Annotated in this window: 52 protein-coding genes and 2 tRNA genes (1 of these 54 running past the window's edge); 19 read left to right on the forward strand and 35 right to left on the reverse strand. The window is 38.7% G+C overall.

The window, feature by feature from the left end:
- Nucleotides 1-483 (reverse strand): 4'-phosphopantetheinyl transferase family protein (locus ACIQ6T_RS01160; protein ID WP_395783373.1); only part of this gene is annotated, 483 nt, incomplete at its 3' end.
- Nucleotides 484-538: 55 nt separating this feature from the next.
- On the opposite strand from ACIQ6T_RS01160, the gene ACIQ6T_RS01165 reads away from it, so the two are divergent.
- From ACIQ6T_RS01165 to ACIQ6T_RS01190, 6 genes are all read left to right on the forward strand, one after another.
- On the forward strand, nucleotides 539-1,429 hold the full coding sequence (locus ACIQ6T_RS01165; protein WP_395783375.1) for a WD40 repeat domain-containing protein: 891 nt from the start codon (nucleotides 539-541) through the stop codon (nucleotides 1,427-1,429).
- Nucleotides 1,430-1,461: 32 nt separating this feature from the next.
- On the forward strand, nucleotides 1,462-2,220 hold the full coding sequence (locus tag ACIQ6T_RS01170) for a DivIVA domain-containing protein (RefSeq protein WP_395783377.1): 759 nt from the start codon (nucleotides 1,462-1,464) through the stop codon (nucleotides 2,218-2,220).
- A 5-nt stretch (nucleotides 2,221-2,225) separates the two neighbouring features.
- Nucleotides 2,226-2,594 carry a dihydroneopterin aldolase gene (locus tag ACIQ6T_RS01175; RefSeq protein ID WP_395783379.1) on the forward strand — a complete coding sequence of 123 codons (369 nt, stop codon included), beginning with the start codon at nucleotides 2,226-2,228 and terminating at the stop codon, nucleotides 2,592-2,594.
- A gap of 43 nt (nucleotides 2,595-2,637) precedes the next feature.
- Nucleotides 2,638-3,660 (forward strand): LacI family DNA-binding transcriptional regulator, encoded by a 1,023-nt coding sequence (locus ACIQ6T_RS01180; RefSeq protein ID WP_395783381.1) that lies wholly within the window; start codon nucleotides 2,638-2,640, stop codon nucleotides 3,658-3,660.
- Nucleotides 3,661-3,820: 160 nt separating this feature from the next.
- Nucleotides 3,821-6,406 carry a DNA gyrase subunit A gene (gene gyrA, locus ACIQ6T_RS01185; RefSeq protein ID WP_395783383.1) on the forward strand — a complete coding sequence of 862 codons (2,586 nt, stop codon included), beginning with the start codon at nucleotides 3,821-3,823 and terminating at the stop codon, nucleotides 6,404-6,406.
- Nucleotides 6,407-6,457: 51 nt separating this feature from the next.
- Nucleotides 6,458-7,891 carry a hypothetical protein gene (locus ACIQ6T_RS01190; RefSeq protein ID WP_395783385.1) on the forward strand — a complete coding sequence of 478 codons (1,434 nt, stop codon included), beginning with the start codon at nucleotides 6,458-6,460 and terminating at the stop codon, nucleotides 7,889-7,891.
- Nucleotides 7,892-8,112: 221 nt separating this feature from the next.
- On the opposite strand, the gene ACIQ6T_RS01195 is transcribed toward ACIQ6T_RS01190, so the two are convergent.
- From ACIQ6T_RS01195 to ACIQ6T_RS01220, 6 genes are all read right to left on the reverse strand, one after another.
- Nucleotides 8,113-9,471 (reverse strand): ATP-binding protein, encoded by a 1,359-nt coding sequence (locus ACIQ6T_RS01195; protein ID WP_395783387.1) that lies wholly within the window; start codon nucleotides 9,469-9,471, stop codon nucleotides 8,113-8,115.
- Complete coding sequence (locus ACIQ6T_RS01200) at nucleotides 9,471-10,151, reverse strand: response regulator transcription factor (protein ID WP_395783389.1); 681 nt, start codon at nucleotides 10,149-10,151, stop codon at nucleotides 9,471-9,473. Before ACIQ6T_RS01200 ends, ACIQ6T_RS01195 begins: the two co-directional genes overlap by 1 nt.
- Complete coding sequence (locus tag ACIQ6T_RS01205; RefSeq protein WP_395783391.1) at nucleotides 10,152-10,619, reverse strand: hypothetical protein; 468 nt, start codon at nucleotides 10,617-10,619, stop codon at nucleotides 10,152-10,154.
- A gap of 188 nt (nucleotides 10,620-10,807) precedes the next feature.
- Nucleotides 10,808-11,299, reverse strand: coding sequence for a helix-turn-helix transcriptional regulator (locus tag ACIQ6T_RS01210; protein WP_395783393.1), 492 nt, complete (start codon nucleotides 11,297-11,299; stop codon nucleotides 10,808-10,810).
- Nucleotides 11,300-11,382: 83 nt separating this feature from the next.
- Nucleotides 11,383-12,222 carry a S1 RNA-binding domain-containing protein gene (locus ACIQ6T_RS01215; protein WP_395783395.1) on the reverse strand — a complete coding sequence of 280 codons (840 nt, stop codon included), beginning with the start codon at nucleotides 12,220-12,222 and terminating at the stop codon, nucleotides 11,383-11,385.
- 52 nt (nucleotides 12,223-12,274) lie between these two features.
- A complete protein-coding gene (locus tag ACIQ6T_RS01220) occupies nucleotides 12,275-13,093 on the reverse strand; it encodes a 2,3,4,5-tetrahydropyridine-2,6-dicarboxylate N-succinyltransferase (protein ID WP_395783397.1) in 819 nt (272 codons plus the stop codon).
- Nucleotides 13,094-13,595: 502 nt separating this feature from the next.
- On the opposite strand from ACIQ6T_RS01220, the gene gap reads away from it, so the two are divergent.
- Nucleotides 13,596-14,588, forward strand: coding sequence for a type I glyceraldehyde-3-phosphate dehydrogenase (gap, locus tag ACIQ6T_RS01225; RefSeq protein WP_395783399.1), 993 nt, complete (start codon nucleotides 13,596-13,598; stop codon nucleotides 14,586-14,588).
- 30 nt (nucleotides 14,589-14,618) lie between these two features.
- On the opposite strand, the gene trmB is transcribed toward gap, so the two are convergent.
- The 6 genes from trmB to ACIQ6T_RS01255 are packed head-to-tail and all read right to left on the reverse strand — an operon-like array spanning nucleotide 14,619 to nucleotide 23,088.
- The gene (gene trmB, locus ACIQ6T_RS01230) at nucleotides 14,619-15,284 is read right to left on the reverse strand and encodes a tRNA (guanosine(46)-N7)-methyltransferase TrmB (RefSeq protein ID WP_395783401.1); all 666 of its coding nucleotides are present in this window, start codon (nucleotides 15,282-15,284) and stop codon (nucleotides 14,619-14,621) included.
- A 3-nt stretch (nucleotides 15,285-15,287) separates the two neighbouring features.
- Entirely contained in the window at nucleotides 15,288-16,571 is a 1,284-nt protein-coding gene (locus ACIQ6T_RS01235) for a bifunctional folylpolyglutamate synthase/dihydrofolate synthase (protein WP_395783403.1), read from the reverse strand.
- A 21-nt stretch (nucleotides 16,572-16,592) separates the two neighbouring features.
- Complete coding sequence (locus ACIQ6T_RS01240) at nucleotides 16,593-17,372, reverse strand: hypothetical protein (protein ID WP_395783405.1); 780 nt, start codon at nucleotides 17,370-17,372, stop codon at nucleotides 16,593-16,595.
- Nucleotides 17,373-17,377: 5 nt separating this feature from the next.
- Nucleotides 17,378-18,349, reverse strand: a complete 972-nt coding sequence (locus ACIQ6T_RS01245; RefSeq protein ID WP_395783407.1) for a hypothetical protein — start codon at nucleotides 18,347-18,349, stop codon at nucleotides 17,378-17,380.
- 5 nt (nucleotides 18,350-18,354) lie between these two features.
- Complete coding sequence (locus ACIQ6T_RS01250; RefSeq protein WP_395783409.1) at nucleotides 18,355-20,058, reverse strand: hypothetical protein; 1,704 nt, start codon at nucleotides 20,056-20,058, stop codon at nucleotides 18,355-18,357.
- Nucleotides 20,059-20,064: 6 nt separating this feature from the next.
- Complete coding sequence (locus ACIQ6T_RS01255; RefSeq protein WP_395783411.1) at nucleotides 20,065-23,088, reverse strand: tetratricopeptide repeat protein; 3,024 nt, start codon at nucleotides 23,086-23,088, stop codon at nucleotides 20,065-20,067.
- 177 nt (nucleotides 23,089-23,265) lie between these two features.
- On the opposite strand from ACIQ6T_RS01255, the gene ACIQ6T_RS01260 reads away from it, so the two are divergent.
- On the forward strand, nucleotides 23,266-25,035 hold the full coding sequence (locus ACIQ6T_RS01260) for a M61 family metallopeptidase (protein WP_395783413.1): 1,770 nt from the start codon (nucleotides 23,266-23,268) through the stop codon (nucleotides 25,033-25,035).
- Here the strand turns inward: ACIQ6T_RS01260 and ACIQ6T_RS01265 are convergent.
- A complete protein-coding gene (locus ACIQ6T_RS01265; RefSeq protein ID WP_395783415.1) occupies nucleotides 25,032-25,235 on the reverse strand; it encodes a hypothetical protein in 204 nt (67 codons plus the stop codon). The two genes, ACIQ6T_RS01260 and ACIQ6T_RS01265, sit on opposite strands and share 4 nt — an antisense overlap.
- A gap of 32 nt (nucleotides 25,236-25,267) precedes the next feature.
- Nucleotides 25,268-25,705, reverse strand: coding sequence for a peptidylprolyl isomerase (locus ACIQ6T_RS01270; RefSeq protein WP_395783417.1), 438 nt, complete (start codon nucleotides 25,703-25,705; stop codon nucleotides 25,268-25,270).
- A 46-nt stretch (nucleotides 25,706-25,751) separates the two neighbouring features.
- Here ACIQ6T_RS01270 and ACIQ6T_RS01275 point away from each other — a divergent pair, with 46 nt between their 5' ends.
- Entirely contained in the window at nucleotides 25,752-26,489 is a 738-nt protein-coding gene (locus tag ACIQ6T_RS01275) for a tetratricopeptide repeat protein (RefSeq protein WP_395783419.1), read from the forward strand.
- On the opposite strand, the gene menD is transcribed toward ACIQ6T_RS01275, so the two are convergent.
- The 6 genes from menD to ACIQ6T_RS01305 form a co-directional block, all read right to left on the reverse strand.
- A complete protein-coding gene (gene menD / locus ACIQ6T_RS01280) occupies nucleotides 26,475-28,109 on the reverse strand; it encodes a 2-succinyl-5-enolpyruvyl-6-hydroxy-3-cyclohexene-1-carboxylic-acid synthase (protein WP_395783421.1) in 1,635 nt (544 codons plus the stop codon). The genes ACIQ6T_RS01275 and menD overlap by 15 nt on opposite strands.
- Before the next feature lie 14 nt (nucleotides 28,110-28,123).
- On the reverse strand, nucleotides 28,124-28,987 hold the full coding sequence (locus ACIQ6T_RS01285; protein WP_377982372.1) for an RNA polymerase sigma factor RpoD/SigA: 864 nt from the start codon (nucleotides 28,985-28,987) through the stop codon (nucleotides 28,124-28,126).
- A gap of 54 nt (nucleotides 28,988-29,041) precedes the next feature.
- Nucleotides 29,042-31,177 carry a polyribonucleotide nucleotidyltransferase gene (gene pnp, locus ACIQ6T_RS01290; RefSeq protein WP_395783423.1) on the reverse strand — a complete coding sequence of 712 codons (2,136 nt, stop codon included), beginning with the start codon at nucleotides 31,175-31,177 and terminating at the stop codon, nucleotides 29,042-29,044.
- Between the two features lie 117 nt (nucleotides 31,178-31,294).
- Entirely contained in the window at nucleotides 31,295-31,570 is a 276-nt protein-coding gene (gene rpsO / locus ACIQ6T_RS01295; RefSeq protein ID WP_395783425.1) for a 30S ribosomal protein S15, read from the reverse strand.
- A gap of 68 nt (nucleotides 31,571-31,638) precedes the next feature.
- A complete protein-coding gene (locus tag ACIQ6T_RS01300; protein ID WP_395783427.1) occupies nucleotides 31,639-33,069 on the reverse strand; it encodes an LptF/LptG family permease in 1,431 nt (476 codons plus the stop codon).
- Between the two features lies 1 nt (nucleotide 33,070).
- Nucleotides 33,071-33,463 (reverse strand): START-like domain-containing protein, encoded by a 393-nt coding sequence (locus tag ACIQ6T_RS01305; protein ID WP_395783429.1) that lies wholly within the window; start codon nucleotides 33,461-33,463, stop codon nucleotides 33,071-33,073.
- Between the two features lie 130 nt (nucleotides 33,464-33,593).
- Between ACIQ6T_RS01305 and ACIQ6T_RS01310 the strand changes: the two genes are divergently transcribed.
- A tRNA-Met gene (locus tag ACIQ6T_RS01310) sits at nucleotides 33,594-33,667 on the forward strand.
- Between the two features lie 105 nt (nucleotides 33,668-33,772).
- Here the strand turns inward: ACIQ6T_RS01310 and ACIQ6T_RS01315 are convergent.
- The gene (locus ACIQ6T_RS01315) at nucleotides 33,773-34,234 is read right to left on the reverse strand and encodes a deoxycytidylate deaminase (protein WP_395783431.1); all 462 of its coding nucleotides are present in this window, start codon (nucleotides 34,232-34,234) and stop codon (nucleotides 33,773-33,775) included.
- Nucleotides 34,235-34,304: 70 nt separating this feature from the next.
- Nucleotides 34,305-34,817 carry a peptidylprolyl isomerase gene (locus tag ACIQ6T_RS01320; protein WP_395783433.1) on the reverse strand — a complete coding sequence of 171 codons (513 nt, stop codon included), beginning with the start codon at nucleotides 34,815-34,817 and terminating at the stop codon, nucleotides 34,305-34,307.
- Nucleotides 34,818-35,034: 217 nt separating this feature from the next.
- On the opposite strand from ACIQ6T_RS01320, the gene holA reads away from it, so the two are divergent.
- Nucleotides 35,035-36,075 carry a DNA polymerase III subunit delta gene (gene holA, locus ACIQ6T_RS01325; protein ID WP_395783435.1) on the forward strand — a complete coding sequence of 347 codons (1,041 nt, stop codon included), beginning with the start codon at nucleotides 35,035-35,037 and terminating at the stop codon, nucleotides 36,073-36,075.
- Here holA and ACIQ6T_RS01330 read toward each other — a convergent pair.
- Nucleotides 36,072-36,722 (reverse strand): hypothetical protein, encoded by a 651-nt coding sequence (locus tag ACIQ6T_RS01330; protein ID WP_395783437.1) that lies wholly within the window; start codon nucleotides 36,720-36,722, stop codon nucleotides 36,072-36,074. The genes holA and ACIQ6T_RS01330 overlap by 4 nt on opposite strands.
- A 222-nt stretch (nucleotides 36,723-36,944) precedes the next feature.
- On the opposite strand from ACIQ6T_RS01330, the gene ACIQ6T_RS01335 reads away from it, so the two are divergent.
- A tRNA-Lys gene (locus tag ACIQ6T_RS01335) sits at nucleotides 36,945-37,017 on the forward strand.
- A 95-nt stretch (nucleotides 37,018-37,112) separates the two neighbouring features.
- Here the strand turns inward: ACIQ6T_RS01335 and ACIQ6T_RS01340 are convergent.
- From ACIQ6T_RS01340 to ACIQ6T_RS01350, 3 genes are read right to left on the reverse strand one after another with little or no spacing between them, the layout of a single operon-like run.
- Nucleotides 37,113-38,402 (reverse strand): nucleoside hydrolase-like domain-containing protein, encoded by a 1,290-nt coding sequence (locus ACIQ6T_RS01340; RefSeq protein ID WP_395783439.1) that lies wholly within the window; start codon nucleotides 38,400-38,402, stop codon nucleotides 37,113-37,115.
- Between the two features lie 42 nt (nucleotides 38,403-38,444).
- Nucleotides 38,445-39,626 (reverse strand): alpha/beta hydrolase family protein, encoded by a 1,182-nt coding sequence (locus ACIQ6T_RS01345; protein WP_395783441.1) that lies wholly within the window; start codon nucleotides 39,624-39,626, stop codon nucleotides 38,445-38,447.
- Between the two features lie 22 nt (nucleotides 39,627-39,648).
- Nucleotides 39,649-40,605, reverse strand: coding sequence for a zinc-dependent alcohol dehydrogenase family protein (locus ACIQ6T_RS01350; RefSeq protein ID WP_395783443.1), 957 nt, complete (start codon nucleotides 40,603-40,605; stop codon nucleotides 39,649-39,651).
- Between the two features lie 475 nt (nucleotides 40,606-41,080).
- On the opposite strand from ACIQ6T_RS01350, the gene ACIQ6T_RS01355 reads away from it, so the two are divergent.
- Together ACIQ6T_RS01355 and ACIQ6T_RS01360 are read left to right on the forward strand one after the other, a co-directional pair.
- Nucleotides 41,081-42,595 carry a VCBS repeat-containing protein gene (locus ACIQ6T_RS01355; RefSeq protein WP_395783445.1) on the forward strand — a complete coding sequence of 505 codons (1,515 nt, stop codon included), beginning with the start codon at nucleotides 41,081-41,083 and terminating at the stop codon, nucleotides 42,593-42,595.
- Between the two features lie 389 nt (nucleotides 42,596-42,984).
- Nucleotides 42,985-43,899: a phytanoyl-CoA dioxygenase family protein gene (locus ACIQ6T_RS01360; protein ID WP_395783447.1), complete on the forward strand. Its 915-nt coding sequence runs from the start codon at nucleotides 42,985-42,987 to the stop codon at nucleotides 43,897-43,899.
- Nucleotides 43,900-44,085: 186 nt separating this feature from the next.
- Here ACIQ6T_RS01360 and ACIQ6T_RS01365 read toward each other — a convergent pair whose 3' ends face one another.
- The 5 genes from ACIQ6T_RS01365 to ACIQ6T_RS01385 form a co-directional block, all read right to left on the reverse strand.
- The gene (locus tag ACIQ6T_RS01365; RefSeq protein ID WP_395783449.1) at nucleotides 44,086-44,391 is read right to left on the reverse strand and encodes a DUF3817 domain-containing protein; all 306 of its coding nucleotides are present in this window, start codon (nucleotides 44,389-44,391) and stop codon (nucleotides 44,086-44,088) included.
- A gap of 531 nt (nucleotides 44,392-44,922) precedes the next feature.
- Nucleotides 44,923-46,218, reverse strand: a complete 1,296-nt coding sequence (locus tag ACIQ6T_RS01370) for a spinster family MFS transporter (RefSeq protein WP_395783451.1) — start codon at nucleotides 46,216-46,218, stop codon at nucleotides 44,923-44,925.
- A 40-nt stretch (nucleotides 46,219-46,258) separates the two neighbouring features.
- Complete coding sequence (locus ACIQ6T_RS01375) at nucleotides 46,259-47,302, reverse strand: hypothetical protein (RefSeq protein WP_395783453.1); 1,044 nt, start codon at nucleotides 47,300-47,302, stop codon at nucleotides 46,259-46,261.
- A gap of 39 nt (nucleotides 47,303-47,341) precedes the next feature.
- Nucleotides 47,342-48,301 (reverse strand): hypothetical protein, encoded by a 960-nt coding sequence (locus ACIQ6T_RS01380; RefSeq protein ID WP_395783455.1) that lies wholly within the window; start codon nucleotides 48,299-48,301, stop codon nucleotides 47,342-47,344.
- 5 nt (nucleotides 48,302-48,306) lie between these two features.
- Nucleotides 48,307-49,242, reverse strand: a complete 936-nt coding sequence (locus ACIQ6T_RS01385) for a dihydrodipicolinate synthase family protein (RefSeq protein ID WP_395783457.1) — start codon at nucleotides 49,240-49,242, stop codon at nucleotides 48,307-48,309.
- A gap of 649 nt (nucleotides 49,243-49,891) precedes the next feature.
- Here ACIQ6T_RS01385 and ACIQ6T_RS01390 point away from each other — a divergent pair.
- Nucleotides 49,892-51,025: a glycosyltransferase family 4 protein gene (locus tag ACIQ6T_RS01390; protein ID WP_395783459.1), complete on the forward strand. Its 1,134-nt coding sequence runs from the start codon at nucleotides 49,892-49,894 to the stop codon at nucleotides 51,023-51,025.
- A gap of 57 nt (nucleotides 51,026-51,082) precedes the next feature.
- Here the strand turns inward: ACIQ6T_RS01390 and ACIQ6T_RS01395 are convergent, their stop codons facing one another.
- Both ACIQ6T_RS01395 and ACIQ6T_RS01400 read right to left on the reverse strand, forming a co-directional pair.
- Nucleotides 51,083-53,155 carry a penicillin acylase family protein gene (locus tag ACIQ6T_RS01395; RefSeq protein WP_395783461.1) on the reverse strand — a complete coding sequence of 691 codons (2,073 nt, stop codon included), beginning with the start codon at nucleotides 53,153-53,155 and terminating at the stop codon, nucleotides 51,083-51,085.
- On the reverse strand, nucleotides 53,152-53,868 hold the full coding sequence (locus ACIQ6T_RS01400; protein WP_395783463.1) for a DUF4197 domain-containing protein: 717 nt from the start codon (nucleotides 53,866-53,868) through the stop codon (nucleotides 53,152-53,154). The genes ACIQ6T_RS01395 and ACIQ6T_RS01400 overlap by 4 nt, the downstream gene beginning before the upstream one ends.
- A gap of 67 nt (nucleotides 53,869-53,935) precedes the next feature.
- On the opposite strand from ACIQ6T_RS01400, the gene ACIQ6T_RS01405 reads away from it, so the two are divergent.
- The 4 genes from ACIQ6T_RS01405 to ACIQ6T_RS01420 all read left to right on the forward strand — a co-directional run bounded on the left by ACIQ6T_RS01405 (nucleotide 53,936) and on the right by ACIQ6T_RS01420 (nucleotide 56,919).
- Nucleotides 53,936-55,309 carry a M20/M25/M40 family metallo-hydrolase gene (locus tag ACIQ6T_RS01405; protein WP_395783465.1) on the forward strand — a complete coding sequence of 458 codons (1,374 nt, stop codon included), beginning with the start codon at nucleotides 53,936-53,938 and terminating at the stop codon, nucleotides 55,307-55,309.
- 4 nt (nucleotides 55,310-55,313) lie between these two features.
- Nucleotides 55,314-56,132: a ThuA domain-containing protein gene (locus ACIQ6T_RS01410; protein WP_395783467.1), complete on the forward strand. Its 819-nt coding sequence runs from the start codon at nucleotides 55,314-55,316 to the stop codon at nucleotides 56,130-56,132.
- Nucleotides 56,133-56,246: 114 nt separating this feature from the next.
- Nucleotides 56,247-56,567, forward strand: a complete 321-nt coding sequence (locus tag ACIQ6T_RS01415; protein WP_395783469.1) for a type II toxin-antitoxin system HigB family toxin — start codon at nucleotides 56,247-56,249, stop codon at nucleotides 56,565-56,567.
- Nucleotides 56,568-56,571: 4 nt separating this feature from the next.
- A complete protein-coding gene (locus ACIQ6T_RS01420; protein WP_395783471.1) occupies nucleotides 56,572-56,919 on the forward strand; it encodes a type II toxin-antitoxin system HigA family antitoxin in 348 nt (115 codons plus the stop codon).
- On the opposite strand, the gene ACIQ6T_RS01425 is transcribed toward ACIQ6T_RS01420, so the two are convergent.
- Nucleotides 56,920-57,671, reverse strand: partial view of a helix-turn-helix transcriptional regulator gene (locus ACIQ6T_RS01425; protein ID WP_395783473.1) — the 3' portion only. 316 nt of this gene lie beyond the right edge of the window; the window shows 752 of its 1,068 coding nt (coding positions 317-1,068); its start codon lies beyond the right edge, outside the window — the gene reads right to left on this strand; its stop codon occupies nucleotides 56,920-56,922.

Here is a 57,671-nt window from a genome sequence, read left to right on the forward strand (position 1 = left end):
AGATAATCCAGGAATATTCGCTGCTTTGTAAATGGATTCTTTAATGGACCAGGCGACGGTGAGCGCTGCATGATTATCTAGACGGTTTATTAGTTCCATTTGATTCAAAAAGCGAGGCGCTATTTTCTCAATTTTACGGCCTTTTTTTTCGATATCTACACCTACCTCATTTGTTCGGCAGCAAGCCGCAGCGACGTATGGAAATGAATGCGTTAAGGATATTTTCCAATCCGAATCTAGAAAGTAGGGGCGTTGGCGTTCGTCTTGTTGGAACACTACATCTGTCATTCCGATGCGTTTACATAAATCATATAGACAATAGCGTGCTGCCATTGATTCCAAACGCTTTATTGGATTTTCTGAATTTATCGGTGGCCAGCTGCTCGGTACTTGTGTAAAGAATTCTTCTGGCTCGTCGATTTTCCATACACACACATGTGTTTCAGGAAGTAGTAAAGAGAGGGAGGATGAAAATTCCGGCATACCGATAGATTTGACTGTAAAATTATCATTTTTGTAGTTCAATTGGCTTAGAATTTTGAAAATAGAACGAATAGATACGTTTGCGGGTCATCGGGGTGCGGTATACGCTTTGGAAAAGGCTGTAGACAATGCTTTATTTTATTCTGCTGGAGCGGATGGATGGGTTGTTCAATGGAATCTTCAAAAACCAGATTTGGGTAAAGTGATTGCGCAAATTCAAGGATCTATTTATGCCATGCGTCTGGATCATTTGTCTGGAATTCTTTGGGTGGCTCAAAATAATGAGGGAATTCATGGCATACATGTAGGTACTTTAGATCGTGTTTTTTCAATTCCGATGTTGAATCAATCAATTTATGATATTCAATTTTGGGGAGATCAAGTTTGGGTGGCAAGTTCACGCGGGATGATTACGGTGGTGGATCGTTTATCGCATCAGATTTTGAAACATGTAAAAGTAGGGGAGGCTCATGTGCGGTGTTTGATGGTGGTAGGCCAACAAATTTTTGCTGGTTATAGTGATGGCAATATGCGCGTATTTAGTTCGCAATTTGAATTAATATATGCCAAAATAGTGCATGAAAAGCGTGTTTTTGCTTTGATTGAAGTGGGGGAGACCCTCATATCGGTTGGCGGAGATGCACATATTCGCGCATGGTATTGGGAATCAAATGAATTAATTGAGGCATTGCCTGCCGTTCCTGCACACATTCAGGCAATTAATGCGGTTGTTTTAAGTCCATGTGGGCGCTATTTGGCAACGGGAAGTATGGACAAGACAATTAAAATTTGGCATACGACTGATTTGACGCTTTTAAAAGTACTTGATTTTCCACGCTATGGTGGGCATAAGCATTCAATAAATGCATTGATTTGGTCGGATTATACAGATTTGTTGGTTTCCGGATCTGATGATAAACAGATTTCTGTTTGGAAAATCGATTAAAGGTTTTTTATTTTACTAAACAAGTTTTTTCTATGCCTATATCAGCAGTGTCTTTTTCCAAAGGTTTTCGTGGCTACGATGTTTCGGAGGTCCAGGCCTATGTGAACTCGGTAGATCAATTTGCGGAAGAATCAGCTCGAAATGAGCGATCTATGCAAGAGAAAATTCAGCAACTTGAACAAGAAGTAAATCGATTACGTGAGGTAGAATCTTCGCTATTTCGGGCAATGAAGTTGGCCGAAGAAGCACAACTACATTGGCAAGAAAAAGTAGAGAAGGAAGCTGAAATTATGCTTTCAGATGCCAAGAAAAAGGCTGCTAGTATTATTGCGGAGTCTGAGCAGATGGCAAAAAAGTCTACTTTATTGGTTGAAAATGAGCGCAAGCAAATGATATCCCAAGCGGATCAAGAACTGAAGGAGAAGCAGCGGGAGATGGGACGTTTGGAAGCGGTCCAACAAACACTTGCCGAGCAGATGTTGGAACTTGCGCAGCAAACAATGGACCAGTTGGCGAAATGGAAAAAGGATATTCCACCAATTGTTCCTGTTAAAGCTGAGAAAAAGAAAGTAGTTTCTGTTAAACCCAACGTGGAGCCTAAGGTTCGTAAGCCTGCAGCTAAGCTAAAACCGGCGGTAAAGAAAAAGGCAAATGCGGTTTCTAAGCCTGCAAAATCAAATCATTTGGATGTGAGTACGATTGAAGATGATGGTTTGCCTACCTTGAATAAAGTATTGGAAGCCTACGCGAAATCAAGTGCTCCTCGTGGGAAAGTTGGTGATATTAATTAGAGGCAATGCGGATATATCGGGTGTGTTTAGAAGATGTGCGGTTGTTTGGTTATCATGGTTTGTTTTCTGAAGAACGGATTTTGGGTAATTGGTTTATTTTAAATCTGTCTATTTCGAAGGAAATTACCTCAGAGTTTGGTGATAATATTGACCGAACGATGGATTATGGGCAGCTCTATGCTATTTGTGTTGAAATTATGCGTGATCCGGTTGATTTATTGGAGACATTGTGTGAAAAAATTGCCTCGAGATGTAAGCATTTACATCCTGATTTTTTAGAGTTGGAAATTAAGATAGGAAAGGAGCATCCACCTATGGGAATGATGGGTGGTCGTTCGTCGGTTGTTTGGAGAGAAAGTTCTTTGATTGAATAATTAGAGAAAAAGAGTGTAAATTCAGATTAAATTTTACCACATCATGCGTCATCAGGTTACGATCAAAGATATTGCCAAGCAGTTGAATGTATCAGTAGCGACTGTTTCGCGCGCTTTACGTGATTTACCGGATATTCATCCGGATACAAAAAAATCTGTTCTTGATTTAGCGGCAGAGCTCGATTACCAACCAAATATTTTAGCCTCTAGTTTGGTGAAGAGTAGGACAAAAACATTGGGTTTAATTGTGCCGGATTTGGGCTATTACTTTTTCTCTACGGTGGTGAAGGCGATCGAAGAAGCGGCAATTGCGGCTGGATATTCGTTGTTGATAACGCAAACACAGGAATCGTACGAGCGGGAATTGATTAATATTCAAAATTTATCGCGTTCTCAGGTGGAAGGTATTATTATTTCACTTTCTCGGGAGACCGTAAATTTAGAGCATCTTAATCGCTTGCAGCGACGCGGTATTCCCTTGGTATTTTTTGATCGGGATAGTGATGAGATTCATGCGTCCAAAGTGATGGTTGATAATGAGCAATCTGCATATGAAGCTGTCAAACATTTGTTGGAAAACGGGTGTAAACGGATCGCTTTTTTGGCTGGACCTAAAAACGTTTCGGTTAGTAATCAGCGCCGGTTAGGTTATTTACGGGCTCTTTCGGAGGCGGGGATTGAAGCTGACCCTAGTTTGATTTTTCATTCCGATTATTTTCAGGATACAGCCAAATCGCAAACGCATATTTTGATGCGCATGGACAATGCGCCAGATGGAATTTTGGTAGTTTCGGATCGCTTGGCTTTAGGGGTTTTATTGGCCTTGCGTGAATTAAAGATTCGTGTTCCTGAGGATGTAAAAATTGTAAGTTTTAATAATGAACCTGTTTGTTCGGTTGTCTCGCCAACGATTTCTTCGGTGGCGCAACCATTGGAGGAAATAGGTCATTTAGCCTTCAAATTATTGATCGATCAAATTGAAGGAAAAAATGCAGGAGATTCTCCTGTTATTGAAGTTTTGAAGACCAAATTGATGGTACGGGAATCGTCCCTGCGTGGTAATTAGAGGCTATTTCTTCCCAACTAATATTTCAATTTTTTTACTGAATTTTTTCTTGGAAAAATAGGCAGAATTTGAGATATTTGCACCTATTGAAAATCCCTGTTTTTTTCTAGTAAAATAGAAAAAATGAACAAGGGTTGTTCAACGAATCAAACCATTATTTATGTCATTACAAACGAATATTATCCCAATCAACATCGAAGATGAAATGAGAGGGGCGTACATTGATTATTCAATGTCGGTCATAGTTTCTCGTGCTTTACCAGATGTGCGCGACGGGTTAAAACCGGTACATCGTCGAGTTTTGTACGGTATGGAGGAGTTGGGAGTTAGTTATAACAAATCATATAAAAAATCGGCTCGTATTGTCGGTGAGGTATTAGGTAAGTATCACCCGCACGGTGATTCGTCGGTATACGACACGATGGTGCGTATGGCTCAAGATTGGTCATTGCGTTATCCATTGGTGGATGGCCAAGGTAACTTTGGTTCAGTTGATGGTGATTCGCCGGCTGCGATGCGTTACACAGAAGCTCGTTTGAAGCGGATTGCGGATGAAATGCTAGGTGATTTAAATAAAGAGACGGTTGATTTTCAGCCTAACTTTGATGATTCCTTGGATGAGCCAACTGTCTTGCCTGCTAAGATTCCTAATTTACTATTGAATGGAACATCAGGTATTGCGGTAGGTATGGCTACAAATATGGCGCCGCATAATTTAACTGAGGTGGTTGATGGAATTGGGGCATATATTGATAACAGAGACATTACCATTCCTGAATTGATGCAATATATCAAGGCGCCTGATTTTCCAACTGGAGGAACGATTTATGGTGTCCAGGGAATTAAGAATGCATTTGAGACGGGTAGGGGACGTATTGTGGTTCGAGGGAATGCGACATTTGATACATCAAAAACGGGTAAGGAGCAGATTATTGTTTCTGAAATCCCGTATATGGTGAATAAAGCATCATTGATTAAGCAATGTGCTGATTTGGTAAACGATAAGCGCATTGAAGGTATTTCTGAGATTCGTGATGAGTCGGATCGTCAAGGAATGCGCATTGTATTTGATTTGAAGCGCGATGCGGTGGCCAATGTTGTTTTGAATAACTTATATAAGTTTTCCGCTTTACAATCTTCATTTAGTGTAAATAATGTGGCTTTGGTGAAGGGCCGACCGATGATGTTGAATTTAAAGGATTTGATTCATCATTTTGTTGAGCACAGAAATGAGGTTATTATTCGTCGGACGAAATATGATTTACGTGAGGCACGTAAGCGTGCGCACGTTTTGGAGGGCTTTATTATTGCATTGGATAATTTGGATGCGGTAATCAAGTTGATTCGTAATTCGAAGGACCCGAATACGGCGCAGGAGGGTTTGATGAGTACGTTTAATTTATCAGAGATTCAATCGAAGGCTATTTTAGAGATGCGTTTACAACGCTTAACTGGAATGGAGCGTGAGAAGATCATGAATGAATATGCGGAGATCATGAAATTGATTGAGGATTTGGAAGACATTTTGGCTAAGCCTGATCGACAGTTACAGATCATTAAAGATGAGTTGTTGGAGATGAAGCAGCGTTATGGTGATGAGCGTCGTACGCAGATCAATATGACAGATGATGAGTTCTCGGTTGAAGATATGATCGCGGATGATGAGATGTTGATTACGGTTTCAGCTCAGGGATATATCAAACGTACACCGATTACGGAGTATCGTTCACAAACGCGAGGTGGCGTAGGGTCACGTGCGGTAATTACGAAAGATGATGATTATACAGAGCATTTGTTCTCAGCGACGATGCACAACTGGTTGTTATTCTTTACGGAGCGCGGTAAATGTTTCTGGTTACGTGTATATGCGGTGCCAGAAGGATCTAAAAACTCGAAAGGCCGTCCAATTCAAAATATGATGAATATTGAGAATGGGGATACCATTCGTGCGGTTATTAATGTGAAGTCGATTACGGATCCGGATTACATTGATAATAATTTTATTGTGATGTGTACGCAGGATGGAACGATAAAGAAAACATCTTTGGAAGCGTATTCTCGTCCGCGTCAAAATGGTATTAATGCGATAACTATTCGTGAGGGAGACCGTTTATTGGATGTGGCGTTAACGAATGGTAATAATCAAATTGTGATTGCCACGAATACCGGTCGCTCAGTACGTTTTGAAGAGACGCGCGTTCGTCCAATGGGTCGTACTGCCGCAGGAGTTAAGGGTATTTGGATAGATGAGAAGATCGTTACCGAAAAGGTAATTGGTATGGTTTGTGTGTCTGATCCGGAGGTCCAACAATTATTAGTGGTATCTGAGAAGGGATTTGGTAAGCGATCTGAAGTGGAAGATTACCGATTGACTAACCGGGGAGGTAAAGGAGTTAAGGCCTTGAATATCACGGAGAAAACAGGTAATTTGGTGGCTATTAAGGAAGTAAATGACTCGAATGACTTGATGATCATAACGAAGGCGGGTATTTTGATTCGTTCGAGTGTGGCTGAGTTACGCGTCATGGGACGTAATACGCAAGGAGTGAAATTGATTCGATTGAAAAATGAGTCGGATGAAATTTCATCAGTAACGAAAATTGATAAAGAACCAGAACCGGAAGAAGTTGTGTTGGTTGAAGGTGCTGAACTTGTGGAAAGTGCGGTTATGGATCAAACGACAGTTGAAGAAGCAGGGGAGGAGACTCCCAATGTGGAAGGAACTGAAGAACAAATAGAGGAATAATTTTTTGGCCCGTATTTTTTGTACGGGCTTTTTTTTAATTTAACTATATATATGAAAAAAGTAGTTTTAACCCTGATTACTGTGGTAATAGCCGCAGGCTCAATGTTCGCTCAAGCGGAAAAGGCTTTGGTCGAAGCACAAAAGAAGAGTATTTTGGACGCTGTTAAAAAGACAGATGAATCGGTGAAGAAATCACCTACAAAACCAAAATTATGGTATGATCGTGCGATTGCCTATTTTGATTTGGCATCGTTTCCTGATTCTACGCTCGCTTTAAAAGATTTAGAAGCGCCCTTCAAAGCGATTGAATACATTGCAGAGGCGGTAAAATTAGACACGAAAGAAGGTAAAAAAGGTTCGATTGCGAAGGATGCGGAGAAATTAATGGATGGGCGTGAGAAAGCATATGGTGCATTAATGAACGTGGGAGTGATAAAATATCAAGGAAAGGATTATGCATCGTCGTTCCGGTATATGTCTAGAGCATCTGCAATTGCCCCGAACGATACGATGTCTGCTATGTATACAGGTGTCGTAGCTCAATTGTGTCAGAAAGATGCTGAGGCGCGCAAGTCGTATGAGCATTATATGTCGATTGGTGGTAAGGATATGGCGATTATTTACGGTTTAGCTCAGATTTATAAGGCGGCGAAGGAAGAGGAGACGGCTTTAGCCATGTTGGATAAAGGAATTGCAATTTATCCATCGAATAAGGATTTACGTAATGAGAAGTTCAATATGTTGATTTCGTTTGGTCGTATTGATCAGGCGATTCTTCAGTTGAAGGGGTCAATTGAAAAGGATCCTAAGGATGTAATGAATTTATTCAATTTAGGTTTGTTATATGAAAATAAGGTTAACGGCTTAAAAGAGGAGGTAAATAAGATTGCTGAAACGACCGTAAAAGTTGAAAATGCAAAACGCAAAGTTGCTTCTCAAAAAGATAAGGCCGAGGTTTATGTGGATGAGTTAAAGCGTGTGAAGGCCAAATTAAAAACAGCTCAACCGAAACAAAAGCCGGTTTATCAGGCTCAAATCAATAAGATTGAGGCATCGATTAAAGCGGATAATGACGAATTAAAGTTGTTGATGGATGAGCAGGCAGAGGCTGAGAAGTTAGTAGGGGATGCAGCGGCTAATAAAGTCAAAATGGATGAATTACAAGCTAAAATTGCTGCTTTACGTGAGGAATTACCTGGTTTTTACAAACGTGCGTTGGAAATAGATGCTAATTATTATGATGCGTTGTATCAGTTAGGTGCGATGTCTTATAATGATGCGGCAGAAATTAAGCGTAAGGTGAATTCGATGGATATGGAGACCTATAAGAAAGATGGTAAGGCGGTAGAGGAACAAATCGCTGTGAAATATAAAGAGGCGTTGCCATATTTTGAGCGTGCATTAGTTGTGAAGAAAGATGAAGATTTGAAGGAGATTTTACGCCAAGTGTACCGTGAGTTGAAAATGGAGAAAACGGTAGATTAATACTAAGACGTTGGACGTAAGATATTAGACGTTAGTCATTAAGAAAAGGCTGCTCAGAAATGGGCATCTTTTTTTTTAGACTTTGGACGTTAGACTCTAGACATGAGATTATCTATTTAACATAATATAAATTATATAACAATTTGATATAGCTTGTAGAGACGCGATAATTCGCGTCTATTTTATGTAGATATGCGTGTTAGACGCGAAGTATCGCGTCTCTACAATCTAATTGTAAATTTTGTCCATCCATTAAGTTCAGACTGGACTGATATTTGTCCTAGGTGTAAATGAACGATGCGTTCGACAAGTGATAAACCGATGCCATAGCCTTTAGCATTGGCTGTATTTTCGCCACGAAAGAATGGCTGGAAAATATAGGGTAAATCAGCCTCAGGAATTCCTTTTCCTTCATTTTTCACCTCAATAATAATCTTGTTATCCTCAATGGCCAGCTGTACAAATGCTTGCTTATTTGGGCTGAATTTACAGGCATTTTCTAGCAGATTTTTTAATGCTGTCAGAATAAGTTTTTCATCGCCCTTGATCATCAACAATTCTTCGTCTTCTGGCATGAATTGTGTGTCAAAAGTAACTTTATAGGATGTATTCAACTTTTGCGTTAAACTGCGTGCTTCCCAAAGAATTTCGTCAATTCGAATGACCTGAAAACCGGCTTGGTAATCCGAAATGCTGATTTTGTTTAATTCCAACAAGGATTCAGTGATAGCTGCTAAATCTTGGGTATCTTCTAATACAGAGGCGATTGTCGACTTGTAATCGGCAGTTGACCGTTCATTCAATAAACTTACTTCCAATTGTGCTGAGATCTTGGTTAGTGGGTTTTTTAACTCATGGGATACGTTGGCAATAAATGTTTTTTGAAAGCGAAATGCACTTTCAATTCGTTCTAAGAGCCGGTTAATGGTCGCTACCATTTTGCCAATTTCATCTTCGGAATCTGCTGTTTCTAACCTTTGTTCTAGTCGCTTAGGTGACAGTAAATCCACTTGTTTAATCACTTCTGAAATGGGTCGTACTGCCCTTCCGGCAAAAAACCATCCAGAGATAACAACAATGAAGACAAATAAGAGAAACAAAGCGATCAGAATGTTCTTTAAATCCTTCGCATTTTCTGCTGAATATTGATCAACTGCACCTGCAAAAACGACTATTTGGCCCTCTGGTGTAACAAATACGGTACCTAGTACCTCTAAATCATCCGTTTCAAATCTAACTTCTTTTTTCTTGAAGACTTCTTTTACACGGTTTACGTCTATATGAAAATTAATTGTGTCATTCGATCGATAAATACGTTCATTGCACGTATCATAGGCCATTATATTTTCACGATATAAGATATCGCGATTAGCGCGGTCGATGATTCTTAGTAGCTTAGAATCAACTTGTTTTACGTTGACTAATAATTCAGCGGCTGTGTTTGCTTTTTGGCGCAGCCGACTGTAAAATTTGTCTTTGTAATTCTGTTGGGTAAATACATAAATAATAAAATACGATACGAATAAAATCGCCGAAACTAAATACGTAAACTGATATGTTAGTCGGGAACGTATCTGCATTATTCTTGTCGTAAAATGTATCCCATACCAAATTGTGTATGAATCAATTTGCTTGAAAAGCCTTTATCAACCTTCTTACGCAGGTAATTTACGTATACTTCGATCAAATTTGAGCTGTTTTCATCCTCTACCTCCCAGATATTTTCAGCAATTTCTGCCTTTGAAATTACTTTTTCCTGATTACGAAGAAAATATTCCATTAACTGAAATTCCTTAGCGGTTAAGTTAATTTTTTGCCCTGAACGCGAAACAATTTTACTTGAGAGATCCAATTCTAAGTCGGCAAATTTCAATACCTGTGCCTCAATCATCGTCTGATTAGAACGTTTAATCAAGGCTTTAACACGTGCTAAAAACTCCTTGAAATCAAATGGCTTAGCCAAATAATCATCCGCTCCAGCATCAAATCCTTCTATTTTATCGTCTGTGGTACTTAAGGCTGTCAACATTAATATAGGTGTCTGGACACCCTCTTTTCGCAATTTGCGACATAATTCGAGTCCATTCAGCCCTGGGATAATGATGTCTGAGATGATTAATTGATATGTGTTACGTGTGGCTAACTGGTACCCCATTAGACCATCATACGTTACTTCCACTGCATAATTATTCTCTTCCAATCCTTGTTTCAAGGATTGAACAGTTTTAGGTTCATCTTCAATCAATAAGATTTTAACCATTTAACGTAAGATACTCACCAGGTCCGCTGGTGAATAATTAATGGATTTAAGTACTTTATTATCGGCCTTACGATACACCTTCCACAAGCCATTTTCTTCAAAAATTTCCGCTTCAGTGCCATCTTTATCTGCATAAAATTTTACAGTTGCTTCTGCTTCAGCTAGGCTTTGACAAGCTTTTGACATATTCGATCGCTGTACTTCATTGAATAATTCGACGAATTTTTCACCCATGCCAAACTCCAAAACAGCCCCTGAGAGGACATATTGTAAATCACACAAAGCATCGGCTATTTCAACTATATCATTCGCAGCTATGGCTTCTTTGAGTTCTTCTAGTTCTTCTGCCAACAAGCTTACGCGGAGCTGGCAGCGTTCTGCACTTGGAATACCTGGTTTATCCACAATCGGAGCACCAAAAGTTTGGTGAAACTGGGCTACTTGGTTTAAAGAATCTATTTTTTGCATGAATTAAGCGTTATTCATTAAAATTAAACAATTATTTTTCCAAATTAAAAAGCTAATTAGCTACATAGTAGCTCCATTTGTACACATTATCCCTAGTTATCCACATAAAAATGTGGATAACTAGGGGAAGAATTTTAAAATTGTTCACAACTGTGGATAAGTCGTGGAAAAGATCTTGCGAAGTAAATCTAAGACTGTGGCTTGCTTTCAGAAAAAGTTCCATCCGAATAGAAAATAAGAACACGCTCAATTTTCTTTTCTAGGTAAGATGTGTTTGCATCTGATGTTGCTAGCGGAATACTTGAAACGCGCTCAGAATTATGGTTTTCTCTGGTACGTCTGAGATTTGATTGTACGATCGTTTGTTCAGGCGAAATATTTTTAACGGATTCTGAGGCTGTTGGTAAAACAGGATCAAAAAGAGAAGGAGTTGTAGGAGTAGTTACCATTTCCTTAGCGACAGCTAGCGATCCTAAGGTACGATCCTCAAATAATAAATCTTCTGCAGTAATTTCAGGAAATACACGTAAAATTTTCTGAACGACATCTAAACTAGGTTTATTCCGTCCAGAGAGTATATGGGATATGCTACTACGCGGTATACCTAATTTATCAGCGAATTGTGACGCACTTAATTGTTTGCGTTTAATTAACAATTCGATTTTATCACTTAAATTCATAATTGGTCTTTGTAAACAAATAGTATTACAAAAGTAAATTATAAGTTAACAAAAACAAACAAAATTTTGAAGTCAAATGTGATTTACAAAAGTGAAATACAATCAGAATGGAGAGCTATTAGTTTACTTTTGTAAAGTGCACCGACTCCCTTTTTGAAATCCTTTTTAGACATCCCCAATTCAAAATAAATTTCCTCTGCAGGGCTTTTGTCATGTAATTTTAATATACCATTACTTGCTTTTATTGCAGTGAGGATTCGTTCAGACTGACCATCTATGCGTACCATACCTACAGGTTCTAGACGTAAATCAAGTTTACCATCTGGCCGAATGTTATTAATGTATACATTTGTAGATTCGCCAAACGTCAAGTTTGTAAACACTTGATTTTTGAATAACATACCTATTTTACAATTGTTTACAAGGCATTTAATTCCTAAATCTGTATGCTCAAATGGAATTGCGTCTACTTTGTCTCCAATTGTAAATTCGCTGCCATCGGTAATTGGTAGAAATTTTTCGATTCGTGCTGATGCAACGATACGATCTGTTTGGCTATCCAAATAAACATAGACGAAATATGATCTCCCTACCGACATCTTTTGAAATTGCTGACTAAAAGGAACAAAAAGGTCTTTGGCTAATCCCCATTCCATAAATACACCTAATGGAGTAACTGATTTTACCTCTAAATAAGCAAATTGATCTATCGTTGCTTTTGGCTTCAGCGTAGTAGCTATAATTCGATCTTCCGAATCGCGGTAGATGAATACATCAATAAAATCATCTATTTGATAATTTTCTGGTACATATTGTAAGGGAAGTAAGATTTCATCCTCATATCCATCTAGGTATAAACCAAAAGGTACTTCCTTGATAATGCGTAGGTGATTGTATTCACCAATTTTTAATTCATTTTCCATAAAAAAACCCGGTTGAGTAAACCGGGTTGTAAAGGTAAGGATAGATTTTGGTTTAGACTACCACGTTATTTTCGCGCAACGCTTGATTCAATGATGTTTTCAAATCTGTACTCTCTTTGCGCTTACCTATAATGAGTGCACATGGTACACCATACGTACCTGCTGGAAAATTCTTTTGTATTGAACCTGGTATTACAACTGAATTTTCAGGAACATAGCCTATATATTCAATCGGCTCAGGGCCACTTACATCAATGATCTTAGAAGAACCTGTAATGGTAACACCAGCACCCAAAACAGCTCTTTTTCCGATGTGTGCACCCTCAACTACGATACAGCGAGAGCCAATAAAGGCACCATCTTCAATAATCACGGGAGCTGCTTGTGGTGGTTCAAGTACGCCTCCAATGCCCACACCACCACTTAAATGAACATGCTTTCCGATTTGTGCGCAACTTCCTACAGTCGCCCAAGTGTCAACCATGGTTCCTTCGTCAACATACGCTCCAATATTCACATAAGATGGCATCAAAATTGTTCCTTTCGCCAAAAATGCGCCATAACGCGCTACTGCAGGCGGAACAACACGAACACCTAATTCCTTATAATTCGTTTTTAAACGCATTTTATCATGGTATTCAAAAATGCCCACCTCACTCACGGTCATTTGACGAATAGGGAAATACATCACTATGGCTTTCTTTACCCACTCATTTACCTGCCATGAGCCATCAGCTTTAGGTTCAGCGGTACGTAGTTCGCCCGCATCAACTGATGCAACAACTTGTTCAATCGCCGCAATTACCTCTGGTGTATTACGCGTCTCTGGTTTGTCCCAGGCCGCTAAAATGATCTGTTCTACTGAATTCATATAATATGTATGCAAAATTTTGAGAGCGCAAATTACCAATAAAAGATTTTTATCAGGCCTTATAAGTCAAATAATTCTTAGTTGACCGCTCATCTGCCACAAATACAAGACCAAAACTGGCACTAATTTAACTTAAACTTTAATTATCCAACTTGCTGATTATCAGTTAGTTGATAATTTATTCCAAATAATATATTGTGAGAAAAGGCTTGAAATTTAGCCAAATAAACAAGTGACAATCTGTCACTCCCCTGCCCCACTCGATTTGCGAAGCATTTCTATATTCAAATATGCAAAATATTTTTGAATAAAAAACGTATCCGAGATAAAATTGTATAAAATTATCACAATTAGCTTTTATGCTAAATTAGAATTATTCGATTTACAATTGTTTTTTATTGTTTTAAATCGTTTAAATCAGGGTATTTAGGTACACTTCTTGGAATTATACTATAATATGGTTATTTTTGAATTTATTAAGGAAATCAAATTAATTCATTCAATGAGAAAAATTAAAGTTGCCATTAATGGTTTTGGTCGCATCGGTCGACTTACTTTCCGTCGTTTATTGGAAAAGGATAATGTAGAAATAGTAGCAATCAACGATTTAACGGACAATGCTACGTTAGTTCACTTATTGAAATATGATTCAGTTCATGGACGATTTAATGGAACTGTTACTTCAGATGCTGATAGCATTACTGTAAATGGTCATGTAATCAAAGCTTTTGCTGAGCGTGATCCAAAACAACTTCCTTGGGGAACTTTAGGAATTGACGTAGTTTTAGAATCAACGGGTCGTTTTATTGATCAAGATGGTGCAGGCCAACATTTAACTGCTGGTGCACGCAAGGTGATTATCTCTGCCCCTGCGAAAGGTGATATCCCAACTGTAGTTTTAGGTGTAAATGATGATACCTTGACTGATGACATGACAATTATCTCAAATGCTTCTTGTACGACAAACTGTTTAGCTCCTATGGCTAAAGTATTGGATGATGCGTTTGGTATTGAAAAAGGCTTTATGACCACTGTTCATGCTTATACAGCTGATCAGAATTTACAAGATGCACCTCACTCCGATTTACGTCGTTCTCGTGCAGCTGCGTATTCCATTATTCCTACATCAACAGGTGCTGCTAAAGCTGTTGGTTTAGTATTGCCTCACTTGAAAGGTAAACTAGATGGAAATGCAATGCGTGTTCCTACACCAGATGGTTCTGTAACTGATTTTACTGTTGTATTGAAGAAAGATGCTACTGTTGCTGAAATTAATGCTGCTTTGAAAGCTGCAGCTGATGGTCCGATGAAAGGTATTTTAGAATATACAACTGACGAAATTGTTTCAATCGATATTATTGGAAATCCACACTCATGTATCTTGGATTCGAAACTAACAACTGCAATGGGTAACCTAGTTAAGGTTGTAGGTTGGTATGACAATGAATTTGGTTATTCTTCTCGTGCTGCTGATTTAATTGCACGCGTAGGATAATTAATTCTATATCATTTTCAAAAGAGAGGCTTAGGCCTCTTTTTTGTTTTCTACCCGTGCATAATTTATGGTGTAGCCCTTATCAAACCATATTTTCTCAAATCGTGTCTTAATTCCAAAGTGATCCTCATTCCAAATTGATGTGTATAAGTCTTTTGTTTCTGCTAAGCTTTGTAATTGATACGCTTGGAATTGGGCCAATGAATATTCAAAAAATTCAGATGAGTCCGTTTTTAAATGAATTAAACCACCCGGTTTTAATAAGCGTAAATATTTTTCCAAGTAAAATGGAAAAGTCAACCGCTTCTTTTCGTCTCGGTCTTTCATGCGTGGGTCAGGAAAAGTAATCCATATTTCATCAATTTCATTTGGCAGAAAGAAGTCTTCAATAAACTGAATCTGAATGCGCAAAAATGCCACATTGGTAAGTTGCATCACTTCTGCTTGTTGGCCACCCGCCGCAAGGCGATCCCCTTTGATATCTACACCAATAAAATTTTTGGACGGAAATAATTTCCCTAAACCATTCGTGTACTCCCCTCGGCCACATCCGATTTCCAATACAATTGGATTTGAATTTTTAAAATAGTCCGACATCCATTTTCCTCGACAATTTTCAAAAAAATGCTTGGGATGTTGAATAACATTAGCCAATTGCTCGGCGCATTCGTATTTGTATATTTTTCTTCTACTCAAAATTTATTCAGCTAATTCAGCAACCATATACGTGCTGCCTGTAATTAAAATAAAATCTGCTTGCGTTTCACGCGCCGAAGCTAAAGCGATATTGACGTTGGCAAAAATGTCACCTCGTAATCCATAAACATTCGCTTTTGCTTGAAGTTCGCCTGCAGATAAAGCTCTCGGATTCGATGCTTGCGTGAAATAATACTGCGCGTCTTTCGGAAACAAACCTAAGACGCGGTCTACATCTTTATCCGACACCATCCCCAAGATGATATGGAGCTGATGAATTTCCATTTGGATTACTTGACCAAGTACCTCTGAAATGCCTGCTGCATTATGTGCCGTGTCCGCCACAACCCACGGATCCTGATCTATCACTTCCCAGCGCCCATGCAACGAGGTATTTTGTCTTGTTAGTTTTATTCCGTGTTGAATCGCTTGTGCTGAAAGCTGTAAAACACGCCTTTTAGACAGCTGAGTACACCAAGCAATCACACCACGCAAATTTTGAACTTGATAGGTTCCTGCATAAGGACTTTCAATTTTCAAATCACCCCAGAGCTCTGTTTTGGCGACTAAATGAAGCTCTATTCCTTTTTTCTCTACAGCTGATATTTGTACAAGTTCATCCGCAAAATTTAAAAACGCATCACATGCTTGTGCCGTTGACTTAAATACCTCTTCTACTTCATCCTGCCGCTCACTGATTAATATAGGAATTTGACCTTTGATGATACCCGCTTTTTCTGTGGCAATTTCTGGCAACGTTTCTCCCAAAATATCTTGATGATCATAGCCAATATTCGTAATGTAGGTAGCGATGGGTTCAATGATATTCGTCGAATCTAAGCGTCCACCCAATCCAGTTTCTATCACCGCATAGTCTACGCCTTGTTCTTTAAAAAAAGCAAATGCCATAAGTACGGTCCATTCAAAAAAACTTGGCTTTATCTCTGCAATGAGTGCACGGTGTTTGGTAAAAAAGTCAACAACCCAATCATGCGAAACTTCTTGTCCATTTACTTTTATCCGCTCCGTAAATGATTTTAAATGAGGTGATGTGTATAAACCGACCCTAAATCCCGCTTCCTGTAAAATGGAAGCCATGAAGTGAGATGAACTCCCCTTGCCATTAGTTCCTGCAATATGTAAACTTTTAAAATGCTGCTGGGGATTTCCAATCTTCGCTACCAGTTCCTGAATATTTCCTAAACCTGGTTTAAACGCTTTTTTACCTTCCCGATGAAAAACAGGAAGTTGTGCATACAAGAAGTTAACAACCTCTTCGTAAGTCATACGAGTCAAAATAGACTTAAATTAGTTTGTTGGGACAATCTTGATCGTTTTAAACCCACTCGCACCGCGTGAGATTCCTTCACTACGTGGATAAAAACGGGAATTTTTGATGAGCTTTTTGTAGCGCTCTGCCAACGAAAGTTTTACGTTAGTCCGATCGATACGAATTTCAGTTACATTCCCTCGCTCATTGATACGAATAAAAAAGGTGATTTCTCCGGTTTCAGATCCATTTTCGATTCCATTCAATGCTTTGGTATCAAATGTCCAATCTTGTGCAATTTTTCCTTCCCCTTGACCTGAACCATTTCCAGAACCACGTCCGCCACCACCCAGACCCGTTCCTAATCCTTTGCCCGATCCTGCACCTGTACCAGTGCCACCACCGGCTCCTGAGGCTGAACCAGCTTTAGGACTACGTTTTCCGAGTGTTAAGGTTAAATCAACCGGTTCCTCTATTTCCTTAGGTTCTACTGGAACAGGCGGTTGCGCTTTTACCGTTACCGGACTCGCTACCGTACTCGTTAATGCAGGTGTTGAAGTTGTTTGTACCGCATCCGCAGTTGATTGTGTTAACTCTTGTTTTTGAGGTGCAGGCGCTGGCGCCGGGGCTTCTTGCTCAAAACTAATTTCACCAATTCCCGCATCTTGCACAGGAATTGCAGGTGGATTAGGTGAATCATTCCATATTTTTACCTGCCAAATCAGCAAAAACAATAGCGAATTGATTGCTAATGTTATGACCAACGCCTTACGCTGATTGCTTTTTTCGAACTTTTTATCTGAATAAGCTAAACTCATAAGTACTATTGTTTTTTAAACACCCAAATATCTAATTTCTTATCTTTCTTTAGTTCAGCGGCCTTTTGATACCCTATGTCAAAATTGGCCACGCGCCCCACACTTACCCGAAAATGCTTCTCTCCTTCTGCTTTTTCAATGATTTCAACTTGAGAATAACCTTTACTTACTAACTCTGCTTGACAAAGCGCTGCTTTTTTCTCTGTTAAAAAACTCCCAGCAACTAAATAAATATCCTCGACGATCACTGGATCTACTTTTTCAACAACTTCTGCCGAAGCTGGCGTAGCAACTGTGACCGATTTTATTGGCGTAATAGGTGTAGCTACTTTATCTTTTTTCTTAATCTTTATGGTTAAAGGGCTCATGGAACTATTCACATACCGCGAATTTGGTTCTGTTAAAAAGTAAGCTGCAGTCCCACCTACTAAAAATGCTAAGATGACATAGGTATAAAATTTAACAGATAAACGCTTTTCTTTAACCTCTGGAATTATCGGTTCCGCATCTACCATGGAAATGGCTACCGGACTTGGAATTAATGTAGGCTTTACTTTCTTTGTTTTAATCTGCACCGGCAAAAGCCCAAATTGAGTTAAATCAAAATTTGTTTCCGGATTAGGCTCAAAACTAATTTTTGATTCATTGCGTAAAGTGAATGTTCCCACTTTTCCCAACACAACCTCTTCTTCTGCTTGAATTCGCTGATTTAAAGAAAGAGCAAATGCATGAATCTCCTTAAATGCATCTTTCTGTTTCATTCCAGATTTTTGAGCCAAAGCCATCGCTAAGATTCCATCATCAGCACGTAAACGCTCGTTAAATGCAACCCACTTGCGCTTCGGATAAATGGTTGATGTTGATTGGTCAAACATGAAATCTTTTGTATTCAATACAAAACCCCCAAATTGTGGAATAATCACACAATCGTAGCTTAATAATGATTCTTCAATAAGGGATATAATCGTTTCTTGCATGTGAACTAAAATGAATAAGCTACTCCTACTGTATAATTAAGACCCTGCGTAGCGTAATTCAAATATCGTTGATATTCTTTACCCAACAAATTATTTGCGCTCACCGATGCATTGAATTTTTTTGTAATCAGATAATTTACTTTTAAATTCAAATCAATTATGTCATCCATTTTAATGGATTTCCCTGTTTTTGCTTGCAAGCCATAAAGCCCACCTACGTAAAATAAATCTGGAGATACGATAATACGATCCTTAAAAGTTATCGAATTAGTAAATGATAAACTCAGCAACGGCTTAGAAACCGCATTTCCTTCCGCGAAATCTATATTCGTATATTGATTATAGTCATACTTTAAAATAGATAATACTTTGTCAAAGGTCTGATAATTGATTTGCCCCGATAAATTCAAAACTTGTACTTTTTTGTCTCCCCCCGCATACTTAATGTCAAAGCGCGTTGAATCACTCGCCGGAACATAAAAGGCTAAATCACTAAATTCAGAGTAAGATACCTTCATCTCAAAGTCTAAATTACGCTCATTGGATCCTTTAATCCCACCGTAAATATTAGATGTTTGAACGGTATTTCGCAAATTTACTTGCTGAGCCATCCAATTGTTTTCTGCAGCAAATTGGTTCAATGAATTGAAATAGGTTTCACCGCCTAGGCCAACAAACACATGAATGAAATCAGTAGGTTTTACGTCTAATTTCACGATTGGAAATAAACGCGTTTTATTTAAACCCAATAATTTATCTTTCTCATTGGCCAAATTAATACCTGCCGTCACTGATATTCGGTTGTTTTTATACAAGAAACTCGGCTTAATGCGGTATAACTCCCGGCGATTTGTTTGTCCAAAGGTGTTCTCTGACATGTTCATTTCACCCACTAAGTAGGCAGACAAATTATCATTTACATGTAAGATTGATTGAATTTGGCTATCCCAAATCCATTCGCGGGTATTGTAATTTGTACTTAAATATGTTAATCCTGAAGATGCGATGTAATCAAACTTGGCATCTTTTTTAGCATTTGAAATACTCCCTGAATAGTTGAATTTATTGTAGTTAATATCAAAATCACGAATCGTTCCTCCTCCATCAAAAATACGCTCATCGCGGCCATAGTAGTGATTACCTATACGCCTAAAACTAATTTGACCATCTAATAAATAGTTTCCCGTGAACGTTTTTGAATAGGCTTTTGCTTCATTTTCATTCCGTCCGGAATTCCCACCCCCAATGGGGCCGCGGCGATTTGCATCATGATTTATGTACAATCCATGAAACTGAGTTTCCTTTGGATTAAATCCAAAATGACCGTTTAATGTCGTATGTCCAAAATTACCTGCTCCAATTTTCACTAAATTCATAAACTTGGGCCCAAAAGAAGAAACCAACTCATCCCCTGTTCGAGGTCCGATTACCGATGTAGTCAAAATCGTTTTGTTGGCAGTTTCCCAACGGCGATCAAAGAACTCATATTTCATTTTACGCCCTTTTTGCGTATTCTCAATTTCTGATAAAGGTTCAAAATTGCGCGATATTTGTGGCTGAAGTACAATTTTACGCTCCTTCTCTAAAATGATATCATCATTCTGAATATTACCTTCTTTTTTATCTTGAGCCCCAACTTGCGTCTGTACCCCAAAGATTCCAAATAAGCTGCAAAGGATTATTGATTTTGCGTTCATTTCAATTTTCATGTTATCTTATTTAAGGGGTAAGCTTTTTAACTTTAATTTGGCAACTTCAACGATAGCATTATCCGTTGAATTATCAATGATCGATTTCAAGATTGCACGTGCCTGTGCAAGGTTTTTTAGCGATAAAAAGTTCTCGGCCAACAAGACATAGGCTTTTCCAATTACCCCATCAGATACATCCGCGAACTCATTTTTGAATTTGGTCGTAATCATCTCATTGGATTCTTTGTATTTACCTCCTTGACTTAATTGCATGGCTAATTCAATCTGCGCCTCACCACCTATATCATTTTTGTCTAATGCAATTGTTTTTGCTAACCATTCGTTACGCTGGCCTATTTGCGTACTATCCGAATACGCATCGGCTAATTTCCGACTCATCGAGGCTAATTCTGTCGTTGAAAATAAGTCTAAGGGTTCAACTTCTAAAATAACTTTTCCCACAGAATCTAAATTCTTTGCTGCATAAAACGCATTAAAGATCTGCTTGTATCCCATCAGCACATTTTCTGGTTCCTTTATTTTCGCTTGATGCATGCGGTAATAATTCACAGACGACTGATAATTTCCAAGGGTATATTCCAATTCAGCTGTACGTAAAATAGCTTTAATTACTTGTGGGTGTGCATTTTGCTCAATAACCTTTTTGTAAGCTGCAACTGCTTCCGTAGAATCCTTAATTTGATCAGCTGCATCAGCAATTAAATAATAGGCTTCCACGACATTCTCATCAGTTGGATACTTAGTAACAAAATCTTTTAATGCAGGAATCGCTTTATCAAATTTCTTTCCATCATAAATCCCCTTTGCTGCACTATATTTTAAATCCATTGCCTCAGCATCATTGGATTCTGCTGCATGACTCGCTTGGTAATTTTCTAATACTTGACCAAACTCCTCTGGACGGCCCACTTTAATTAAGTTTTCTTGTAAACCGATTAACGCATCTTTGGCAATTTTATCTCCAGAGAATTCATTGATTATGCGCTTGTAATCGCTAAGTGCTAATTCAAATTGCTCATTGTTTGTATACGCTTGAGCACGCTTCAAAATTGATTGAGATAGGTACTCACTCTTCGTTTTGGCATCAATTATTTCAGTAAATCCAATAATGGCCTCTTTGTATTTAAGGCCATTAAATAAGACTATATTCTCCTGAAAAATCGCATCTTCTGCAAATTTTGAATCAGGGAAATTCATGCGAACTTGCTTAAATGTTTGTCTTGCCTCAGCATCACGATTCAAATAAGTTAAGGTCATCCCTTTTTGATACAAAGCGTAATCTTTTTCATTTTTAGCTATTTCTGCAGCTTGCGAATAATACGTTAAGGCATCTTGATATTTGCGTGAAATCAAATACGTATCAGCCAAACGAATTAAAATTGCTGGATTATTTTTTGAGTTTGGTGTTGCTTTTAATCGATCTACATACGCCTTAAATAGGTTGTTGGCCTTTGTGAAATCTTTCGTATTAAAATACGCAAACGCAAGACCCATGCGAACTTGTTGGATGAAGTCTTCTGTTTGGCCTTTACCACTCAACAACGGGTTATATAATTGAATGGCTTCTTCAAATTGCTTTAATTGAGACAAGCTCTCTGCTTTTCCAAGTAACGCTAATTGGGTGTATTGTGCTTTTTGAGGCGTGTTAATTGAAATATCAAATAACTTAATTGCTTCATCGAAATGCTCTTCGTTATAGGCGCGAACTCCTAAATTATAACTTAAGGTTTGATATGCTTCATTCAGTTTAGGTGATCGGTTTGTTAAGCCTTGCAAATATTCCAAAGCAACCTTGAGGTTATCTGCATGTAAAAATGCATCCGCAACTAGTTCGACTGATTCTTCTGCAAATTTGCTTTTAGGAAATTTTGCTGTAAATAATTGAATTTCTTGAATTGTTTCTGATGCCCGACCTAAGTCTAATTGTACCTTGGCGTGGTTATAAAATGCTTCCTCCTGAATCAGCGTATTAAAATTCAAGTTTTTCGCTAAATCAAATGCTTCTAACGTCGCTGCCAAATTCCCTGCATTTAACTGAGAAAGAGCAAGTGTAAATGCAGCAAATTGGCCTAATGAGTCTTTTTGACTAGCTAATCCTTTCAATTGTATGGCTGCATCATTAAACTTTTTGATACGATATAACGAATAACCTAAGCGGTATTGCGAGATTGGATTTATTTTATTGCCCGTTGCCTTAACAAGCACCTCATAGCTTTTCGCTGCTTTATCGAAACGCTCTAATTTAAATTGTACGTCGGCCACCAACTGTGATAATTCATCTAAGCGGTACCCAGAGTTCTTTTTGACTAAAATAGGTTCAGCATAATTCAATAATTCATTGAATTTGGATTGGTTAAAATAACATAGGGCAATCCAATTTGGAATTTCCCTACGGTATTTGCTACTCGCCTCTGCTTTTTGAAAATCTGGCGCCGCATCAGCATAACGTTTATCATTGAATTGGATGACAGCTGCATAATAAGCTGCAGAAAGTGCATATTCTTCTTCTTGTTCCACCTTAATTTCATTGAAATAAGGTAAGGCTTCCACAAAGTTTTTTAGTTCGTAATACGATACAGCTAATTTGTATTTGGCTTCTAAATTTGTTTCTGATGATTTACTCAGGTATTTAACTGCTTTGGCATAGTCGCCATTGTCATAGAAAAACGTACCGATTCCACGAAGCAATTTGATGGCTTGCGGATGTTCTGGGTTATTTGCTACAAAACGCTCGGCTAATATTTCCGCTTCTGGCTGACTCATGTATAAAGAACACATGGTCATGTAATATTCAGCTAAGACCTTCTGCCCTGCTTGCTCGTTACTTAATGGCTCAATACTTTCGAGATATGCATTAAACTCTTCCCGCGCAGCTACATAATTCTTCGCATCAAAGTATTCTTTGGCCTGGCGGAAATGTAACGTATGATCTTTGAAACTAAGTGTTTGTTGGCCAAAAGCCCCCAAACTCATGCAGAAAAAAAGTATTGCTGTGATCCAGCTAGTCGATCTTGAATGGTTATTCATTTGAATATGGTTACAACATGCACATTGAATCAAAAATACGATTTTTCTTTCAAATTATTGTTTGAGGCAATTGATTTATTTTAGGTGCTTGCGACCAATTAATAGCTATTTCATAGGAGATACGGCCTATTTTATTAATTTTAGGTTTTCTATTTCATCCTTATAAACTATAAATCAATGTTACTGAAGAAATTAGCAATTCTAAGCCTATTTATTCTGGGGTTTGAATTGAGCGCTGCTCCCATCAAGCACTTGATTCAAATGTCTAATCCACAATCTCATTATTTTGAAGTCACAACGACTTTAGATGTGAGTAAAGAAAACGCCAAGTATATTGACCTTAAGATGGCAGCTTGGACGCCAGGGTCCTATTTGATTCGTGAATTCGCCCGGAATGTGGAGCAGGTTAGTGCTACTGCAAATGGGAATTCCTTACCTATCAACAAAATTTCTAAAAATACGTGGCGGATTTCTATTGTTCCCGGCATGAAAAAAGTGCAAGTAAATTATTTGGTATATGCTTTTGAATTATCGGTACGGACCTCATATTTAGATGACGTACATGGCTATATTAACCCTGCCAATATGCTAATGTATGTCGCGAAGTGGGCAAAAGGTCCACAGGAACTTGAAATTATTCCGCATAAGGACTTTAAAAAAGTGTCAACCGCCCTGAAAAATGTGAGTGGCTTCAAGTATATCGCCAAAGACCTGGATGAATTGTTTGATTCACCTATTGAAATAGGCAATCATAAGGTTTGGGATTTTAAAGTCAATAACATTCCACACCAAATTGCATTCTTTGGCCAAACTAAAGTAGATTCTGTCAAATTTATCGCCGATGTAACTAAGATGGCGCAAGAAGCCCAAAATGTGGTTGGCACGCATCCTTGTGACCATTATTTATTTATAATTCATAACATTCAACGTGGTACAGGTGGATTAGAGCATTTGTATTCGACTACGTGTTCCGTTTCTAGAACAGCCTATGAAACACCTGGCGGCTATCAAGGTGTCATAAATTTATTAGCGCACGAGTATTTTCACTTATGGAATGTGAAGCGTATTCGTCCAATTGCCTTGGGGCCATTCGATTATGAGCAAGAAAATTACACGCACAATCTTTGGTTTTCTGAAGGTATAACTAGTTATTATGCTGAAGTGATCAATCTTCGGACAAAAATGGTTTCTTCAGATGCTTATTTAATTGATCTGGGTAAAGACATTTCTTCAGTTGAAAATACACCTGGTGCATCTGTTGAATCTGCCGCTTCCGCTAGTTGGGATGCATGGATTAAATACTACCGTCCAAACGAAAATTCCCGCAACTCTTCTGTTTCATATTATGACAAGGGATCCTTGTTAGGTGGTATTTTAAACATGTGGATTATTCAAAAAACAGCTGGGGCCAAATGTTTAGATGATGTATTTAAATTGCTTTATGCGAACTATTATTTGAAGCAAGGGCGTGGTTTTACCGATGCAGAATTGGAAAATGCTTTCAGTACAGTTGCCGGCACATCTGCTGCTGGGTTCTTCAAGGACCATATTTATGGCATTAAAACACCGGACTATACAGGTATTTTTGCCAAATTTGGTTATACATGGACTGATGCAAATTTAAGTAAATCAATACCTTACGCGGGTTTATCGGTTTTAAACAATCGCATTACATCGATTTTTAAAGCCGGTCCAGCATTTATAGCAGGATTGAATGTAGGTGATGAAATTGTACAGGTAAACCAAACAGATTTTGTTGGTTTAGATAAGCTAATGGCCGACAAGAAAGTTGGTGATTTACTAACTTTTAAAGTGAAGCGTGACGGTTTAGAGCGTTCTTTTGAACTGAAAGTGACGCAAACTCCTTTGAAAGCTTTCGAGGTTAAATCAGTTGACAATCCAACTGATTCTCAATTGATGTTACGCAAAAAGTGGTTGAGTCTTTAATTGATTTGTTTCCCCATTTCAGCATACATCTGCTGAAAGGTCGTTATGACAAAATTTTGAAAGGAGGAGCTGGATGCCAGCTCCTCTATTTCTTTTTGGCCTGAAAAGTCTAGAACCGAGAATTTATAACTTTGCTCGAGCTGAGGCGTCTCAAATTTCAAAATGTATTTTGAGTTCCATTCAAAAAGTGAGATTCGCATATTTTCATGCGGTATTTCTTTAATAAAATGCACTAGTCGTGAATGATTTTAACACTTTGAATCACATCCCCTTCGCGAATTTGATCGATTATGTCTAAGCCTTCAACAACTTTACCAAAGCATGTATGCTTACGGTCTAAGTGCGCTGTGTTGTTACGTGAGTGACAAATGAAAAATTGGGATCCTCCCGTATTTAATCCACGATGCGCCATTGAAAGTACTCCACGATCATGAAACTGATTATTTCCAGTTAATTCACATGGGATTGAATAACCAGGACCACCTGCTCCAGTGCCATCTGGACACCCTCCTTGAATCACAAAATCTGCAATTACTCGGTGAAAGGTAAGTCCATCATAAAACCCTTTTTCAGCTAAATCCATGAAGTTTTTTGAGTGAATTGGAGCATCCTCTGTATAAAATTCGATTTTCATTAACCCTTTATCGGTTAACATTTCTGCGTATGCCATCTTAATTAATTAAATTTGAGGCACAAAGATAAAAATTATATCCATTATGAGGTACCTCTTTTTATGCATGTTCGCGATTTTAGTAGTCTCTTGTCAATCAGACACATCAAAAAAAGAAGCATCTGATTTTTTTCTGCGCGGTAACGCCAAATTTAAAGAAAAGGAATATTTTGAATCTATTAAGTGGTATACAGAATCAATTAAGAAGCAAAAGGAATTTCCAGATGCGTATTATAATCGGGGTTTAGTATACCAACAGCTCGAGAAAAATGATGAGGCCTTAGCTGATTTTACAATTGCTTACACGCAAGATCCCAAATTTGCCCCTGCCCTGTTTAAATTGGCTGAAACTCTTCAAAATTTGGAAAAATATGATTTGGCCATTACTGAATCTGCTAAGCTAATTAAGAATTTCCCTGATTCTGCAGCCAATTGGACACTTCATGGCAATATTCAGATGCAAAAGGAAATGTGGAATGAGTCGATGGTTTCGTATGATCGTGCACTAGCTATTGATTCCCTTTCGGTAGAAACGATGATCAATCAAGGTGTGGTTTTTCAAGAATTAGATCAATTGGATCTAGCGGAGAAGATGTTTAAGCACGCATTGAAACAAGGGAAATACCAAGACTTAATTTATAATAATTTGGGATATGTGGAGATTCAGCGGATGCATTGGGTACTGGCGAAGCAATATGTTCAAAAAGCATTAGCAGTTGATCCTAAAAACCCATTATATGTGAAGAATTGGGAGCGAATTCAAAAAAAATCAATGCTTGAATAAGCTCATGTAACCTTGTAATACCTCCGTATTTTTAGTTGAATCGGTACAAATTTCTAAGATTTTTGCACGATCGCTTGGCTCAAAAAAATGGCTGAGTTCTTGATTCAATTCATTCCAATTATGAACTTCTAAGTAGTCTATTCCAGCATCTAAAGCTGTATTTTTAGCTCTAAATGGCTGATGCGTTATCATAAATTCACCTAGCTCTGGAAGGTCTTTTGCTCCATCTAATATGCCAAAAATACCTCCTCCAGCATTGTTGAAAATGATAATGCGAACATTCGAACCTACATACGAATTCCAAAGTGCATTGCGGTCGTATTGAAAAGCCACATCACCTATCAGCGAGATAACTAATTTTGTTGTTTTTTGGCTCGCTCCGATCGCCGTACTAAGACATCCATCAATTCCGCTTGTACCACGGTTTGAAAATACTTCAGTTTGAGTAAATACTTTTTCTGTCCAATTGACGTATCGAATCGCCAATGAATTAGCTATGTGAACTTCAGAATCCTGAGCGTCTATAGTTCCAATCAACTGGTTGTAAATAAGTAACTCTGACCAACTTTCTTTTTTAAAATAGGTCTCCTGTATCGCCTCTACCCTGTTTTTTGCACTATTTACAGCCGATACCCCCCTAAGGGTTTGTTGGCACAAGGACGCTAACACCTGTTCCGATTTCGCTTTCACCACGCGTGTTAGACATTGAAATGGATCAGGTTGTTCGATGGGATTTGGGTGCACCAACCATGATGCATTGGGCTTATGGTTTCTCAGAAATTGTTTAATGCGTTTGCTAACAAACGATTTACCAAAATGAATATGAAATTCTGGTTGGAACGAAGATAAATTCGCTTCATTAGCCCAAATTAAATCATGATGCAATTGGCATTCCGAAGGTAGATTTGCTGTTGCATCACCTACAACCGGTATCCCTTTAAGCGCCAATTGGGCAAATAATTTATTCTCAGCTTGATTGAATTGTCTTTGGCCAACGGTGATAAGTAGTGAAGCATCTGGATTTACATCAAAATCGGTATCTAATTCAGGGGTTTTATAGGCTTCAACTGCCTGAGGTTCCCGAATTTGCGGTAATGCCTCTCCGCTTGTTGGATAAAACGGCTCAGCGATGGGTACATTCATGTGTACTGGCCCTTGTGGAATTGCCATGGCTTTTTCCACGAGCTGATTTGGTTGAAAGGGAATGAAGCTTTCGGCATGTTTGACATGCTTGCCAAAAAGATTTTCTTGGTAGATTGTCTGGCCATCCCACTGACCAATCCATTCGGCTGGGCGGTCTGCAGTTAGCACAATGATTGGAACTTCTTGGAAGAATGCCTCAGCTACAGCCGGAGCAAAATTGAGACCCGCAGAACCTGAGGTGCAGCAGATAATTACTGGTTTTTTCGTTTTCAATGCGCGGCCAAGACCAAAGAAACCAGCTGAACGTTCATCTGAGATGGAATAACAGTGAAAACCACCGTGACGAACTAAGGCCAACATAATAGGTGCGTTTCGAGAACCTGGGCATATAATTGCCTCATTTACACCTTGTTGGTGCAAACCATCAATCAAATCCACAAGTCCATCAGGGTATGCCATAGCAAAAAAAAGCCTCATAAGAGGCTTTTAATTTATCCAAGATAAGTTTTTAGGGCTTTACTGCGTGACGTATGACGGAGGCGGCGAATGGCTTTCTCTTTAATTTGTCTTACGCGTTCGCGTGTCAAGTTGAATTTTTCACCAATTTCCTCAAGGGTCATCGCGTGCTCACCATTTAAGCCAAAATATAAGGTTACGACATCAGCCTCACGTTGGGTTAACGTGGATAATGCACGTTGTACCTCACGGCGTAATGAATCGTTGATCAAACCCGAATCAGGTTTGTCTTCCGAATCATTTTCCAAAACGTCTAATAATGAATTTTCTTCACCTTGAACGAATGGTGCGTCCATAGAAACATGTCGACCAGAAATTTTTAAGGTATCGACAACTTCACCGGTAGAAATTTCCAATACTTCGGCTAATTCTTCGGGTGAAGGCTCACGTTCAAATTTTTGCTCGAGTTCAGAAAATGTTTTCGAGATTTTATTTAGGGATCCTACGCGGTTCAATGGCAAACGAACGATACGAGATTGTTCAGCCAAAGCTTGTAGGATGGATTGACGAATCCACCATACAGCGTATGAGATAAATTTAAATCCACGCGTTTCATCAAAACGTTGTGCTGCTTTGATCAAACCTAAGTTTCCTTCGTTTATTAAGTCACCAAGGCTAAGACCTTGATTTTGGTATTGTTTAGCTACCGATACCACGAAACGTAAATTGGCTTTCGTCAAACGTTCTAAGGATAATTGGTCTCCTTCTCGGATTTTTTGTGCGAGTATTACCTCTTCATCCGGTGTCAATAAATCCACCTTACCGATTTCCTGCAGGTATTTGTCAAGCGATTGACTTTCCCTGTTGGTAATTTGTTTGCTAATTTTTAGCTGTCTCATAGGATTTTACAACAGATTGAATGGGCAAAAGGTTTTCTTTTGCCCATAAATTATTTATTCAGCGCTTGCTTCTGGTTTTGGTAGTAGTGCTTTTGCAGAAAGACGGAATTTACCCGTTTTCTTATCTACTTCTACCAATTTAACCTGAACTCGATCTCCTTCTTTGAAAACACCGTCCATCGTTTCAATGCGATCCCATGAAATTTCAGAGATGTGCAACAAACCGTCTTTTCCCGGTAAGAACTCGACAAAAGCACCAAAAGCTTGGATATTTTTCACTTTTCCTTCATAGATCTCGCCTACTTCAGGAAGTGTAACGATTCCTTTTACCATGCGAACCGCATGTGCCATAGCATCTCCATTTGAAGAGAATATACTTACGTATCCTCCGTCTTCTTTTTCTTCGATGGTAACTGTGGCACCGGATTGTTTTTGGATATCTTGAACTACTTTACCACCAGGCCCGATTACTGAACCGATTTGATCTTTTTGGATCTTAATAACGGTAGCACGTGGAGTTTGTGGCTTGAATTCTTCACGAACGGCAGGCATCGCCTTTTTCATTTCATTCAAGATGTGTAAACGACCTTCTTTGGCTTGCGTTAACGCTTCAGCTAAAACTTCGTATGACAAACCTTGAACTTTAATGTCCATTTGGCAAGCTGTGATTCCGTTTTCAGTTCCTGTTACTTTGAAGTCCATATCACCTAGGTGATCCTCATCTCCTAAAATATCGGAAAGAACTGCATATTTTCCAGTTTTTGCATCCGAGATTAAACCCATTGCAATACCTGAAACTGGCGCTTTGATTTTAACACCAGCATCCATAAGGGCTAATGTTCCTGCGCAAACTGTTGCCATCGACGAAGAACCATTTGATTCCAAGATGTCTGAGACAATACGTAATGTGTACGGAAAATCTTCCATTTTTGGAAGAACCTTACGAATCGCACGCATGGCCAAGTTACCATGTCCTACTTCACGTCGTCCTACCCCACGATTTGGCTTAACTTCTCCTGTTGAGAAACCTGGGAAATTGTAGTGCAACATAAATTTATTGTATCCCTGCGTCATTGGTTGATCGATGATTTGCTCATCCATCTTAGTTCCAAGCGTGACTGTAGTCAACGATTGTGTTTCTCCACGAGTAAACACAGAAGAACCGTGCGGAGTAGGTAAATAATCTACTTCACAAGTGATTTGACGTATTTCGTTCAATTTACGGCCATCTAAACGGTAGCGCTCTTGCAAAACTAGTTGGCGAGCTGCTTCTTTTTCGATATCGTGTAAATATGTTTTTGCCAACGAAAGATTAACCAAATGATCCTCAGGCAACGTAGCGATAAATTCGTCTACAATAGCTTTGAAGCCAGCTTTACGCTCGTCTTTCTTTGGATTAGCTAATTTAGCTACTGCCAAATACTTCTCGTAGTAGTTTTTCCACAATTCAGCACGCAACTCTTCGTTGTGTGATTCGTGTGAATACGTACGTTTTTCTGTTTTTCCACAAGCTTCAGTTAACTCATTTAATGCCTTACATTGAATTTTGATGGCATCATGTGCGATACGTAAAGCTTCTAACATTTCTGTTTCTGAAACTTCATCTCCTTCACCTTCCACCATTAAGATATCGTTTGCATTTGCAGCAACAATTAATTCTAGGCTGGCGCCGGCTAATTCGCTAACGCTCGGATTAACTTTATATGTACCATTGATTTTTGCGATACGTACCTCAGAAATAGGTCCGTTGAACGGAATATCTGATACGGCTAGAGCAGCAGCAGCTGCTAAGCCTACAAAAGCATCTGGTAAAACTTCAGCATCACCTGAAATTAAGTTGATCAAAACTTGAACATCTGCATGATAATCATCTGGGAAAGTAGGACGTAATGCACGGTCTACTAAACGCGAGATAAGGATTTCATAATCAGAAAGACGGGCCTCTCTTTTTAAGAAAGAACCAGGAATACGTCCGTTAGACGCAAATTTTTCTTGATAATCTACAGATAATGGAAGGAAATCTACTCCTTCTTTGGCCTCTTTGTTTGCTACCACAGTGGCTAGCAACATCATATTTCCTGACTTTATGACAACAGCTCCATCCGCTTGCTTGGCTAATTTGCCAGTTTCAATTTGGATTTCCTTGCCATCTGGCATCGAAATATGCTTTGTAATGATGTTAAATGACATACGTTTCGGATAAAATTTTCACGCAACCTCGCGTGAAGAAGTGTAATGTTTGAAGAATTCAAACGGAGTAAATTAAATAAAACAGGGCTCCATCGACATGAAACCCTGTTGAATTGTTTACTTACGAATTCCTAATTCAGCGATAATCGCACGGTAACGAGAAATCTCAGTACGTGTAAGGTAATCAAGTAAGCGACGACGCTTACCTACTAATTTTAAAAGCCCTAAGCGTGTGCTATGGTCTTTTTTGTTCTTCTTTAGGTGCTCAGTCAAATGATTGATTCTGAAAGTGAATAACGCAATTTGCGACTCAGCAGAACCAGTATCGATTTTAGACTTTGCATTCCCTTTTGATTCGAAAATCTCTTGTTTTACTTCGGGTGACAAATACATCTTTTACCAGTTTATAATGTTTGAAAAATTAATCCACAAAAGTACTTCTATTTATCTAGAATTGCAAATCAATTGGGGCGTTGCCATTTTTGTTTGAAGCGACTCCAAATAACCAAATAATTATCTGCTTCGAATAAGCGAGAGTCATTCACGGCGATGCGTAGAAAGTAGATTCCTATAAGCGTTAGGATGGTATTTGAAATCCATGCACCGATTTCCAAGAGGACTTTTCCTTCTTTTGCCATCTTGTCGCCTTGCTGGCTCATGATGTACATCAAGATAAAAAAGGACACGGCTACGACGACAGGAATGCCAAATCCTCCTTTTTTGATGATGGCGCCTAATGGTGCACCGATTAGAAACATAATTAAAATAGCGAGTGAGGTCGTGAATTTTCTGTGCCATTCTAACCGTGTTTTCAATAGTTTATCTTGTTTTGATTCCAAATTCACACGATTCGTTTCACCAAATACTTCCATGTTGGTGATCTGCTGATCCACCAAATCATATAAATCTCTATTTCTTTTTTTTACTCCTGAATCGATTCGTGCAGCAACCCAGTTGGTTTTTTTCAAGGTCTTATATGAATAACGAACGGGGTGAAAGAAATAAATAAAATTAGGCCCACATGCCTTTGGAAAACCATTTTTGATATTTTTTATCACATGGCGCAGGGAATCTTCGTCTTCGTCGAGTTGCACGTTACTTCGCATTATTTCATGGTGGGCAAATTGGTTGTCTTCTGTTTTGTGCATGTCAAAAGCTTCAAGTGACATGACAATTTTACTCTTTTTGAATTGGTGTAATGCCAAATCAGTTGCATTTAAATTACTTCCTCGATCGGCGTCCTCTACGTAGTCTTTTCCATTAAATAGCTCGAAAATCAGGTATTTTTTATTTAAAATGGTGTACATCTGAGCTGAATCCGCAAGTGTTACATGGCGATTTCCATCATTGTGGGTATGATCGTAAATAATAAGGCTTTTGAGCGTTTTATTATCGGGATATTTTTTTGCCACTTTAATTGAATAACCGGGCAAGTCTGAATAGAAAATACCCTCTTTTATATTCAAAGTAGTTTTGGTGGTTTTTATATCGTAAAGTAGTCCCCAACCTTTTAAATTGGCCCAGGGTAGTGCCACATTATTAAACCAAAACATGAAAATACTTAGGCCAATGGCCGCAATGAAAATAGGTCGCATGATGCGGATAATGGATATACCGGCACTTTTAAGCGCTGTCAACTCGAAATTTTCACCTAATTTACCGAAGGTCATCAGGGAAGAAAGTAATATGGAAAGCGGTAATGCTAACGGAAGTGTAATCAGTGAAAAGTAGAAGAAGAGTTCGATGTAGATAAAGAATCCGAGGTCTTTTCCGAACAAATCAGAGAAATAAAAAAGAACTAATCGGAGCAGGAAAATAAAAATGACAACCAAGGTGGTAAGTGCAAAAGGCCCCCAAAATGCTTGTAATACGAGTTTGTCAATTTTACGCATACTAACTTCCGACTATTTCTTTTAGTTTATCCGTAAGATAGTCCCATAATTCTTGCGCGTCAGCAGGACTTTTGAACGTTGATGCGCTGTCGTATATTTTCAAATAAGTGGCGTTTGTTAATTCACTTACGTCGAGTTTAATTTCAATGAATGCGCTTAAAGGTGCTTGATCGGCACTTGAAAAGTCGAATTTAACGGATTTGTTAACTTTATTTTGGACTAAATGTCCCGTATGGGTTTCGTCGTCCCAGTTGAATATGAACAGCTCTGAATTTTTGACGGTTACTTTTTCCGCAAACCACTGCTGAAGCCCGGAAGCGGAACTGATATACGGATAAAGTACTTTTGGAGAGGCTTTTATCTCATATTCGAATTCAAAATGTTGCTGTCCCATATGCCTACTTTTATTGATATAAACAAAGGTAAACTATCTTGCCTAATTCCCAAATCTGTCCCAAATTTAATAAGTATTCATAAAATATTTGTGACTGTACTAGCTTTCAACTACATTTGCACCATGTTTTGGCGGGGTAGCTCAGATGGTTAGAGCGTTGGATTCATAACCCAAAGGTCGGCAGTTCGATTCTGCTCCCCGCTACAAAAAAAGACCTTACGTTTGTGGGGTCTTTTTTTTTGGACGTTGGATTGTAGAGACGCGATACTTCGCGTCTATTACGAAACAAAGACGCGAGGTATCGCGTATCTACAATATGTCTTTGTAAGCCAATACCTCTACCCCAAATTTTTTCAAGAAATCGACTCCTTCGTCGGAGGCTAAGCCTTTGTAAGCAGCGTAGCTATTGAGGTAAATCACACGTTTAATTTTCATGCTGTAAATAATGCGTGCGCATGAAATACAAGGGGAAAGTGTCACGTAGATGGTTGATCCTTCGATAGAAGCACCATTTTTTGAGGCATATAAAATGGCATTTTGTTCTGCATGTAGAGCAAGTGAACATGATCCTTTCGAATCTTTTGGACATCCGCCTTCTTCATGAAAATCTTCGTCACAATTATGTGTTCCTTGGGGCGGACCATTGTACCCAATTGAAATGATTCGGGTATCTTTGGTCAGCACCGCTCCTACTTGCGCGCGCGTACAATGCGAACGTAAGGCTAATTTTTCCGCAAGCTCCATGTAGATGGAATCGAAGGTTGGTTTCATAGTTGGACGTCAGACGTTGGACGTTAGACGCTGGACAGCAGATTATAAAGCTAACGTCTAAAGTCTAATTTTAATGATGCACCCCGCCTTCGCCATGCACGTGACCATGTGCAAGTTCGTCGGCAGTTGCCTCTCTTAGTTTAATGATTTTACCTGTAAAAATTAATTCTTTTTCTGCCAAAGGGTGGTTGAAATCCATCATCACGTTATCATCTCCAATAGACACAACAAGGCCTTGCATGCGTTCACCTTGATCATCTGTCATGGGAATGTAATTACCTACGACAAGGATGTCGTCGGCTTTTTGTCCTTCCACTTCAAAGATGGATTTCGGTAATGATATGATGGCATTAGGATCTAGGTTACCGTAGGCATCTTCAGCGGCAATATTGAAATTAAAGGTATCCCCCGTTTTCAGGCCCAATAAATTAGCCTCAAAGCTTTCAGGAAGTCCGCTTAATCCGTGGATAAATACCATTGGTTCGTTCTCATCTACAATCTCAACAACGTCTGGTTGGCCATTTTCATCTGGGAAAGCAAGTTCGTATGAGATAAAAACAACGGTATTAGGTGCAATTTGCATGTAATCATGTTTTGAATGAGGGCGTAAAGATAGGGAAAAAGAGTTGAAAGTCACTAGTAGTCAGTAATCAGTAGTCAGTAATCAGTAGTCAGTAATCAGTAGTCAGGACTCAGTTATCAGTCATAAAAATTAATTATCTTTGAAAACAAAATTTCAAACGTTTCCACTCTCTATTGACAACTGACCACTGATTACTGACTACTGACAACTGCACCCCATGCAAAAATCCCCTCAAGACGTACTTAAAGACATTAAAGCCAAGAAATTTGCGCCTATCTATATCATTCATGGAGATGAGCCATTTTTTATTGATCAGGTGGCTGATGCACTAGAAGATGGGATTTTGCGGGAGGATGAGAAGAGCTTTAATCAGTTTGTGTTATTTGGTAAAGATCAGACAATGGGCTCCGTAATTTCCTATGCGCGTCGGTATCCGATGATGGCTGAGCGGCAGGTGATTATTGTCAAAGAAGCTAGTTTCTTAGAGGCTTTGGCAAAAGGTAAAGAAGTTAAAGGAAATGATGACCTCAAGGCGTGGGAAGATTATTGCGAAAGGCCCACGGATTCAACAGTACTTATTTTTACAATAAAGAATCTAGTTGCCGAAAAAGCAAAGGTGCTCGCGCTTGCGGATAAACTTGGAGTAATTGTATGCTCCAAAAAGATTAAAGAAGATAAAGTGGGTGCCTGGCTCAAGGATTACTTGGCACAGAAAGGGTTAACTATCCAAGCAGCTTCCGTTGAATTAATGGTTTCATTTGTGGGTGCCGACTTGCAACGCATGGCGCACGAGGCCGATAAATTAGTTATCAATTTGCCGCACGGATCCGAGGTAGGTGCTGAAGAGATTGAGCGATTCATCGGGATTAGCCGCGAATACAACATATTTGAATTTCAAAATGCGCTTTCATCGCGTAACATTGCCAAAGCACAAAAAATTGCCTTTTATTTTGCCGAGAATACAAAGCAGAATCCGGTCCCTCCTATGTTAATCATGTTATTTAACTATTTCATGAAGGTGCTTCAGGTACATGATTTGGGTTCTATGTCGGACGCAGAAATTGCCAAAAACATCGGAGTAAATCCCTACTTCGTTCGTGATTACCTGAATGCCAAACGTAATTATTCCCTAGCTAAAGTTGTTCGAATTTTAGAAGCAATCAAAAATGCGGATTTAAAAGTGAAAGGGGTAATCGGTCATGCAGTATCCGAGCGTGAAATAATCTTGGATTTAAGCTTTGAGATTTTACATCTCTAGTCGATGGGAGAATAATCATTGACTTTTATATAGCCTATTTGGCCATCTTGTAGGCAAGTCACCCAAACGTCTTTCGTGTTCCAGTAGTTTATTCGATTCCCTTTTTGTAGGATTTTTTTAACGGGAGCTGCCGCCGAAGCAAATTCGCGTAAATAGGCTTTTTCACTCGTGATAATTCCATAGCGTAAAAATCCAGGAAAATTTGCGAAAAGGAGAACAAATGAAAAATAGGCCATTAAATATATAATTTGAACCTTTCTGAGGCGTCTGCGGCGGCGAAATTTGAAAATGAGAATTAGTACTCCGTAGAGACCTAAGCCAACTAATATGCTGGTGACGTAGGGGAATAGCGCAAAATAAATCCATTCAATTTGATCAATCAGCGTTACTTCATACCCAGTTAGGTTGCGCTTTACTCCTATTTCCTCCAAGCGTTTAGCGATTGCCAGCGAATTTTGTTTTGCGTGAATACTAGACAAAAAGTATAATTCACTTAACCAATCATTTTTTGCTTTGGAGATAAATGCCAATTTTAGTTTGATATTTTCAGACTCCGCAAGTGCTTTAGGAAGATTTAAACGGTATATTTTTTCCGCTTCTAATAGTCTGTTCGCCTGAAATAGAGAATCTGCTATTTTTATTTGCATTCTATCTATTTGGCTGTAAGCGCTTTGACAGTAGGCCAACAAAAAAATAGAAAAAAATATAATTTTATTTAGAAGCCTTGCTTGCATAATTCGAAAAACCGTCTTAGTTTTGCACCGCAATAAGGCAATAAAATGCCTTAAATGCAAATGAGAGTCGGTCAGTGATCGAATCTCCTTTCGGTTCCAGCGTGAACCATTTTATATAACAAGCGCAAGCTTGATGATTCCGTAGCTCAGTTGGTAGAGCAATACACTTTTAATGTATGGGTCCTGGGTTCGAATCCCAGCGGGATCACTTTAATTTTAATCAAATGTCTGTAAACCAATAGTTTACAGACATTTTTTTGTAGGTCAAGGTTCAAACTAATAAATAATTCTTTCGAAACTACCTCATTTTAACCACTCCCAGCGTTTGGCCCAATCATTTAATACGTCATTACGCCATCTATGGACAGTTTTACCCCCTTGTATCTTTCCTTCATATAAATTTAATTCTGGCTTATCTGTATACCAGTAATCGCCTAAACGAAAATCCATAGGGTTCTTTTTTCCTGGCCACGTATTCGTGACAACGAGTTGGCCTGGTGATAATGCTATGCCAACGATCATACTACTAAAGCGATACGAAATGGTTTCTGCCTGCTTTGGCACATATTTTAAGCCATAATTTCCTTGACCCAAATAATACCCGGGCCATTTTTGGACATGATCTTTATAGCTAGTCTCCATCCAAAAACATGCTGAATCTTTCGATATAGAAATTTCAGGCCCTTTGAAATGAAATTCAACCAATGTGCAAAAGGCTACTGTATCGCTGAGCGTTGTGCTTCGATCAAAAATAACTCGTGGACTTTGTGAAATGGTGGTGAATTGGCCACCCCAACTAGCTTTCGTAGGATTTTCGGGATTTCCGTCCATCATGTAGAGAAGTGATGGGGTATCTCCCATTTTTATTTCTCCCTGGTAATAGTTTTTAAAATCTTTACCCAATTCACCAGCTCCCCGAATGTGTTTTTCATAATAATTGGAAGGATTAATCTCATCTAAAAGATCCGATTTTGAAAAGAAACCATAATAGCTGGAATTAACTTCGATCAAATGAAGCTTAGGAAAATTAGATGCTATATAGGAATAGCTGTTGGCCCCCCACTTTTTGTTAGGTCCCCCAATCCAATAAACTCTAAGCTTACTTTGAATTTCTGGTGCATCATGCAAGGCCTGTGCCACATCATCCAAACCTCCCCAAACCAACACCCATACGGGTTGGCCACTTTTCTTTTTGGCAGACTTTATAATCCAATTCGAACCCTCAGTCGCACTTAAATAACCTTTGTAAGGTGCACTTCCATGACGCCCTTGTTTGGTAATCGAACGTAAAAATTCAGGTGAAGGGTAGCCTTTTGTATGTTTTTTAAGTTTTGGTAAGTCTTTTTCATACAAATCAATCATTCTTAAAATCTCAGCGATACTCCCCTTTCCGTAGGAAGGCGATGATATCAATCCTTCTAGTTGGAAGCGATCCGCATACATCAATAAATGCGCCATGGATTGGTTATCGTCGGGGTCTGTTCCTCCAATATCCGTACTGATTAGAATTCTAGGCTTTTGAGGAACAAGCTTTTGAGCTACTATTCCTGTGGCTGTCAAATAAATACTTAAAAACACTAGTAACCCCTTCATCTATTCAAATTTATCTAAGCCAGTAAGCTTTATTTTAAATATTTATTGCACTAATTTCATCACTTCCACATCCCCTTTTACTGCATTAGCAGGCAATGGATATGCTTCGTTAAATACACTCAATTCAGCTGGGCTTAGGACTTTGGAAGGACCTTCATCTATATGTCCATCTGCATCCATGACGTTTGATAAATCTAAGGATAAGTATTTAGCCATGAAGGGATACATGCCCATGCGCTTATTGGGCCCATAATCATGTACATCTTTGGCTAAGTGCACATTCTCCACCAGGTTTTCTTTTTGGTATAATGCATAAATCTTTTGCATGAATGGAAATTCAACCTTAGGTGTATTTTGGGTCCAATCGGCCCCATCTGAAATCATCAACATAGGTTTAGGTGCCATTAATGCAGCTATTTCTACGTTATTGGTTTGATAATTGCCTTTCTTATGAATGGGCATACCGCTCTCACAATTACATCCGCCAAAGAAATGAGATGAAATCATGACCGTGGGCGCAGATACTTTAATGCGAGAATCTAGAGCCGTTAATAAAAACGTTTGCGTTCCCCCACCTGATTCACCGGTAATGCCAATCCGATTTTTGTCGATCGAAGGTAAATCCAATAAGAAATCCAATGCCCTAACACTATTGATCGTTTGTAATTTTAACGAAGACGCAATGCCATGTGAACATTGCTTGCTATCGTCATACCCAACCATATCCCAGGCAAATACAACGGCTCCCATGCGGGCTAAGGTAGCGCAACGGATTTGCGTTTGATCTCTGGTACGTCCTTTTAATTGATTATCATGACCATGAGGACATAAAATACCCGCATAAGTAGCATATTTTTTAGTAGGTCTATATAAACTTCCTGTGACATAAAATCCTGGCAAGCTCTCAAAATAGACAGTTTCGATGGTATAGCCATCAAACTCTTTTTTACTATGGATGACTGCTTTTGACTTTAATTTAGCTGGAAATTTTTGTAAGCCCATCCCCTCTTTTATTTGTTGGACGATCAATTTCGACCTGCTTTCCCAGGCTTTTTTTGACACAGGCACGTGTGTATTCAAAAATTCTGCTCCCTGAACCTCCGTGAAATATTTTCCTCGGCATAAATCAGTCGACACTGCATTTTGATTCGTTTGTCCTTTCATAATCTGTGTGCTTCCAAGGCATATCATCAAAGAAATACTGACAATAAATTTATTTTTCATAGCTGTAGGTTTTTATTCTCCTTTAACAAATTAATATTTTTCCCGTTCTGCCCTCTTTTTGATACGCGATTACGGCTTCTTTGAATTCAGATAACGCAAATTTCTCCTGAACATCTACATGGACCTCCTGCGTCATTAAATAGGTGAAAACTTCATTTATGGCCTTATTTATACCTTCTTGGCCTAATTTTTCCCACCAAGAGGTTAACCACCAACCTTCTATTTTCAAATTTTTGAAAATTAATAAGCCCGAGTTTAAAGGAATGGGTTCTAAACTTAATAATCCGAAGACCAACATGCTCCCTCCTGTTTTTAAACAAGCAAGCGCTTTGGCTCCTTGCTCTCCACCGACGGCGTCAAAAACAGCGTCAACGCCCGTTTCTGCTGCTGCACGCACTATTTTACCAAGGTTTTCCGTTTGGACATCTACTACGATGGTGGCTCCTATATCCAATAAAGCTTGTTTTTGTGCTCCATTTCTAACCGTACAAATCACCTGTATGCCGCGCATCTTAGCCATTTGAATCACTAATTTCCCCCAAGCTGAGGCTCCTGCTGTAATTAAAAGCCATTGGCCTTTTTGTAAACCACTGGTCTCCAACATCCCATAGGCGGTAATGGGATTCACAAAGGCCTGGCAAGCTACATCATCGCTCATCCCCTCGGGTGTGGGTATCAATTGGGCCGTGGGTACGCAAATATACTCTTTCCAAGTGCCTATGGCCGTGAATATTACGCGAGTTCCTTTCGGATATTGTTCTGATTTTTCGATCTCTCCTGCCGCTTCAAAACCCGCACTGCTAGGTAATTTTGCCGTAATTCCATAGCGACCCTGGATGAACATGATGTCAGATGGATTAATATTTCTAGCTGTAATTCGGATTAAAGATTCATGCGCTCGAGGCTCAGGAATGGCTACTTCTTCTAATAGTAATACGCTTTCTGGCAAACCAGTCTCTTTAAATATAACTTGTTTCATCTATATTTTTTGTTGAATTCTGAGGTAAATTACCATAGTTGATAATTAAATTGTTTAAAATTTTCAAACATGCATTCATTTTTATTAACAAACCAAGTAGCCCTCATCGAAGTTGTTATTGATGTTGATAAAGGAAAAATTGTTTCAATAAATGATAAAAAAACCAAAAAATTATAGAATTATAATATTTATTGGCTCGCTTGATTAAGCATTTACACTAACTTCAATTAATATACCTGCTCTTGTATAAGCGAATTAGTCAAAGTTTTTAATATTGATTATTAAAAAGTATTAACTTCTTGGAAGTTGGGATAAAGATAATTATCAAGTTTATTTAAATCTACAGGCCCCATCGGGATCACAAAGCCTCAAAGAATTCTGTGGCTTTTTGGATTTAAATCCCTCTACTAAGATTTGATTCATTTATTTTGATTATTAACAAAAAATCCATTTTTTTTGTTAATTCATTTATAAAATGGTCAACGCAAAAAACCTTTTACTTCTTGCACTTCTTTTTTCATCTTGCTCAAAAGACGAAATTACTCCAGTTGTTAATACAAGTCAGCCTACTCAACCTGAGGTCAAATTTGTTTTAAAAGTGGAGGCTGGTGCCGGTGGTAAAGTAGATATTGCAGAAGGTACCTATTCCAAAGGAACGGAAGTAACCATTCGGGCAACGCCAAATAATTTTTTCAATTTTTCTGGTTGGAGTAACGGTAAAAGTGAGAATCCATTAAAATTAGTCATGGACAAGGACATTTCGCTTAAAGCGGAATTTGTCAAGCAAGACCTGAACTTAACTTTTAGTTACACGGAATTTAGTGAACCCGTATTGCCACCCTCACCCGAAGGATTAGCGTATATAAAAATAAATGATGTACCGCATTTGATTATCCCATTTGCGGATTTAAAAACAACGAAAGTTGACTATTTGCGCATATTTCAGTTTGATGAAAAAGCTAAAAAAATAGTTGACAAGACTAAAACCATCTTTAAAACAATAAGTGAAGTTGGTTATCCTAAAAGCCCTTTAATCGTCAAAGATTTCAACAAAGATGGGTTTGTGGATTTGTTTTTGGTAGATCACGGCCAAGAGAATAGTATGATAAATGGACGCTGGGAAGGTGGCTATTTGTTGATGTACTATGGTTCTGCTAATGGGTTTATTAAACAGAATTTTCCAGGAATTACAGATAAGAAGCTCTTTTATCACCATGCAGATGTAGGGGATTATGATAATGATGGAGATCTAGATATCATTTCTCAACGCTGGTCATCTGCCTCAGAGCGCGTACCTGCAGATAATACGGTTTCATTATTGAAAAATAACCAAGGGAAATTCGAGATTATTACATTAGAAAAGCCATTAGATAGCGTTGGAAGTGTTCTATTTACCAATTTGGACGATGATCCTTTTTTGGAAGTTATGTGCGCAACCTATCGAAATGACCAAGGCTCCTTGTGGGCATGGGATCCGATGGCCAATACTACAAACGTTATTAATAATAAAATGGGACCCTATGAAATTCACGACCTTGTCGAAATTTCAAATGCGAAAGGGAAAAGAATCTTGATTTTTCCAGAAGATTACCAGGGCAAAAAAACACCTATTTTAACTACCTCAGATAACGGAAAAACGATTAGCAGCTCAACAGATATGTTTGATTTTCAGGGAAGAGATGCCATTGTAAATGACTTTAATGGAGATGGTTTGGCTGATCTGTTTACCTATTATGGCAATGATGGAGAGTGGACATCGTCCTCTTATGGCCCATTGACTAAATCCATTTATTTAAATACAGGGAATAACACATTTGCCAATCCGCAAGAAGTGAAAGATATTTTCGGTAAAGATTTTACCAGTTTTATCGGCAAGTTGTTCTATCCATTGGAGTCAACACCAGAAGGCTATAAGTTTTTACGCTTCGAAGAATTTTGGCCCTCTCCTTTCCCCAAGGCGGCAGAAATTGTTATTTTAAAAATGAAGTAAGTTTCTTCATCTTTATAAATCATAGCGGCGTTGCTAAATTATATGATTTAGATTATCGACTTTTTTACATTCGAGAATAATTTTTTTGGTTTTTGAATCCTAATGGGTATTTATTGATACCATTTTTATTTTTAAAATCTCACAAATCTCTATTTTCGACAAGTGCTTTAATTTTGAAAAATTATTTAACGGTCATTTGAAAATTTGAAAAAAAAAATAATTTTGAACTAAAAATTCAGATTATAATGAGAGAAGATGTTAAAAATCTTTTGAGAAAATGGAAGAAATCATTCAAATAGCAGATTGGTAGATTTCAATTTCAATTAAATACAGCTTTTGGAATTACAAATTCCAAGATTTTAAACTTTGAACTTGATACGTTGCCTTATTTGGATCGTGAAGATTATTCTTTTGAAGTTGTAAAAAAAAATATAGCTCCATATAAAAATCTGCCCTATGATTTAGAAGATAAATTAAATTTTTTTAGGGAATTTGGTTATGTCGTACTAGAAAATTGCTTACCTCCTGATGCATTTGATAAGATTTGGAGTGAAATTGAATACATAACTGATCACAATGAAAAGTTTGATATCGATGCACTCGTTTATCAGTTCAATGATCATAAGGAAACACCAATTCGACTCATACCCAAAGAAAAACTTAGAGATGTAGGAACTCGGTTTATTGATTACCATGATAGTTCTGTTCCTGCAAAAAAATTAATCACTCATCCTAATTTAACGCCATTTTTGCAGGCTAGTCTAGCTCCAGAAGTAAGTGTATTTCAAAGTTTGATTTTTAAATATAGTAGTCAGCAAGATGTTCATCAAGATTTTCCTTGGGTTACGACTAAAATTCCAAGTCACTTAGCTGCGGCATGGATTCCAATGGAGGATGTACATGTGGATTCAGGTCCTCTTTTTTATTATCCCAAATCACATCGAATACCAAAATTTGATTTTGGGAATTCAGGAATATTATTTGATCCCAACAAATCACTATTTAGTCCAGCTGAATTTTCTAACTACCTAATTAAAACATGCGCGAAATTTAATATTAAAAAAGAGGTTTTACTTATAAAAAAAGGAGATGTTTTGATTTGGCATGGAGCATTAGCACATGGGGGAATGCCGATAAATGATATCCAAAAAACACGAAAATCTTTTGTTGTACACTATTCTACCGTCCAAGGAAATCCTTATCACCGAAGAGCATCTGAGGTGGAAGCAAATCCGGATAAGTATAATGGAGTTACTATTTATTCAAATCCTTTATTACCGCATCAAAAAGATTTGTTTACCTAAAACTTGCTTTTTTCTTTCTCGAGATATTTTCAGTTTTGATTTAAATGGAGAAATTTAATTTCACTATTTATTGAAGTACATAGGTAACTTATCATTCGTTTTATTCTTGGAAATTGAATATTGCCAATTCGTCTGACTCTATGGGTCATTCACATTTTTTGAGTGTGAACATGTTTGTAAAGTATTTTATATATCAATTTGTCTAAATAGTGCTTTATCCGCATAAAAAGTGCCAAAAGGTATGAGTGAAGCTACAAAAGCACCAACTATTTTCAGTAGGTTCCATCGATGTAAAAATGAAACTTGAAGCAGTAAAACGACGTAAATAACAAAAAGAATTCCATGGGCTAAACCAACGATGTAATTGGGCTGAGGCATCGCATATTTGTATTTCAAGATCATCGTAAATCCTAAAAGTAAAAACGAACAACCTTCCAAAAATGCGATAATGCGTAGTCTTCCTATTGCCGTTTTTAATAAATTTTTAATCATTGTGTCATGTTTAAGTAAAGGATGAAATACTAATTTAAGGAATCATCCATTGAAAATGATTTTGAACGTAATCAAAGAATGCGTAAACAAACAACGCCAAAATTTTGTTGGCCCACTTTACTATCCTCCTATGTAAAATTCTCTTGTTCAATTTCTTATGATAATTCAATGCTTGGTAAACAAAAGTCGATTAAGTAACATCTTCTAGTAGATAAAGCCGTTTTCTGCCATGCTTCTGCTGTAATCTCATTATGGTGTAATTCTGCGATCCCTTATATTACGTAACTGAATACGAGCTGCAGCATCATAAAACAATCCCATAATGGATGGATTGATCTTCAATTCGTCACATTTTGGTCTTCGAATGTCTTTTAAATTTACTCTAATTACTAAATTCTACTCTTAGTGGAACCACTTCTTGGGATTAAATTTGCTTGCCCAATTTTTAATCATTAATCCCGAATAAACTCCCCTCTTGGCAAGCCTTTGAAATAATTAATTTAGGTATTCCAAATGATTATAATTTGGAATTTACCCCGCTAATTTTTCCGTTTTGTTTCTAAAATAAATAAGGGCCAAAGGCACGAGACAAAGTAGCATTACAAAGGAAGCAAAGAGGAAAATATAATCCATCGAAATCTGAGCATCTCGGAGCATTCCTCCCGCATAAATGCCGATTCCTCCCACCACACATGCAAATAAATTTAAAATTCCATAGGCGGTAGCCCGGTATTTTTCATCAATAATCGTACACAAAATTGGCATCAGGTTCGCATCCGAAAATACCTTGGTAAAGGCATACATCATAAATCCTAAAATCGCTATTTCAATGTATTGGGTATTCACGGCTAATAGAACACCAGGAATTGCGATCAATAGGCCTATCGCAGGTATCAGTATTCGCGCTCGTTTATTGCTTTGGTTCCAGCGATCAGCCAGTAAGCCACCGACAACAACCCCAACCATCGAAAAAGGATATAAATAACCCGTCGCATATAAGCCTGCAATTCCCTGAGAAACATGAAAACGCTCTTGATAATACGTGGGTAGCCAGCCCATAATCAGCCAGCCAACAATTCCCAATAAACACCAAAATCCAAGTAACAGCGTAAAATTGAGATTAGTCATTAAGGTGCTCATCACCTGGAAAAAATCGATCTTTTTTTCTTCATTACGATGGCTGGAGGATTCTTCCTTGCTAACAGGTTTGTCTTTGAGGAAAAATGCTAATATCAAAGCATATCCTATACCGACTATACCAAATAAATAAAAAGCATAATTCCATGTATGCATTTCGGCCAACCACCCCCCCACAAAGCCTAAACTTTGCCCCGCGATAATGCCCGTCATATGGATTCCTACGGCTAAAGACCTCGTTTTATTGCCATGATAATCCGTAATTAGTGCCAAGGCTGCCGGCAAATAACAGGCCTCACTGATACCCATAACAGCCCTAGTCAGCAATAGTATACTAAAATCCGTTACATAAGATGTCAACCAAGTGACCACGGACCAAATGCATAAACTAAAAATAATTACCCGACTCCTTTGAAACCGATCAGCTAAAAAACCTCCAATGGGGCTACAAATCCCGTAGGATAATAAAAATACGGTGGTCAACAACCCGAATTGTGCATTACTCATCGGAATTTTTTCAACAATCGAACTTCTCATCGTGCTCAACATCGTGCGATCGAGGTAATTCAGAAGCCCAACCAAGCATAATGAATAAACAATAAGCCATTCCTTTGACCATAAGCTAGTCTTTAGAGATTGCTCAACCTCATACACTGGAACTGCTTGATCAGGCTTATGGTTTATGGACATATCGGCTCGTTTTTCAATGAGAAACTCTTTTGAGAATTAATCAATTTAGTTGATGTATGACTTTTTTGAGATATGATTTTGATATTTTGGCTAAATAAATCGATGTTTTTCCCTCATGGGAGGAATAATAGGTAACCCATAAATAGTTGCCATACGTGACCATTCCTGCATAACTCGTGTCGCCACCTGAAGGCAATCGGATGATTTCCTTAAAATCCTCTGAGCCCTTTTTGACAAAAATGCCGGTCGACATGGTTGTTCCCTCATGAATTCTTGTCGCAGCTATGATATTTGCTTGATTTTTGTCAAATATAAAATTCGGGCCACCAAGGCGCATGGGCATTTTTTGAATGGTCCAATCTTCAAAAGGAAAGGTACTCTTTGCCATGACGCCCATTTTATCTTCTAATTCTCTTCGAATCATGACATACATGGTATTTTGTTTGTCTATGCGAATGGTTGCCTCATTTGGGAACCCTGAAACTTCGAGTTTAGACACCTTGCTGAACTTTTTTCCGTCACGTGTTTTTACGAGATAAAGTGAAGTAGGGCCCTTTCTTTCATCGGGTCCGACCTGATAATCGATTCCATATCCGATGCCTTTGTGCCAGGTCACTCGCCAAATCCAATCACCCCAAGAAACGATGGAGGGGTCGATTTCAATAGGTTCTGGTGCTGAAAATGCCGAGCCTGACGCATTGGAAAAAGATACATGCGGGATTCTACCTTTTAAAATTTTATTGACATATATACTCCCACCGATGATGACCATGATTCGACCCTCGGGCGTAATCGATAATTTTGCATCGCGTAAATCAAAGCCCTTTTTTTCCAATAAGGCCACTTCATTCCAGGTTTTACCCTCCTTCGATTCTAGGATGCGAATTTTTCCATCGCTTCCACCTACGTGGCCTGATCCTTCACGGAAAACACAATAAAAATGACCTTTAAAGCGAATCAAATCGGTAAATGCGTTATGCTCTCCCTTGTCCCAAATTTTGGTGATTTGTACATTTTCCAATGCTTGTCCTTTAAGGTAAAAGGCACAGCACATAAAAATGAAAATAAGTGGACGTAGTTTCATAACAAATTGATTTTAAAATATAGGATTTAATTGGTTTATTTAATTTTTTTTGGCTTGCATTTGTAACCAGGCATAAGCTGCTGCGGCTTTAATATCTAAATAATCAGCCTCAGCGGGGTCTTGAGAGGTCGTTGAATCCATGTTGATAGGTCTAGTGGATAATTGTATTCGTTCAATAATCATCCGGTCCTCTGCGGAGGTAGAAGTCGCTAGGGCCTTGCATAATTCTATTTTTTCTGATTTTTTGGTTGAATGTTCAAAGTGAAGGAGGCATTTCCTTATTTCTTGAAATAGGTCATCTGAATGGTGCTTGGATTGTTTGTAATGAACATAAGCGCCACCTATTAGGTAGGCATAGGCCTCCGAATTTGGATTTTCTTTCAACGCGGAGCTGGCAAAGGATTTCCAAGTAGCTGTATTCATTTTGGGCAATAAAAATCCGAAGGTATAGGCGGCTAAAGTTCGGTTTTTGGGATTTTCATTGCTTATTTCCTTGAGCAGGGCTGTGTAGTCTGGAATTTCATGGGGATGATTTCCCAGCGAATAGCCCCAACGGGTAAATGAATAAATCATGCCCTCAGAATTAAGGTCCTGACGAACCACTGCCTGATTCAAATTTTTGAAGGAAACGCCAAGTTTGGCTAATGATTCGGCTGCATGAATTCGATCGGGCCCAGAACTAGTTAAATAGGCTTTTTTGATTTTAGTTAACCAATAGTTGCGCTGTGTGCTTTCGCTGGAAGCGAGGAATTGGGCGCGCCAATATCCAATTCGTTTCTCAGGGGTTTCTTCAAAGGGTTTAAGTTGGGTCAACGCTAACTTCTCGGCCTCTTTTTTTAAACCTAATTTTGCTAGAAATTCAATGGCGTGGACAGAAACCCAAAAGTTTTTGCATTGGGCCACTTGGATTAAGGCTTGGATTTGATTTGATTTTGTGGGCAATTCAGCTGGTTGACCTACCTGACCAAGCCACATGCTAATGGTAAGAAATAAGGTCAATAGGTTCATTTTCTTCCATCTAGGGAAATGATTGAATCAAAAAAATCGACCTCTTCTAGCTGCCTTCTTAATCGCTTTAATTCCTCTGGATTTAAATTACGTAAAGGACTTCGACATACACCAAAGTTCAAACCGGTCATATTCATGATTGCTTTTCCACCCACGATTGCGTTTACGTGATTTAACATGATTTCTACGACTTCAATTGATTTCATTTGAAGGCTACGGGCCAAGGCATAATTTTGATTAGAATACGCATTCAAAATCGCATGGTAAACCCCAGGCATAAAATTAAAAGTAGTGCCAATGGCTCCTTCGATACCTAGGACAAGGCCATTAATCAAAATCTCATCATGTCCATGCAAGATGTCGAATCGACCATTTTCTAAGGCTATGCATTGATGCATATCCATGTAGTCGGTATGGGTGAATTTAACACCAGCTAAGTTGGGGATAATCCCAGATGCTTTTTTGAATAATTGGTTTACCTTGATATGGGAACCTGTAACAGCGGGTAAATGGTAATAGTAAAAAGGGGTATTGGGCGCGGATGAGGCTACTTGCTTGCAAAAGTCAACCATCACATCTATATCTGAGGAAGGGAAAAAATTAGGTGCCATACAAGCCACGGCGTATACGCCATTTTTCTCCCCATGAGCGGCTAAGTCCTTGGCTATTTCGATACTGGAACTCCCTACATGTACGATGATTTTGAAATTATCATCGCTAAATTCCATCCATTTTTCAATGATGGCTTTTCGTTCCTCTATCGTTAATAACATCCCTTCTCCCGTGGAACCATTGACAAAAACGCCGGCGACTCCTTGACTCTTTAATCGGTCGGCATAGGCTGGAATTAGGTCCAAATGAATCTTTCCATCTGGGCGAAAAGGAGTAAATACCGCTGCAATTAAACCTTTGATTTTTGGGTATGGAAACATGTTATTTGAAAAATTAAAATTTTTCTAAATTAAACATTATTATTTAAAATTTAGATCAGTCGATTTAGCTTATTAAGCCTTTTTACTAAAAATCGAAAACACATCTTCTACCTAATTCACACGAAAATTATATACCAAAGCTGAATTTAAGTTCAATTTTGATGTCAAGGGTAGTTTTTTTACCTTTTGTATTCACTGCCTTAAATTTGATCTCAGGCACGACTTATTATGTACCATGCACCTGAAAAGGAATTTATAGCGTATCATAGAGATCAAATTTTTAGAAAGAAATAAATGTGGCTCTTCGAAAGAAATGCATGGGGTGTGAAAGGAATCTCTATTTCTATTGGCACCGTTTACTAATCGTGTCCAACAGTCCTTTTCTAAAGCTTCTAAATCATAACTTAAATTGTTGATGATTACGTGATCTTGTGTCTCTTTCAATCGATTTTTAATTTTTTTAAATATAAAGAAATTGATTTGTCAAAAGGTAAAATGTTGATTAACTAATTTGAGAGATTCTATTTATATATCGGTTAATCTAGACGCTCTCCCGTGTAGTTATTGGCGTTCGCTTTATTTATGCATAATTTAGTGATTAAGTTAATTGATGCCTCAAAATGAGCACACTTTATACATATTTAGAAAAATGAGAATCGGATTTGAAGCAAAAAGAGCATTTTTGAATTTTACCGGTTTAGGTAATTATGCTAGATCTGTCATTCAAATTTTAGCAAATCATTATCCAGCAAATCAATATTTTATTTATAGTCCCAAACTGAAAAAAAACAATAGAACGGATTTTTTATACCATTTAAGTAATGGGACAATAAGAACTTCGCCATTTAAATTATTCAAATCGTATTGGAGAAGTAAAGGAATAATAAGCCAACTTGTAAAAGATAAGGTGGAGCTTTTCCACGGCTTAAGCCATGAAATTCCAATCGGCTTAAATAAAAAGGGAATCAAATCCGTCGTGACGATACATGATTTAATTTATATTCGGTTTCCTCACTTTTTCAAACCTATAGATCGATTTATTTACGGCATAAAATTTCGGTCGGCATGTGAAAATTCCGATCGGATTATTGCGATAAGCCAACAAACGAAAAATGATATTGTTGATTTTTTCGGAATAGACGAACGTAAAATTGACGTGGTTTATCAGGGTTGCGATCCAATTTTCAACCTACCCATTAGTGCTGCTGGATTAGCGCAAGTTCGATTAAATTACCAACTACCTACAAATTATTTACTCTGCGTGGGCACGTTGGAAAATCGTAAAAACCAATTGGTAATTCTAAAAGCTTTAGTTCATTTACCCGAACATATACATTTGGTGTTAGTTGGCAAATCAACTCCATACGAACACGTGCTACGTGATTTTATTTTAGCTAATCAGCTTGAAGATAGGGTAAGCATTGTCTCTAATGTTGATTTTAAAGACTTGCCGGCAATTTACCAACAAGCAGAAATGTTTGTTTATCCTTCTTTATTCGAAGGTTTTGGTATTCCGATTTTAGAGGCATTAACTAGCGGTATTCCAGTGATTGCCGCAAAAGGGTCCTGTTTAGAGGAAGCTGGAGGTCCCCATAGTTTGTATTTTCAACCACACGACGAAATTGAATTGACTGCGTCTATCGCTCAGATTCTTGCTGACAAATCCCTAAAAAATGAGATGATTAAAAATGGCAACGAATTTGCATTAAAGTTTAGTGACGAAAACATCGCCAAAAATCTACAGGAGGTATATCACAAAACAATACAAGATTCAAATCTGTAGAAATTTGAGTTCAATAGGATTAGTCCGCGTTTAATTACGATGAATAGTATCGCACATTTATTCTGGCTTATAGATGCGCTCTGCCGTTCTTAATACCTCCGCCTTATCCAAGGTCATCCGCTTGGTTTGTTGGGCCTGATACATCGCCCGCTGATCCGCGAAATGCTTGGATTCCGGATGCGAACTCGCCCCAAACGTATTCACGGTCTCAATAAGTGGTAATCCTCCGTCTTTGGGGAATTTAACAAAACCGATATACGCATCTCCACTGTTCATTTTTCGTTGAGATTCGCCAAATGGCTCCGACATCACCGCGGCTAATACATCCGGCATACCCGCCTGAGGCCAATCTTCATTTCCGCGTTTTAATCGCTGGTATTCACCTAAGGTTACATCAAGCCGACCATAATGCTTCAGTAAGAAATCATGGACATATTGACACAGCTGCACGGCTTCAGCCTCGGATAGAGGATCTTTGGATCCATTTGAGCGTATTTTGGAAGCATTGTAGTAGGCAATGTTGTAATATAAAGCACCCACACTTTCCACATTCGTCACATGATTCCATTGGTTAAGCCCCTTTATAATGGTCGATAATGCTGGATATTTTGCAGCATCCAAGTTGAAAATCGCGGAGGCATCCCAACCATACGGATATAAAATCTTCGTAGGCAGTTGGCGATCAAATTTAATCCGCTTTAAATCTTCCCACGTAATCTTATCTAATCCGTCGATGAGCTCTTTTGCCCGTTGGCTCCGATTATTGTGGTAGGTCTCATACCCATCGTATTTGTCGAATTTGGCAGGATTTAAATTCTCGGCTGTACTTGTTGCCAGGAAAGGCGAATGATTCGTGTTGAACAAATACCCACTCGCCGGATTCGTATACTGCGGTAATTCATCTAAAGGTTTGAATGTTTTCCAAAGCGTCGCGCGGGTATTTCCGGGTAGTGTGGAGGCCCAATTGTATTTTGGGTCCGCATTGCGATAGGGCATCTTGCCATTCGAGATGTAAAAGATGTTATCCGCTTTATCTGCATACATAATATTAAACATGGGCAAATGATTCTGATTCAACGCAGCTTTAAATTCAGCAAAATTTGTTGACCGATTCATTGCATACCATTGTTGCAATGCACCCGCATCCATCAAGGAAGGTAGTCGGATGGAGAAATATGCTCCTTTTGGCGTTTTTACGGTCGGTCCATAGATCGATTTATACGCCATTTTGCCCACGGAGAATGGAATGCCTTTGATGTTTAATTTGACTTTTCTTTTTTCTAAGTTTAGCCATTCGCCATCCACTTTGTATTGTCCTGGATGATCTTTGTCGGTTTCCAACTGATATACATCGATTTTATCTTGAAAATTTACGGTATGCGCCCAAGCCAAATTTGGCGTAACTCCGTGAAAGATTAACGGTCCACCCGGAAACAAGCCCCCTAAAATATTCCAACCTTCTTCGCTTTGCACATGGGCTTCATAGAATGCAGTAGCGCCTTCAATGGGCTGGTGCGCGTTAATGACGAGCATGGTCTCCTCTGACGCAGATTTATTGCTTTTTATCGCAAAGGCATTACTACCCTCGCCCGTAAATCCTTTTAAATGCGGAATGGATCCATCGAGAATCTTGGGAAGTGTTTTATCTACGCCGCAGAAAATGGCTACGGAGAACATGGTTGTCGCAATGTAATCCTCTAAGGCAATGGGAAACACGTGTTTGTTTAATACTTCGGATGGGTGTGCTTTGGCATAAGCGGTAATTCCTTGCAAATAGCCTTGTACTAATTGAATGAATGCAGGATCCATCGCTTTGATTTGTTGGTCCACCACCTCGCGCGTATTCAATAGTCCAAAAACAAAATCAACCGGAGCTCCCTTTTTTCCTAAATAGGTACTCAGCTTCCCTTTACCTGTCAAAATGAGTGTTTGGATGGTTTTGAAGTCATCTTCCGCGTGTGCCCAAGCTAAGCCATACGCCACCTCTGGATCTGTAGGTGCGAAAATGTGTGGTATGCCATAGCTGTCGCGCGCAATGGTGATTTGGTTGGTACGGATGGTGGGAACTTCTGCCTGTGATTGGGTCAATGTACTTAACAGGCATATTATAACTAGTAGAGATTTTTTCATGGTTTGTCAAAAAGGCGTTTAAGCAGTGCGGATGTTCTAGCTACCGGGTTTGTGCGTATTTCTTTTTCTTGCAGCGCGATTTCGTCAAAGATCCCTTGCAGAGCTTTTTCTGTAACATAGTCGGCCAAATTCGGATTAATTTTTTTATTACTAAATGGGATAGCCTGGTATGCTTTGAGCGCTTGATCCCAATACTGAGTCGCCTTCACTTTTTCTAATGAGGTTTGAATGCTTGGCCTAAAGCTTTGCTTGAGGTTTTCTTCTGTTTTTGAACGTAGGTAGGTTGTAGCTGCAAATTCATTTCCTTGTAGAATTTGAAGGCCATCGGTGACAGTCATACCCAAAATGGCTTGTTTGATAATTGGTGCTGCGCTCAGGCAGGCATCTTCTGCGGCGCGGTTTAGGCTTAGGATAAAATCATCAGCTAATTTATTCAGGCCAATGCTGCGTAAGGTATTTTCTATTTTTTGCGCTTCGGGTGGCATGACAATTTTACGTGCTGCATTCGTGAAGAAACCATTGGGTTTAGCTAATGAATTACATGCTTGGTCGGCACCTTTTTGAAGTGCTTCCTTCAACCCCTCTGAAATTTCGGCTGAGTTTATTTTAGGTTTTGATGTGATTTCTTGGGCTTTCTTGAGTATGCCGTTTAAATTCTGTGCTTTCAACTGCAGTGAAAGGAATAAGATAGCAAGGATGCGTAGGTAGGTCATAAGCTTAAAATTAAGTCTTTTTTATTTTTATCACTATATTTAACGTCCAACAAATCTATAGGTCTCTATGAAAGTAACACTTACTTTATTCTTAGCTCTTTTTATCCCGTTTTTATCGTTTGCGCAGGCCGACAGTCTTTTCATAAAAAGGATGTCGGATGACATTATGCGTAACGGAAAAGCGTATGAGTTGTTATATGAATTGACGAAAAAAATTGGTGGGCGGTTGGCCGGATCGCCGCAGCAGCAACAAGCGATTACGTGGGGAAAGCGGAATATGGAATTGTTAGGACCGGATAAGGTATTTCTTCAAGCTTGTAAATCACCTAATTGGAAGCGTGGAGGTGCTGATTTTGCCTCCATTGTAGGCGTTCAAGGTGAGGCACGTGTTCAACCTTTGGCTGCATTAGCGTTAGGAAATTCGATGGGATCGAACGGCATGATTGAGGCAGAGGTGGTGGCAGTGGCTAGTTTTGATGAATTAGAGAAGCGGAAGTCTGAGGTAAAGGGTAAGATTGTTTACTACCATAGTGTTTTTGATGAAACTAAAATTCAGACGTTCAGAGCTTATGGGGAAAGCGGTGCTTTTCGTCGGTCAGGAGCATCTCGAGCCGCCAAATATGGTGCTTTGGGAATCATGATTCATTCGTTGAGTACGGCGCCAGATAATGCGCCGCATACTGGATCCATGTCGTATGAAAAGGACTTGCCGATGATCCCAGCGGTGGCTTTAGGGCCGAATGATGCTAAAATGCTGTATGCGTTAGCACAAAAAGGCTCTGTAAAAGTTCAAATGCAAACGTATGGTCAATTCTTGCCCGATGTAGATGATCAAAATGTCGTAGCTGAAATTAAAGGATCCGAGTTCCCGAATGAGTATATCACGCTAGGCGGGCATTTGGACTCTTGGGATGTGAATGAAGGAGCTCATGATGATGGAGCGGGTGTTGTGCATACGTTGGAAGTGTTGCGTGTGATGACGGCATTAAATTATAAGCCAAAGCGTACGATTCGATTTGTGCTCTTCGCGAATGAGGAGAATGGTGTGCGTGGAGGCAATGAATATGCGAATCAGGCCAAGTTGAAAAATGAAAATCACATTTTTGCGCTAGAGAGTGATGCAGGTGGATTTACACCGCGTTCGATTGGAATTACGGCCACAGGGGCAGCATTCAAGAAATTCCAAGCATGGTCTAGCTTGTTGAAGCCGTACGGAGCAGAAGTGACGTTAGGTGGAGGCGGAACGGATATTGGGCCTTTGGCGCGTGTGAATCCATCGACAATTATAGCGGGTTTGGTGCCTGATAGTCAGCGTTATTTTGATTTACATCATGCGAAGACGGATGTATTTGAAAATGTAAATAAGCGTGAATTGCTTTTGGGGGCAGTCAATATGGCTGCCATTGTGTATTTAATAGATCAGTATGGTGTTAATCCTTAATCGTATGAAGACGTTATTATTTTTCGTGGCTTGTTTTTTTGTTATTTATTCGGGGCAAGCGGCCCCTAAAAAGAGCCAACGGGTTTTGGTGTATACCAAAAACGGTCCTGGCTATGTGCATGACAATATTGCGTCAGCGGTGGCTTGTTTCCAAGGATTAGGAAAGGCGCATCAAATTCAAGTGGATGTTTCAGATGATCCTGCAGTATTTACGGAGGAGAATTTAGCGAAATACCAAGCCTTGATCTTTACGAGTACAAACAATAATGTGTTTAATTCGGATGAACAGCGTTTGGCGTTTCGGCATTATGTGGAGGCCGGCGGTGGTTTTGTGGGGGTGCATTCCGTGACGGGCACTGAGCGTAATTGGCCTTGGTTTAAGATGATGATTGGTGAAACTTTTTCGTGGCATGCCAAATTTCAGCCTTTTCGGATCTTGAATATTCAAGCATCGCATCCATCGATGCAGGGCGTTCCTGTCCGCTGGGAAAAGGAAGATGAATGTTACTTTGGCAAGGAGTTATATCCAGGCATTCAGGTGTTGATGATGCACGATTTAAGCAGTTTGGATGTTAAGCAAGCGGATTTGGTCAACCAATATGCAGGTTCGTTTAAGGGCTATTTTCCCGCGGTTTGGACGCAAAAATTTCAAGGAGGCCATGTGTGGGTGACGACCTTAGGTCATGATAAAGCAAATTATCAGGATCCTGTGTATGTTAATCACGTGTGGCAAGGCTTGAAATTTGTGCTCGATTGCGTGAAAGGAATTGATTATTCGAAGGCGAAGTCGGTGCGGTTCGATGAGGGGATTTGGGTTCAATAAGTTGATAATCAAGTTTTAATATCAGTTTTTTCTAATCAATATTTTCGTTAAGCCATTATCTTAATTCAAGATTTGAAATAGTTTGCTTTTTGCAAACTTTACAGTAATTTTGTTATGAAGATATTGCTAAAAAGAACGATTGATTATTACATGCATTTATATCCTGATGCACGTCATTCATTATTCAATTGGAATTATGAATTTGCTACTCATCATTTTTCAAACTTTAATGAAATAAAGGCTGTTTATCGTTCCGCAAGTATCATTGGTAATAATCGCGTGGTATTCAATATTAAAGGCAATGCTTACCGTTTGATTGTTTCTATGAATTTTACTCAGGGGGCTTGTTATATTATTTGGTTTGGGAACCACCAATCTTATGATTCAATTAACGCTGAACGAATCCCATTTGATACAAAAATTGTTAAAACGTAATGCTATGAAATGGAAAGTTTTAAAAACTAAAAAAGATTATGCTAAAGCTGCCAAACGCATGATAGAGATTTTTCATACGGAGGAAGAGGGTGCATTGCTTGATGAACTCGAATTATTGATCGTATTGATTAAGGATTATGATGATCGAAATTTTCCTTTGTTAAACATGGATCCACTTCAAGTGATTATTCTTAAAATGGATGAAATGGGAATTAAATCCAAGGATTTAGTTCCTTTGATTGGTTCTAAAGGACATGTATCAGCCGTTCTTTCGGGCAAGCGAGAAATAACCTTGAAGATGGCTCAGCGTTTGAGAGAATTTTTTCAATTACCTGCGGAGGTGTTTATATAACTAGCTATAAACCTCCTGCCCTTTTTCCAATCCCATTTTAACTTGCTGCATTAATTCTACTGGCTCAAGTACGCGAATTTCTTGCGCATAGCGTAAGAAGAAATTAACTACTTCTTGGTCAATCTCCAGATTTAGACGTATTTCTACCGAGGAGTCGTTTGAAGGACTGATCTCTTGGCTCGCATGAATCGGATATTTTTCAATGTAGTTTAGCATCCAACTGTCTTTGGAAAGCCAACAGCGAATTTTTGAAGCCGTCATACTACTACTTCTAAAAAGACCTAAGCAATTTTTGAAATAATCTGCAGGCCTAAAGTCTGGATGTATCCGCACACGCGGTTGAACTGCCACGGAATTCACCTCTACAATCCGGTCTAAAGCGTATAATTGAAGTTGGTCTAGGTCAACCTTAATCTGTACCTCATCTGGGCTGACCGGTTGGAAAAGTACATACCAGCCCGTATACCAACCGTTATTGTATTCTTTTAACAACACGGGTAATCCGCGCGTTTGTTTCTGTTTGGACTGTGATGATAAACCGCGATGGCTGAAGTCGACCACACGTTTCGCATAAATGTTTTCCAAAATGATAGGCATTAAATCAGCCCCGGAGCGTGCGCCGTCTTTGACAAGTTCAATGGCCGACCATGGTAATATTTCGTGGTATTGCGACAGGGTATTCTCTAATGCGATAGCACGTAATTTATTGACAACCCCCTCACCTGCTCCTCCGGCAAATAAATGCTTATTGG

Source organism: Aquirufa sp. (genome assembly GCF_044377215.1).
Lineage (GTDB): Bacteria > Bacteroidota > Bacteroidia > Cytophagales > Spirosomataceae > Aquirufa.

Bases quoted from the DNA above. Each gene is read 5' to 3' on its own strand.
- rpsO (WP_395783425.1), bottom strand. From the start codon at position 31,570: ATGTATTTGTCACCCGAAGTAAAACAAGAGATTTTCGAATCAAAAGGG.
- ACIQ6T_RS01395 (WP_395783461.1), bottom strand. From the start codon at position 53,155: ATGAAAAAATCTCTACTAGTTATAATATGCCTGTTAAGTACATTGACC.
- pnp (WP_395783423.1), bottom strand. From the start codon at position 31,177: ATGTCATTTAACATCATTACAAAGCATATTTCGATGCCAGATGGCAAG.
- ACIQ6T_RS01255 (WP_395783411.1), bottom strand. From the start codon at position 23,088: ATGAATAACCATTCAAGATCGACTAGCTGGATCACAGCAATACTTTTT.
- ACIQ6T_RS01350 (WP_395783443.1), bottom strand. From the start codon at position 40,605: ATGAAACAAGTTATATTTAAAGAGACTGGTTTGCCAGAAAGCGTATTA.
- ACIQ6T_RS01195 (WP_395783387.1), bottom strand. From the start codon at position 9,471: ATGCAGATACGTTCCCGACTAACATATCAGTTTACGTATTTAGTTTCG.
- holA (WP_395783435.1), top strand. From the start codon at position 35,035: ATGCAAAAATCCCCTCAAGACGTACTTAAAGACATTAAAGCCAAGAAA.
- ACIQ6T_RS01235 (WP_395783403.1), bottom strand. From the start codon at position 16,571: ATGACTTACGAAGAGGTTGTTAACTTCTTGTATGCACAACTTCCTGTT.
- ACIQ6T_RS01180 (WP_395783381.1), top strand. From the start codon at position 2,638: ATGCGTCATCAGGTTACGATCAAAGATATTGCCAAGCAGTTGAATGTA.
- ACIQ6T_RS01320 (WP_395783433.1), bottom strand. From the start codon at position 34,817: ATGCAAATTGCACCTAATACCGTTGTTTTTATCTCATACGAACTTGCT.
- ACIQ6T_RS01415 (WP_395783469.1), top strand. From the start codon at position 56,247: ATGAAGATATTGCTAAAAAGAACGATTGATTATTACATGCATTTATAT.
- ACIQ6T_RS01275 (WP_395783419.1), top strand. From the start codon at position 25,752: ATGAGGTACCTCTTTTTATGCATGTTCGCGATTTTAGTAGTCTCTTGT.
- gyrA (WP_395783383.1), top strand. From the start codon at position 3,821: ATGTCATTACAAACGAATATTATCCCAATCAACATCGAAGATGAAATG.
- ACIQ6T_RS01175 (WP_395783379.1), top strand. From the start codon at position 2,226: ATGCGGATATATCGGGTGTGTTTAGAAGATGTGCGGTTGTTTGGTTAT.
- ACIQ6T_RS01345 (WP_395783441.1), bottom strand. From the start codon at position 39,626: ATGAAAAATAAATTTATTGTCAGTATTTCTTTGATGATATGCCTTGGA.
- ACIQ6T_RS01355 (WP_395783445.1), top strand. From the start codon at position 41,081: ATGGTCAACGCAAAAAACCTTTTACTTCTTGCACTTCTTTTTTCATCT.
- ACIQ6T_RS01365 (WP_395783449.1), bottom strand. From the start codon at position 44,391: ATGATTAAAAATTTATTAAAAACGGCAATAGGAAGACTACGCATTATC.
- ACIQ6T_RS01420 (WP_395783471.1), top strand. From the start codon at position 56,572: ATGAAATGGAAAGTTTTAAAAACTAAAAAAGATTATGCTAAAGCTGCC.
- ACIQ6T_RS01270 (WP_395783417.1), bottom strand. From the start codon at position 25,705: ATGGCATACGCAGAAATGTTAACCGATAAAGGGTTAATGAAAATCGAA.
- ACIQ6T_RS01250 (WP_395783409.1), bottom strand. From the start codon at position 20,058: ATGAAAATTGAAATGAACGCAAAATCAATAATCCTTTGCAGCTTATTT.
- ACIQ6T_RS01370 (WP_395783451.1), bottom strand. From the start codon at position 46,218: ATGTCCATAAACCATAAGCCTGATCAAGCAGTTCCAGTGTATGAGGTT.
- ACIQ6T_RS01385 (WP_395783457.1), bottom strand. From the start codon at position 49,242: ATGTTTCCATACCCAAAAATCAAAGGTTTAATTGCAGCGGTATTTACT.
- ACIQ6T_RS01375 (WP_395783453.1), bottom strand. From the start codon at position 47,302: ATGAAACTACGTCCACTTATTTTCATTTTTATGTGCTGTGCCTTTTAC.
- ACIQ6T_RS01410 (WP_395783467.1), top strand. From the start codon at position 55,314: ATGAAGACGTTATTATTTTTCGTGGCTTGTTTTTTTGTTATTTATTCG.
- ACIQ6T_RS01300 (WP_395783427.1), bottom strand. From the start codon at position 33,069: ATGCGTAAAATTGACAAACTCGTATTACAAGCATTTTGGGGGCCTTTT.
- ACIQ6T_RS01260 (WP_395783413.1), top strand. From the start codon at position 23,266: ATGTTACTGAAGAAATTAGCAATTCTAAGCCTATTTATTCTGGGGTTT.
- ACIQ6T_RS01190 (WP_395783385.1), top strand. From the start codon at position 6,458: ATGAAAAAAGTAGTTTTAACCCTGATTACTGTGGTAATAGCCGCAGGC.
- ACIQ6T_RS01215 (WP_395783395.1), bottom strand. From the start codon at position 12,222: ATGGAAAATGAATTAAAAATTGGTGAATACAATCACCTACGCATTATC.
- ACIQ6T_RS01210 (WP_395783393.1), bottom strand. From the start codon at position 11,299: ATGAATTTAAGTGATAAAATCGAATTGTTAATTAAACGCAAACAATTA.
- ACIQ6T_RS01390 (WP_395783459.1), top strand. From the start codon at position 49,892: ATGAGAATCGGATTTGAAGCAAAAAGAGCATTTTTGAATTTTACCGGT.
- gap (WP_395783399.1), top strand. From the start codon at position 13,596: ATGAGAAAAATTAAAGTTGCCATTAATGGTTTTGGTCGCATCGGTCGA.
- ACIQ6T_RS01405 (WP_395783465.1), top strand. From the start codon at position 53,936: ATGAAAGTAACACTTACTTTATTCTTAGCTCTTTTTATCCCGTTTTTA.
- ACIQ6T_RS01200 (WP_395783389.1), bottom strand. From the start codon at position 10,151: ATGGTTAAAATCTTATTGATTGAAGATGAACCTAAAACTGTTCAATCC.
- ACIQ6T_RS01220 (WP_395783397.1), bottom strand. From the start codon at position 13,093: ATGAATTCAGTAGAACAGATCATTTTAGCGGCCTGGGACAAACCAGAG.
- ACIQ6T_RS01265 (WP_395783415.1), bottom strand. From the start codon at position 25,235: ATGCGAATCTCACTTTTTGAATGGAACTCAAAATACATTTTGAAATTT.
- ACIQ6T_RS01330 (WP_395783437.1), bottom strand. From the start codon at position 36,722: ATGCAAATAAAAATAGCAGATTCTCTATTTCAGGCGAACAGACTATTA.
- ACIQ6T_RS01400 (WP_395783463.1), bottom strand. From the start codon at position 53,868: ATGACCTACCTACGCATCCTTGCTATCTTATTCCTTTCACTGCAGTTG.
- ACIQ6T_RS01170 (WP_395783377.1), top strand. From the start codon at position 1,462: ATGCCTATATCAGCAGTGTCTTTTTCCAAAGGTTTTCGTGGCTACGAT.
- ACIQ6T_RS01285 (WP_377982372.1), bottom strand. From the start codon at position 28,987: ATGAGACAGCTAAAAATTAGCAAACAAATTACCAACAGGGAAAGTCAA.
- ACIQ6T_RS01245 (WP_395783407.1), bottom strand. From the start codon at position 18,349: ATGCAAGAAACGATTATATCCCTTATTGAAGAATCATTATTAAGCTAC.
- ACIQ6T_RS01305 (WP_395783429.1), bottom strand. From the start codon at position 33,463: ATGGGACAGCAACATTTTGAATTCGAATATGAGATAAAAGCCTCTCCA.
- ACIQ6T_RS01315 (WP_395783431.1), bottom strand. From the start codon at position 34,234: ATGAAACCAACCTTCGATTCCATCTACATGGAGCTTGCGGAAAAATTA.
- ACIQ6T_RS01340 (WP_395783439.1), bottom strand. From the start codon at position 38,402: ATGAAGGGGTTACTAGTGTTTTTAAGTATTTATTTGACAGCCACAGGA.
- ACIQ6T_RS01205 (WP_395783391.1), bottom strand. From the start codon at position 10,619: ATGCAAAAAATAGATTCTTTAAACCAAGTAGCCCAGTTTCACCAAACT.
- menD (WP_395783421.1), bottom strand. From the start codon at position 28,109: ATGAGGCTTTTTTTTGCTATGGCATACCCTGATGGACTTGTGGATTTG.
- ACIQ6T_RS01240 (WP_395783405.1), bottom strand. From the start codon at position 17,372: ATGAGTTTAGCTTATTCAGATAAAAAGTTCGAAAAAAGCAATCAGCGT.